Annotated in this window: 52 protein-coding genes and 1 pseudogene (2 of these 53 running past the window's edge); 27 read left to right on the forward strand and 26 right to left on the reverse strand. The window is 65.6% G+C overall.

Annotation, left to right across the window (positions count from 1 at the left end; genetic code table 11):
* From recJ to ACTTAI_RS04635, 4 genes are all read right to left on the reverse strand, one after another.
* Window positions 1-72, reverse strand: partial view of a single-stranded-DNA-specific exonuclease RecJ gene (recJ, locus tag ACTTAI_RS04620; protein WP_444454635.1) — the start only. 1,671 nt of this gene lie to the left of the window's left edge; only the first 72 of its 1,743 coding nucleotides appear in the window; it begins with the start codon at window positions 70-72; the stop codon falls past the left edge of the window.
* A gap of 147 nt (window positions 73-219) precedes the next feature.
* Complete coding sequence (gene glpX, locus ACTTAI_RS04625) at window positions 220-1,185, reverse strand: class II fructose-bisphosphatase (protein WP_444454636.1); 966 nt, start codon at window positions 1,183-1,185, stop codon at window positions 220-222.
* Window positions 1,186-1,347: 162 nt separating this feature from the next.
* Window positions 1,348-2,646: a homoserine dehydrogenase gene (locus ACTTAI_RS04630; protein WP_444454637.1), complete on the reverse strand. Its 1,299-nt coding sequence runs from the start codon at window positions 2,644-2,646 to the stop codon at window positions 1,348-1,350.
* 76 nt (window positions 2,647-2,722) lie between these two features.
* Window positions 2,723-2,920: a hypothetical protein gene (locus ACTTAI_RS04635; RefSeq protein ID WP_444454638.1), complete on the reverse strand. Its 198-nt coding sequence runs from the start codon at window positions 2,918-2,920 to the stop codon at window positions 2,723-2,725.
* Between the two features lie 95 nt (window positions 2,921-3,015).
* On the opposite strand from ACTTAI_RS04635, the gene ACTTAI_RS04640 reads away from it, so the two are divergent.
* Window positions 3,016-3,603: a TetR family transcriptional regulator gene (locus tag ACTTAI_RS04640; protein WP_444454639.1), complete on the forward strand. Its 588-nt coding sequence runs from the start codon at window positions 3,016-3,018 to the stop codon at window positions 3,601-3,603.
* 2 nt (window positions 3,604-3,605) lie between these two features.
* Here the strand turns inward: ACTTAI_RS04640 and ACTTAI_RS04645 are convergent, their stop codons facing one another.
* Genes ACTTAI_RS04645 through ACTTAI_RS04655 form a run of 3 tightly spaced genes read right to left on the reverse strand, consistent with a single transcriptional unit; the run spans window position 3,606 to window position 6,449 of the window.
* A complete protein-coding gene (locus tag ACTTAI_RS04645; protein WP_444454640.1) occupies window positions 3,606-4,235 on the reverse strand; it encodes a hypothetical protein in 630 nt (209 codons plus the stop codon).
* A 9-nt stretch (window positions 4,236-4,244) separates the two neighbouring features.
* Window positions 4,245-4,781 carry a TadE/TadG family type IV pilus assembly protein gene (locus tag ACTTAI_RS04650; protein WP_444454641.1) on the reverse strand — a complete coding sequence of 179 codons (537 nt, stop codon included), beginning with the start codon at window positions 4,779-4,781 and terminating at the stop codon, window positions 4,245-4,247.
* Window positions 4,782-4,790: 9 nt separating this feature from the next.
* A complete protein-coding gene (locus ACTTAI_RS04655) occupies window positions 4,791-6,449 on the reverse strand; it encodes a pilus assembly protein TadG-related protein (protein ID WP_444454642.1) in 1,659 nt (552 codons plus the stop codon).
* A gap of 301 nt (window positions 6,450-6,750) precedes the next feature.
* On the opposite strand from ACTTAI_RS04655, the gene dnaG reads away from it, so the two are divergent.
* The 3 genes from dnaG (at window position 6,751) to ACTTAI_RS04670 (ending at window position 11,890) form a co-directional block, all read left to right on the forward strand.
* Complete coding sequence (dnaG, locus tag ACTTAI_RS04660; protein ID WP_444454643.1) at window positions 6,751-8,721, forward strand: DNA primase; 1,971 nt, start codon at window positions 6,751-6,753, stop codon at window positions 8,719-8,721.
* 124 nt (window positions 8,722-8,845) lie between these two features.
* Window positions 8,846-10,870 (forward strand): RNA polymerase sigma factor RpoD, encoded by a 2,025-nt coding sequence (rpoD, locus tag ACTTAI_RS04665; protein ID WP_444454644.1) that lies wholly within the window; start codon window positions 8,846-8,848, stop codon window positions 10,868-10,870.
* Window positions 10,871-11,044: 174 nt separating this feature from the next.
* Window positions 11,045-11,890: a Hint domain-containing protein gene (locus tag ACTTAI_RS04670; protein WP_444454645.1), complete on the forward strand. Its 846-nt coding sequence runs from the start codon at window positions 11,045-11,047 to the stop codon at window positions 11,888-11,890.
* 10 nt (window positions 11,891-11,900) lie between these two features.
* On the opposite strand, the gene pth is transcribed toward ACTTAI_RS04670, so the two are convergent.
* Entirely contained in the window at window positions 11,901-12,590 is a 690-nt protein-coding gene (gene pth / locus ACTTAI_RS04675; protein WP_444454646.1) for an aminoacyl-tRNA hydrolase, read from the reverse strand.
* A gap of 180 nt (window positions 12,591-12,770) precedes the next feature.
* Window positions 12,771-13,371 (reverse strand): annotated as a pseudogene (locus ACTTAI_RS04680) (50S ribosomal protein L25/general stress protein Ctc).
* Window positions 13,372-13,613: 242 nt separating this feature from the next.
* Here ACTTAI_RS04680 and ACTTAI_RS04685 point away from each other — a divergent pair.
* Window positions 13,614-14,765, forward strand: a complete 1,152-nt coding sequence (locus ACTTAI_RS04685; protein ID WP_444454647.1) for an MFS transporter — start codon at window positions 13,614-13,616, stop codon at window positions 14,763-14,765.
* 36 nt (window positions 14,766-14,801) lie between these two features.
* Here the strand turns inward: ACTTAI_RS04685 and ACTTAI_RS04690 are convergent, their stop codons facing one another.
* On the reverse strand, window positions 14,802-15,965 hold the full coding sequence (locus ACTTAI_RS04690) for an alpha-hydroxy acid oxidase (protein ID WP_444454648.1): 1,164 nt from the start codon (window positions 15,963-15,965) through the stop codon (window positions 14,802-14,804).
* A 175-nt stretch (window positions 15,966-16,140) separates the two neighbouring features.
* Entirely contained in the window at window positions 16,141-16,932 is a 792-nt protein-coding gene (trpA, locus tag ACTTAI_RS04695) for a tryptophan synthase subunit alpha (protein ID WP_444454649.1), read from the reverse strand.
* A gap of 127 nt (window positions 16,933-17,059) precedes the next feature.
* On the opposite strand from trpA, the gene ychF reads away from it, so the two are divergent.
* The gene (ychF, locus tag ACTTAI_RS04700; protein ID WP_444454650.1) at window positions 17,060-18,157 is read left to right on the forward strand and encodes a redox-regulated ATPase YchF; all 1,098 of its coding nucleotides are present in this window, start codon (window positions 17,060-17,062) and stop codon (window positions 18,155-18,157) included.
* A 2-nt stretch (window positions 18,158-18,159) separates the two neighbouring features.
* Here the strand turns inward: ychF and ACTTAI_RS04705 are convergent, their stop codons facing one another.
* The 4 genes from ACTTAI_RS04705 to ACTTAI_RS04720 form a co-directional block, all read right to left on the reverse strand.
* Window positions 18,160-19,536 carry a hypothetical protein gene (locus ACTTAI_RS04705; protein ID WP_444454651.1) on the reverse strand — a complete coding sequence of 459 codons (1,377 nt, stop codon included), beginning with the start codon at window positions 19,534-19,536 and terminating at the stop codon, window positions 18,160-18,162.
* A 99-nt stretch (window positions 19,537-19,635) separates the two neighbouring features.
* A complete protein-coding gene (locus ACTTAI_RS04710; RefSeq protein WP_444454652.1) occupies window positions 19,636-20,064 on the reverse strand; it encodes a VOC family protein in 429 nt (142 codons plus the stop codon).
* 54 nt (window positions 20,065-20,118) lie between these two features.
* Window positions 20,119-21,456, reverse strand: a complete 1,338-nt coding sequence (locus ACTTAI_RS04715; RefSeq protein WP_444454653.1) for a surface lipoprotein assembly modifier — start codon at window positions 21,454-21,456, stop codon at window positions 20,119-20,121.
* Between the two features lies 1 nt (window position 21,457).
* Window positions 21,458-22,303: a hypothetical protein gene (locus ACTTAI_RS04720; RefSeq protein WP_444454654.1), complete on the reverse strand. Its 846-nt coding sequence runs from the start codon at window positions 22,301-22,303 to the stop codon at window positions 21,458-21,460.
* Between the two features lie 203 nt (window positions 22,304-22,506).
* On the opposite strand from ACTTAI_RS04720, the gene thyX reads away from it, so the two are divergent.
* The 9 genes from thyX (at window position 22,507) to ACTTAI_RS04765 (ending at window position 31,133) form a co-directional block, all read left to right on the forward strand.
* On the forward strand, window positions 22,507-23,421 hold the full coding sequence (gene thyX, locus ACTTAI_RS04725; protein WP_444454655.1) for an FAD-dependent thymidylate synthase: 915 nt from the start codon (window positions 22,507-22,509) through the stop codon (window positions 23,419-23,421).
* Window positions 23,422-23,535: 114 nt separating this feature from the next.
* A complete protein-coding gene (locus ACTTAI_RS04730; RefSeq protein ID WP_444454656.1) occupies window positions 23,536-24,309 on the forward strand; it encodes a hypothetical protein in 774 nt (257 codons plus the stop codon).
* A 222-nt stretch (window positions 24,310-24,531) separates the two neighbouring features.
* Window positions 24,532-24,780 (forward strand): molybdopterin converting factor subunit 1, encoded by a 249-nt coding sequence (gene moaD / locus ACTTAI_RS04735; RefSeq protein WP_444454657.1) that lies wholly within the window; start codon window positions 24,532-24,534, stop codon window positions 24,778-24,780.
* A gap of 1 nt (window position 24,781) precedes the next feature.
* Window positions 24,782-25,228, forward strand: coding sequence for a molybdenum cofactor biosynthesis protein MoaE (locus tag ACTTAI_RS04740; RefSeq protein ID WP_444454658.1), 447 nt, complete (start codon window positions 24,782-24,784; stop codon window positions 25,226-25,228).
* Window positions 25,229-25,311: 83 nt separating this feature from the next.
* Window positions 25,312-25,764, forward strand: a complete 453-nt coding sequence (locus ACTTAI_RS04745) for a formate dehydrogenase subunit gamma (protein WP_444454659.1) — start codon at window positions 25,312-25,314, stop codon at window positions 25,762-25,764.
* Window positions 25,761-27,263: a formate dehydrogenase beta subunit gene (locus ACTTAI_RS04750; RefSeq protein ID WP_444454660.1), complete on the forward strand. Its 1,503-nt coding sequence runs from the start codon at window positions 25,761-25,763 to the stop codon at window positions 27,261-27,263. The genes ACTTAI_RS04745 and ACTTAI_RS04750 overlap by 4 nt, the downstream gene beginning before the upstream one ends.
* On the forward strand, window positions 27,260-30,136 hold the full coding sequence (gene fdhF / locus ACTTAI_RS04755; protein WP_444454661.1) for a formate dehydrogenase subunit alpha: 2,877 nt from the start codon (window positions 27,260-27,262) through the stop codon (window positions 30,134-30,136). The genes ACTTAI_RS04750 and fdhF overlap by 4 nt, the downstream gene beginning before the upstream one ends.
* Window positions 30,133-30,921, forward strand: coding sequence for a formate dehydrogenase accessory sulfurtransferase FdhD (fdhD, locus tag ACTTAI_RS04760; RefSeq protein WP_444454662.1), 789 nt, complete (start codon window positions 30,133-30,135; stop codon window positions 30,919-30,921). Before fdhF ends, fdhD begins: the two co-directional genes overlap by 4 nt.
* Window positions 30,918-31,133, forward strand: coding sequence for a formate dehydrogenase subunit delta (locus ACTTAI_RS04765; protein ID WP_444454663.1), 216 nt, complete (start codon window positions 30,918-30,920; stop codon window positions 31,131-31,133). The genes fdhD and ACTTAI_RS04765 overlap by 4 nt, the downstream gene beginning before the upstream one ends.
* On the opposite strand, the gene ACTTAI_RS04770 is transcribed toward ACTTAI_RS04765, so the two are convergent.
* Window positions 31,123-31,359 (reverse strand): hypothetical protein, encoded by a 237-nt coding sequence (locus ACTTAI_RS04770; RefSeq protein WP_444454664.1) that lies wholly within the window; start codon window positions 31,357-31,359, stop codon window positions 31,123-31,125. The genes ACTTAI_RS04765 and ACTTAI_RS04770 overlap by 11 nt on opposite strands.
* A 43-nt stretch (window positions 31,360-31,402) precedes the next feature.
* On the opposite strand from ACTTAI_RS04770, the gene ACTTAI_RS04775 reads away from it, so the two are divergent.
* Both ACTTAI_RS04775 and ACTTAI_RS04780 read left to right on the forward strand, forming a co-directional pair.
* Window positions 31,403-31,546, forward strand: coding sequence for a hypothetical protein (locus ACTTAI_RS04775; RefSeq protein ID WP_444454665.1), 144 nt, complete (start codon window positions 31,403-31,405; stop codon window positions 31,544-31,546).
* Window positions 31,547-31,606: 60 nt separating this feature from the next.
* Window positions 31,607-32,584 (forward strand): Lnb N-terminal periplasmic domain-containing protein, encoded by a 978-nt coding sequence (locus ACTTAI_RS04780; protein WP_444454666.1) that lies wholly within the window; start codon window positions 31,607-31,609, stop codon window positions 32,582-32,584.
* Here the strand turns inward: ACTTAI_RS04780 and ACTTAI_RS04785 are convergent.
* The 4 genes from ACTTAI_RS04785 to ACTTAI_RS04800 are packed head-to-tail and all read right to left on the reverse strand — an operon-like array spanning window position 32,581 to window position 37,255.
* Entirely contained in the window at window positions 32,581-33,417 is an 837-nt protein-coding gene (locus ACTTAI_RS04785; RefSeq protein WP_444454667.1) for a TIGR03915 family putative DNA repair protein, read from the reverse strand. The genes ACTTAI_RS04780 and ACTTAI_RS04785 overlap by 4 nt on opposite strands.
* Window positions 33,417-34,646 (reverse strand): putative DNA modification/repair radical SAM protein, encoded by a 1,230-nt coding sequence (locus ACTTAI_RS04790; RefSeq protein ID WP_444454668.1) that lies wholly within the window; start codon window positions 34,644-34,646, stop codon window positions 33,417-33,419. The genes ACTTAI_RS04785 and ACTTAI_RS04790 overlap by 1 nt, the downstream gene beginning before the upstream one ends.
* 36 nt (window positions 34,647-34,682) lie before the next feature.
* Window positions 34,683-35,276 (reverse strand): response regulator transcription factor, encoded by a 594-nt coding sequence (locus ACTTAI_RS04795; protein ID WP_444454669.1) that lies wholly within the window; start codon window positions 35,274-35,276, stop codon window positions 34,683-34,685.
* On the reverse strand, window positions 35,273-37,255 hold the full coding sequence (locus ACTTAI_RS04800; RefSeq protein ID WP_444455696.1) for a sensor histidine kinase: 1,983 nt from the start codon (window positions 37,253-37,255) through the stop codon (window positions 35,273-35,275). Before ACTTAI_RS04800 ends, ACTTAI_RS04795 begins: the two co-directional genes overlap by 4 nt.
* A gap of 130 nt (window positions 37,256-37,385) precedes the next feature.
* On the opposite strand from ACTTAI_RS04800, the gene ACTTAI_RS04805 reads away from it, so the two are divergent.
* The 4 genes from ACTTAI_RS04805 (at window position 37,386) to ACTTAI_RS04820 (ending at window position 41,815) form a co-directional block, all read left to right on the forward strand.
* Window positions 37,386-38,387: a TRAP transporter substrate-binding protein gene (locus tag ACTTAI_RS04805; RefSeq protein ID WP_444454670.1), complete on the forward strand. Its 1,002-nt coding sequence runs from the start codon at window positions 37,386-37,388 to the stop codon at window positions 38,385-38,387.
* 62 nt (window positions 38,388-38,449) lie between these two features.
* Window positions 38,450-39,133 (forward strand): TRAP transporter small permease, encoded by a 684-nt coding sequence (locus ACTTAI_RS04810; RefSeq protein ID WP_444454671.1) that lies wholly within the window; start codon window positions 38,450-38,452, stop codon window positions 39,131-39,133.
* 1 nt (window position 39,134) lies between these two features.
* Entirely contained in the window at window positions 39,135-40,457 is a 1,323-nt protein-coding gene (locus tag ACTTAI_RS04815) for a TRAP transporter large permease (RefSeq protein WP_444454672.1), read from the forward strand.
* A 101-nt stretch (window positions 40,458-40,558) separates the two neighbouring features.
* A complete protein-coding gene (locus ACTTAI_RS04820; RefSeq protein WP_444454673.1) occupies window positions 40,559-41,815 on the forward strand; it encodes a phosphatase domain-containing protein in 1,257 nt (418 codons plus the stop codon).
* Here the strand turns inward: ACTTAI_RS04820 and draG are convergent.
* The 4 genes from draG to ACTTAI_RS04840 form a co-directional block, all read right to left on the reverse strand.
* Window positions 41,779-42,654, reverse strand: coding sequence for an ADP-ribosyl-[dinitrogen reductase] hydrolase (gene draG, locus ACTTAI_RS04825; RefSeq protein ID WP_444454674.1), 876 nt, complete (start codon window positions 42,652-42,654; stop codon window positions 41,779-41,781). The genes ACTTAI_RS04820 and draG overlap by 37 nt on opposite strands.
* Before the next feature lie 12 nt (window positions 42,655-42,666).
* The gene (locus ACTTAI_RS04830; protein WP_444454675.1) at window positions 42,667-43,491 is read right to left on the reverse strand and encodes an NAD(+)--dinitrogen-reductase ADP-D-ribosyltransferase; all 825 of its coding nucleotides are present in this window, start codon (window positions 43,489-43,491) and stop codon (window positions 42,667-42,669) included.
* A gap of 82 nt (window positions 43,492-43,573) precedes the next feature.
* On the reverse strand, window positions 43,574-45,346 hold the full coding sequence (locus tag ACTTAI_RS04835; RefSeq protein WP_444454676.1) for a cation:proton antiporter domain-containing protein: 1,773 nt from the start codon (window positions 45,344-45,346) through the stop codon (window positions 43,574-43,576).
* Between the two features lie 99 nt (window positions 45,347-45,445).
* Window positions 45,446-47,728, reverse strand: coding sequence for a methyl-accepting chemotaxis protein (locus ACTTAI_RS04840; protein ID WP_444454677.1), 2,283 nt, complete (start codon window positions 47,726-47,728; stop codon window positions 45,446-45,448).
* Window positions 47,729-47,976: 248 nt separating this feature from the next.
* Between ACTTAI_RS04840 and lsrF the strand changes: the two genes are divergently transcribed.
* Window positions 47,977-48,852 carry a 3-hydroxy-5-phosphonooxypentane-2,4-dione thiolase gene (gene lsrF, locus ACTTAI_RS04845; RefSeq protein ID WP_444454678.1) on the forward strand — a complete coding sequence of 292 codons (876 nt, stop codon included), beginning with the start codon at window positions 47,977-47,979 and terminating at the stop codon, window positions 48,850-48,852.
* A gap of 48 nt (window positions 48,853-48,900) precedes the next feature.
* Here lsrF and ACTTAI_RS04850 read toward each other — a convergent pair whose 3' ends face one another.
* Window positions 48,901-50,253, reverse strand: coding sequence for an ATP-binding protein (locus tag ACTTAI_RS04850; RefSeq protein WP_444454679.1), 1,353 nt, complete (start codon window positions 50,251-50,253; stop codon window positions 48,901-48,903).
* A complete protein-coding gene (locus ACTTAI_RS04855) occupies window positions 50,250-50,909 on the reverse strand; it encodes a response regulator (protein ID WP_444454680.1) in 660 nt (219 codons plus the stop codon). The genes ACTTAI_RS04850 and ACTTAI_RS04855 overlap by 4 nt, the downstream gene beginning before the upstream one ends.
* Window positions 50,910-51,038: 129 nt before the next feature.
* On the opposite strand from ACTTAI_RS04855, the gene ACTTAI_RS04860 reads away from it, so the two are divergent.
* The 5 genes from ACTTAI_RS04860 to ACTTAI_RS04880 all read left to right on the forward strand — a co-directional run.
* Complete coding sequence (locus tag ACTTAI_RS04860; RefSeq protein ID WP_444454681.1) at window positions 51,039-51,383, forward strand: PepSY domain-containing protein; 345 nt, start codon at window positions 51,039-51,041, stop codon at window positions 51,381-51,383.
* A gap of 135 nt (window positions 51,384-51,518) precedes the next feature.
* The gene (locus ACTTAI_RS04865) at window positions 51,519-51,941 is read left to right on the forward strand and encodes a hypothetical protein (protein WP_444454682.1); all 423 of its coding nucleotides are present in this window, start codon (window positions 51,519-51,521) and stop codon (window positions 51,939-51,941) included.
* Between the two features lie 10 nt (window positions 51,942-51,951).
* Window positions 51,952-52,419 (forward strand): DUF2271 domain-containing protein, encoded by a 468-nt coding sequence (locus ACTTAI_RS04870; RefSeq protein ID WP_444454683.1) that lies wholly within the window; start codon window positions 51,952-51,954, stop codon window positions 52,417-52,419.
* A 24-nt stretch (window positions 52,420-52,443) separates the two neighbouring features.
* Window positions 52,444-54,651, forward strand: coding sequence for a PepSY domain-containing protein (locus ACTTAI_RS04875; RefSeq protein ID WP_444454684.1), 2,208 nt, complete (start codon window positions 52,444-52,446; stop codon window positions 54,649-54,651).
* Window positions 54,641-55,512: the 5' portion of an FAD:protein FMN transferase gene (locus tag ACTTAI_RS04880; RefSeq protein ID WP_444454685.1), read on the forward strand. It continues 55 nt past the right edge of the window; only the first 872 of its 927 coding nucleotides appear in the window; the start codon lies at window positions 54,641-54,643; its stop codon lies off the right edge, out of view. The genes ACTTAI_RS04875 and ACTTAI_RS04880 overlap by 11 nt, the downstream gene beginning before the upstream one ends.

Raw genomic sequence — 55,512 nt, forward strand, 5'->3', positions numbered from 1 at the left:
ATCGACCTCGAGGCTGGGGCCGACCCAGCGCCGCCCGGTCAGCGACGTATCGACATCGAGAAAGCTGTTCATGGCCTTGGTCTAGCGAAAAAACGAAACGCCCGCCAGTGGCGGGCGGCTCGGCACCGTTCCGGGGAACCGCGCCTGCTTTTCCTTGGCAAAATACGCGCAGGGGGTGCGGGGGACGGCAGTCCCCCGTGACGCTCGCGCGACGTTGCCTCAGCGGATCGGGTTGCGATAGATCACCCGGCGCACCGAGCCGGTTTTCGATCGCATCAGGATCGTTTCGGTCTCGATGAATTTCGGGTTGCGCTTCACCCCGTGCAGGATCGAGCCATTGGTCACGCCAGTCGCGGCAAAGATCACGTCGGCGCGGACCATGTCGTCGCGGGCGTAGATCTTGTCGAGATCGGTGATCCCGGCCTTTTTCGCCCGGCCGCGTTCGTCGTCGTTGCGGAACAGAAGCTTGCCCCACATCTGACCGCCCATGCATTTCAGCGCCGAGGCCGCCAGCACGCCTTCCGGCGCGCCGCCCGAGCCCATGTAGATGTCGATGCCGGTCACGTCCGGCTCGGCGCAGTGGATGATCCCCGCGACGTCGCCATCGGTGATCAGGCGGATCGAGGCGCCGGTGGCGCGGACCTCGGCGATCAGGTCTTCGTGGCGCGGACGTTCCAGGATGCAGCAGGTGATATCATGGGCTTCGCAGCCCTTCGCCTTGGCCAGCGTATGGATGCGCTCCGACGGCGTCATGTCGAGGCTGACCACGTCCTTTTCGAACCCCGGCCCGATCGCCAGCTTTTCCATATAGACGTCGGGCGCGTGCAGAAGCGTGCCGCGCGGCGCCATCGCGATCACCGTCAGCGCGTTCGGCATGTCCTTCGCGGTCAGCGTCGTGCCTTCGAGCGGGTCGAGCGCGATATCCACCGCCGGGCCTTCGCCGGTGCCGACCTCTTCGCCGATGTAGAGCATCGGGGCCTCGTCCCGCTCGCCCTCGCCGATCACTACGACGCCGCGGATGTCGAGGATGTTGAGCTGCTCGCGCATCGCGTTCACGGCGGCCTGGTCAGCAGCCTTTTCGTCGCCGTGCCCGATCAGCCGGGCCGAGGCATGGGCGGCGGCTTCCGAGACGCGGGCAAGGCCGAGCGACAGCAGGCGATCGTTGAAATCGGTGGGGGTGGTCATGGCATGTCCTGTGCGTTTGGATTGCGCCAGCTAGGCCAGAGGCGCGCCGTTTTGACAAGTCTGACAGCGCTAACGATCTGAAACTGCGTTCAATCTGTCGAGAGCCGCAGCGGAACGCCGCCCGGGTCGGTGCGCAGATGCACCAGACCGGGGCAGCTTCGGTCAGACTTCTTCGATCCGGAGCGCCACCGGGGCCCCCGTCACCACGCCTGTGGCAGGCAGACCGGCGATCGCCACGTCGATGGCGTCACGGGTGGTCTTGTGAGACACGATCAGCACCGGCGCCGAGGTGTCCTCGTGACCATATTGGCGCATGCGCGAGATCGAGACACCCGCCTCGCCCAGAACGGCGGCGACCTTGGCCAGCGCGCCCGGTTTGTCCATCAGCTCAAGGCGCAGGTAATAGGGCGCGGGCGCCGAGACCGCGGCCGGGATCGGATCCGCAAGGCTCACGGCCGGTTGCCCGAAGGTCGGCAGACGCAGCCCGCGCGCGATGTCGAGCACGTCGCCCATCACCGCCGAAGCCGTCGGGCCTTCGCCCGCGCCCGCGCCGCGCAGCACGATCTGGCCGACCGAGTCGCCCTCGATCACCACCATGTTGGTGCCGCCCTGCAATTGGCCAAGCGGCGAGGCCGCGGGCACAAGGCAGGGCATCATCCGTTGTTCGAGGCCCCGGCCGGTCATCTGCGCCACGCCCAGCAGCTTGATCTTGTAGCCCATGTCGCCCGCGCGGCGGATGTCGTCGATCGAGATGCAGCCGATGCCTTCCAGCACGACATTGGCAAAGCTGACCCTGGTGCCAAAGGCGATCGCGGCGAGGATCGAGAGCTTGTGGCCCGCGTCGATGCCGCCCACGTCAAGCTGCGGATCGGCCTCCAGATAGCCCAGTTGCCGGGCTTCCTCGAACACCGTGTCATAGGGCAGGCCCGCGGTTTCCATCCGGGTCAGGATGTAGTTGCAGGTGCCGTTCATCACGCCCATGACGCGGCGGATCTGGTTGCCCGCCAGCCCTTCGGTCAGGGCCTTGATCACCGGGATGCCCCCGGCCACGGCGGCTTCGAAACGGATCACCCGGCCCAGACCCTCGGCGAGTTCCGCCAAGGCCTGACCGTGATGCGCCAAAAGCGCCTTGTTCGCGGTGACGACATCCTTGCCCGCCTTCAGCGCGGCTTCGGTCGCGTCCTTGGCGGGGCCTTCGTGGCCGCCCATCACCTCGACGAGCACGTCGACATCGTCGCGCAGCGCCAGCGCCACCGGGTCGGTTTCCCAGGCATAATTCGACAGATCGGCATCGCGGTTCTTGGTGCGGTCCCGCGCCGAGACGGCGGTGATCACCACCGGGCGCCCGGTGCGGGCGGCCAGAAGATCGGCGTGACGCTGCACGATTTTCACCACGCCAATGCCGACGGTGCCAAGCCCCGCAATGCCGAGACGGAGCGGTTGGGCGGCGGCGGCGGTCATGGGAACCTCATGCTGTTGGCGATCAGATGCGCCCTGTTAGCCTTTCGCGCGCCGCAAAGCAACGCGCGGCGTGTCGTTACGGGGTGGCGGATCGCAGCGCCTCGGCGCGGGCGCGCAGCGCCGCGGCGCGCGCTTCAAGCCCCGACGCGGGCGAGGGCGACAGCGGTTCTTCGACCAGAAGCGTGTCGGTCGGCATCAGCTTCGGGAATTGCGTCCCGGGCGCGGCCGAACAGGCGGCCAGGGCAAGCGGCAAGAGCAGGGCAGGGCGCAGCATGGGGGCTCCGGTTGTCTGGTGTCAGCATAAGGAGCGGGCGCGGCCTGCGCCAGAGCCGGTTTGATATTGAACGCGCGTTCAGATATCTTGTGCGGATGGCACGCAAGACAGGTTCCCATTCCGAAATCACCGGCCCGCGCATCCGCGCCGAGGCCAGCCGTCTGTTTGCGCGGCACGGCTTTGCCGCCGTCTCGATGCGGCAGATCGCGGCGGCAGTGGGGGTGCAGGCGGGGGCGCTTTATCTTTACACCCCCGACAAGGAGGCGCTGCTGTTCGATCTGCTGAAGGCGCATATGGACGAGCTGCTCGCCGCCTGGGCCGAAGAGCCGCGGGGGGCGGGGGCGCTGGCCGCACTGGAAACCTTCGTACGCTTTCACATCCGCCACAACCTGCCCCGCGCCGAGGTGGTGTTCCTGAGCTACATGGAGTTGCGCAATCTCTCGCCCGAGAAATTCGCGGTGATCGAGGCGCTGCGCAAAGCCTATGAGACCGAGCTGGAAACCATCCTGCAGGCGGGTCAGGCCGAGGGGGTCTTTGCCCTGCCCGATACGAAACTGGCGACGATGGCGATCATCGCGATGCTGACCGGGGTCAACACCTGGTATCGCGAGGGCGGGCGGCTGAGCCGCGAGACTGTCGAGACGATCTATTGGGACATGGTGCGCAAGGCTGTCGGCGCCTGAGCCTATTTCGTGTCGTCCCAGACGTTGCGCGGTCCGCGCGGACGGGTGACGACGAAATTTGAAAACCGGAGCTTTTCGCTCAGCCCCATCGTGGTGAAGGCCGTGCTGCCGCCGGTGCGGAAGGCGCGATCGCCGATCCCGAAAATCGGATAATAGCGCATCGAGGTTTCGAGGATCACCGCACTGTCGCCCGCCGCCATGACCGGAATGCGGTCGGCATCAAGGTTGATCGTGGTCTGGGTATGCTTGTGGATCCCGTTCGATTCCGCCGTGGAATAGGAATTGACCAGCGTGAAAGCCTTGGTCGTGCCATCGCAACTGTTGGTGTCCGCCGAGGCAGAGCAAATGATCAGCGTCACCCGCATCCAGGTGTAATTGCTGTTCGGCACCCGGGTAATGAAGTCGAACACTTTCTTCACACCGGCGACATAGGTCGGACCTATGGCATTGTCTTCGCGTGATATCAGATCGCCCACGGCTTCGGCGGCCCGAGATGCCAGCAAGCGCGTGCGGAACGCATCGGAGATCTGGAAAGCCACCGCGAGCCAGCCCAGCAGCAAGAGCGAGGCATAGACCCCCTCGATCGGGATCGAGCCAGTTTCGCTTTGCCAGAATTTGCGGAAGATCTTCATCGCCTCACACTATTGCTCGTTGACGAAGGCAGTGATCGAGACCAGCGCCACCTGACCGCCCGCATCGCGTTGCAACGCCAGTGCAAAGGGATCAAGGGCCATCATCGTGTCGATCTTCAGGCAGGCGCGCAGCATCATGAGCTGTTCCGACCCGCCGCGCTCGATCTGCGGCGAAAGCGCCACGGCGCTGGAGGAATCGGTGCAGACGAGCCCCGAGGCATTGGTCGAGGTCCAGGTGTCGGTGTCGATCGGGAAGACCTCGACGGCGAGCCGGTCCATGCAGTTGCTGACGAATGCGATGTTGTTGCAGATTGAACTCTTGAGCTGCTCATGGGTCGGGAGCGATTCGATCCCCAGTTTCAGGATCCGGGTCGACAGATCGACGCCACGGTCGAATAGCGTCTGCTTGATGATCAGCACGCTCATGTCGACCGAGGCGGCCATGATCATCACGAAGAAGGGCAGCCACATGATCGCGGGGATTGTGACGGCGCCCTCCTCGGAACGTCTGACCCACCGCAGCCACTGATACAGCTTGCTCACCATTCCCTGTCCTCAGTTCGTCAGACGCAGGGCGTTGATCGAGGCGGCGATCGAGGCAAAGGCCGTGGTCAGATCGCTTGAGGTGACGTTGTAGGCATAGGCATCACCGGAGGCGCATTTTTTCAGCACGGCAGTCCCGGAACTGCTGGTTTCCACGGCAATGGTGAAGACGGTGATATCCTTTTCCTTGGCCGCATCGCACAGCGCGTAGAGCGCGGTGTTCTTGGTGCTGTTGGTCGATTGGATCGCCATCTCGGTATAGATTTTGCTCAGCGCAGTGTCGTAGGACCAGCCGTTCAGGCTTGCTATCGGCGGCTTCAGGAACGTATCGATGATGAAATAAAGGTTGTCACTGTAATCCCAGACTGTCGGCCAGGTGATCGGATACTTGGTTCCGGAAACCGAGGAATACCAGACCTTGTCCTTCATGCTGTAATAGGGCGCAGACTTGCCGGGAACGTAATAATAGAGCTTTTTCCAGTCCGCAGTGCTGCCGCTCGAATTCGTCGAAAAGGCCGTGGCGCTTTTCGTAGACACGAAATAACCACCCTCGGTGTAGCCCGCATTGCCGGTCCGATATTTCATCTTGGTCGAATAGGCCGAGGTGTTTTCGCCGTCCGTCATCAGCACAAGAACCTTCAGCGCGATTTCGTCGATCTGCTTGGTGCCGTCGTCGTAATCGAAGGGCCGTCCGGCGATGTCGCTGCTTGACCAGCCGTTGTCGATCATCGCGTCCAGCACCGGGCGCGAAGCGGGATCGAGCAACGCCAGACCCCAGCGCGCACCGAAGTCGATTGAGGTGTTGCCGCCTGCCGTCAGCCCCGCGACCTTGCTTTTCAACGCGGTCTCGTCGTTCGAAAAGGCGAGCACCGTGGCCGCGGAGGTTTCGATGCAGTTTTCCAGCGAACTGCCATAGGAACTGTTGCCGTGCTGCGTGCGGGTCAGCGAGGTGGTGTCCGAGATCTCGAAATCGCCCGAGGACAACAGCCCGACATCGACACATGTGTTTTCTGTATGGTCTGTCGAAATGTTCCAGAGCGAGCTGAAATTGCTGCCCAGCACGACCTGCTGGTTGTAGGGGATGATCGACATCGACAAGCGACCGGCGGGGGCGCTTGCGGGCTGCACTGCGTCGAACATCTGTCCGACGAAATCGGTGGCGGCGGTGCGCAGCTTCGAGATCTTCGTTCCCGACATGGAGCCCGAGATGTCAAGCACGAGCGAAATCTCGACGTTGCCGACGGATTCGAGCGCCTGGCTGTTGCCGCTGGCGGTCAGATACTCGATCCCGGTGAAGGGCTTGAAAATCGTCGGCATCTTGTCCTGAGCGGAGATCGTCACCCGGCGCCATTCGTGGAAGTTGCCTTCTTCGACGACGGGATCGATGTCGAGATAATCGAGCCCGGCCTTTTCGAGATAATCATCCACGACGAAGGTGGGGTCGAGATCTTGCGACAGCGAGGCCGCGGCCAAGGCGGCCCGGTCCAGCGTGTTCTGAATGACGGTGCGGCGTTCTTCGACCCGCACAAGGTCGATGGCGACGCCGGTGCAGACGAGCATGAGGATGAAGAGTTGCAAGGACAGGATGATCAGTGCGCCATCCTCATTGCGAACCAGACGGCGCAGCAGGCCGTTGCTCTGATCCTTTCCGTCTCGACTGCTCAATTTCATCGCGCTTCTCCGATCCCGCGTGCGACCCACCCCTGACTCGCGCGCCGGTAGACAGTTTTCCATCCTTCTTATCCCGCTGGATCGGGGCGGAAATGTGGCGCGGGCAAGGCGCAAAGCCGTTGATTATATGGGGATTGGCAACGGTTTCGGGGCCTGATGTGTCGCAGTTCCCGGGATCTGGACAATGTCGGACAAGAAATCGCGGGACTCGGCAAACATTAGAGGGATGTTAATCTTTGAAGCGTATCGATTCGCTTTTCGGCCTCTCGACACGGATGCTCCGAATCCCGATATAGGTGCCATGTCCCTGCCGCCCGGATTCCTTGACGAGTTGCGCAACCGCCTGCCGCTGTCGCAGGTGGTCGGGCGCAAGGTGATCTGGGATCAGCGCAAGTCGAACCGCGCCAAGGGCGACTTCTGGGCGCCCTGTCCGTTCCACACCGAAAAGTCGGCCTCGTTCCACGTCGATGACCGCAAGGGCTTCTATTACTGCTTCGGTTGCCACGCCAAGGGCGACGCCGTCGGCTTCGTGAAGGAGGCCGAGAACGTCGGCTTCATGGAAGCGGTCGAGATCCTGGCGCGCGAGGCCGGGATGGTGATGCCCGCCCGCGATCCGCGCGCTGCTGAAAAGGCGGATCGGCGCACAGAACTGGTGCAGGTGATGGAAGAAGCGGTGAAATGGTTCCGCCTGCAGTTGAACACGCAGGCGGGCGCGGGCGCGCGTGATTATCTGGCGCGGCGGCGGCTGGGGGCCTCGGCGCTCGAACGCTTCGAGATCGGCTTTGCCCCCGATAGCCGCAACGGCCTTTATCAGGCACTGACGGGCAAGGGCATTGCCCCCGATCTGATCGTCGATGCCGGGCTCTGCATCCGGCCCGACGACGGCGGCGCCCCCTATGACCGCTTCCGCGGCCGGATCATCTTTCCCATTCGCGACGCGCGCGGCCGGGCGATCAGTCTGGGCGGGCGGGCGATGGACCCCAACGCCCGGGCGAAATACCTCAACGGCCCGGAGACCGAGCTCTTCGACAAGGGCCGCAATCTTTACAACCTTGGCCCCGCGCGCGAGGCCTGTGGCAAGGGCAAGCCGCTGATCGTCGCCGAAGGTTATGTCGATGTGATCGCGCTGGTCGAGGCGGGCTTCACCGGCGCCGTTGCCCCCTTGGGCACGGCGATCACCGAAGACCAGCTGAAGCTGATGTGGCGCATCGCCGACGAGCCGATCATCGCGCTGGATGGCGACGCCGCCGGGCTGCGTGCCGGGCTGCGGCTTGTCGATCTGGCGCTGCCGCTCTTGGAAGCGGGCAAGGCGCTGCGCTTTGCCATCCTGCCCGGCGGGCAGGACCCCGACGAGCTGATCAAGGCCGAGGGCCGCGACGCGATGGAAAAGGTCTTGGCGGGCGCCAAGCCGATGGTCGATCTGCTCTGGCAGCGGGAGACCGAGGGCAAGGTCTTCGACAGCCCCGAACGCAAGGCCGCGCTCGACAAGACCCTGCGCGAGGCGTTGAAGAAGATCGCCGACCCCTCGATCCGCGCGCATTACGGCGAAGACATCAAGCGGCTGCGCGAAGATCTGTTCGGTCTGTCCCGCGGCGGGCAGGCGCCGCGCTGGACGATGCCACGCGGTGAGGGGCCGAACAGTTACGGGTCGCGCGGCCCGGGCAATGGCCCGCGCGGGGCGAAGCCGCCCGCGCTGCCGCTGTCGGCGACGCGGGCTTCGCTTCTGGCTTCGGCGGGCAGCGAAGCGGTGGCAGAACAGCTGCGCGAGACGATGATCATGGCGATCCTCTGCGCCCATCCCGCACTTGTGGCGGCGTTCGAAACCCAGATCGAGCGGCTCCGCCTGTCTGATCCGGGGCTTTCGGCGCTGCGCGACACGATGCTGATGCAGGCGCACCAGCCGTCCGAGGATCTGGCGGAAGCTTTGGCGCGCGAAAACCCGGGGGTGCTTGAAACCCTGATGTCCCATCCCCATGTGCGCTCGGCCCCTCCGGTGCTGCGCCGCGACGACGGTGACTTTGCCCGCATGTGTCTGGCCGAGGAACTGGCCAAGCTGCAGGCGGCGCGGGCGGTGCGGGCAGAAACCGAAGAAGCCGTGGAAGCGCTCGAAGGCCTTGCTGACGAGGGTGTGACATGGCGGATCAGCCAAGCGACGAAAGCCTTACATCGTGCCGGAAAGTCGAAACTTGAAGACACGGGCGACCTGGGCGAGGACCGGGCCGCCATGTCGGATTTCCTGCAGTCTTTGCTCGACAAGCACGGCGGCGGATGAGAATTTTCTCAGCTGATTCGCCCCTGTGATTCGTTGCCGTGATTCGATAAAACGGCCAGAACCGATTCGACTCGCTGTGCGCCAGCCCGTGCGCAGCCCCGATGCAGCCCGACGAGGAGCGCCCATGGCCGCCAAGGACATCGACGACACCAAGCCCGACACCGCCGCCGACGAGGACGCTTCCTTCGACATGAGCCAAGCCGCCGTCAAGCGGATGATCTCCGAGGCGAAGGAACGCGGCTATATTACCATCGACCAGCTCAACGCGGTGATGCCGCCCGAAACGGTCTCGGGCGAGCAGATCGAGGACGTGATGTCGATGCTCTCTGAAATGGGCATCAACGTCGTCGAAGGCGAGGAAGTCGAAGAGAGCGAAGGCGGCGAGGTTGTCGAGACCGGCTCGGGCTCGCGCGAGATCGCGCTGGCCGGGGCGGCGTCGGAAACGCTCGACCGCACCGATGACCCGGTGCGGATGTATCTGCGCGAGATGGGCTCGGTCGAGCTTCTGTCGCGCGAGGGCGAGATCGCCATCGCCAAGCGCATCGAGGCCGGCCGCAACACGATGATCGCGGGGCTTTGCGAAAGCCCGCTGACCTTCCAGGCGATCACGATCTGGCGCGACGAACTTCTGTCCGAAGAAATCCTGCTGCGCGACGTGATCGACCTTGAAGCGACCTTCGGCCGCTCGCTCGATGGCGACGAAGGCATCGAGGGCATGGACGGGATGGAAGGCCCGGTGGTCGAGGGGCTGGATCTGGAAAGTGCCGAAGGCGCTGCCCCGGCGCCGCGCCGTCCGGCCTCGGACGAGCCCGAATATGACGCGGATGGCAACCCGATCTCGCGCATGGACGAGGAAGAGGACGACGACGAAAGCTCCAACATGAGCTTGGCCGCGATGGAAGCCGCGCTCAAGCCGAAGGTGCTGGAGACGCTCGAACTGATCGCGCGCGACTATGCCAAGCTGGCCGAGATGCAGGATCTGCGGATGTCGGCCACGCTGAACGAGGACGGCACCTTCACGGTCGCCGAGGAAGCCGCGTATCAGAAACTGCGCTCGGAAATCGTTCTGCTGGTGAACGAGTTGCATCTGCACAACAACCGGATCGAAGCGCTGATTGACCAGCTTTACGGGATCAACCGCAAGATCATGTCGATCGACAGCGGCATGGTGAAGCTCGCTGATGCCGCCCGCATCAACCGGCGCGAATTCATCGACGAATACCGCGGCTATGAGCTTGACCCGACCTGGATGGACCGGATGGCGGCGAAACCCGCCCGGGCCTGGGCCACGCTCTTTGAAAAGAGCCGCGACAAGCTCGAAGATCTGCGGCACGAAATGGCGCAGGTCGGTCAGTATGTCGGCGTCGACATCTCGGAATTCCGCCGCATCGTGAACCAGGTGCAGAAGGGCGAGAAAGAGGCCCGGCAGGCGAAGAAGGAAATGGTCGAGGCGAACCTGCGTCTGGTCATCTCGATCGCCAAGAAATACACCAACCGCGGGCTGCAGTTCCTCGACCTCATTCAGGAAGGCAACATCGGCCTGATGAAGGCCGTGGACAAGTTCGAATATCGCCGCGGCTACAAGTTCTCGACCTATGCGACCTGGTGGATCCGGCAGGCGATCACCCGCTCGATCGCCGATCAGGCGCGCACCATCCGTATTCCGGTGCACATGATCGAGACGATCAACAAGCTGGTGCGGACCGGCCGTCAGATGCTGCACGAGATCGGCCGCGAACCGACCCCGGAAGAACTGGCCGAAAAGCTGCAGATGCCGCTCGAGAAGGTCCGCAAGGTGATGAAGATCGCCAAGGAACCGATCTCGCTTGAAACGCCGATCGGCGACGAGGAAGACAGCCAGCTTGGCGATTTCATCGAGGACAAGAACGCGATCCTGCCCTTGGACAGCGCGATTCAGGAAAACCTCAAGGAAACGACGACGCGGGTTCTGGCCTCGCTCACCCCGCGCGAGGAACGTGTGCTGCGGATGCGCTTCGGCATCGGCATGAACACCGACCACACGCTGGAAGAGGTCGGCCAGCAGTTCAGCGTGACCCGCGAACGGATCCGTCAGATCGAGGCGAAAGCGCTGCGCAAGCTCAAGCACCCGAGCCGTTCGCGCAAGCTGCGCAGCTTCCTCGACCAGTAAGCGAGGCAAAGACACGCTCAGAGGCGCCCTTCGGGGCGCTTCTTTTTTGACGCTGCGTTCCGCAAGTAAAAGTTGAAAATATGTATTTCGCCCTGCTTTTTTCAGGTTCTGTCAACTACCCCTTAAGACTCTTGGCGCAAGCTTTCCTCGGTGGGAAGAGATGGAGGGCGCAAGATGACCATGTTCCGCGATACATTCGCCGACGTGTTCCATTTCGATGATCGCATGGCGACGACCGGCCAGCACCTGCGGCGCACGGACGAGTTTCTCGATCTGGCGCAGGGGTTCTATGGCGAGACCGTCTTGCAGACCTCGCGCGGGTTGCGGCGCGTCTCGTCGATCCTCGAAGGCGAGGCGCTGCGGACCTTCACCGGCGGTCTGGCAGCGGTGACGACGATCGAACGCTTTCCGCTCTCGCGGCTGCGCCATCCGATGCCACATCGGTTCTGGCCGCTCAGCCTGCCTGCGGGACTTTTTGGCAATACCCGCAACCGTTTTGTGGCGCCCGAGCAATGCCTGCTTCTGCAAAGCGATCTGGCGGCCAAGGAACTCGGCAAGGGCTTGCTTCTTGTGCCGGCAAAGGTGCTTGGGCTTCTGCCGCAAGTGACGACGGTGAACCCGGGGCCGAAAGCGGTGCTGTATCGCTTCCGTTTCGAGCGGCCCGAGCTTGTGGTGACCGATCGTGGTGCGGTGATGCTCTGCGATATCGGCTCGATGTTCGACGACTGGGCCGATCTCGATCCGCATGACACGCTGGCGCATATGCCCGATGTCGCGGCGCTGCCCTTCGATGCGGCGGTGGATCTGATCCGCCGGGAAATCGCTCTGGATGGCGGGGTGGAGGCGCATTTCGCCAAGCATCTCTCCCGCATGGAGGTGATCCGCAAGGCGATGTGTGCGCAGGAACTGGCGATGGCGAACCAGCCGTGCCCGACGACCTGCCACTTCGGCGCCACCACTGACGTCCTTCCCGTGCTCAAGGGGCGGCGCAAATGCATGGCGAGCAAGATCCCCGCCTGAGCTTGCCCGGTCAGCGCTTGAACCGGTCCGCGAGCTTTTCCAATGCGGAGCGGGTGTCTTCCTCGGGCTCGGGGGCTCTCTTTGCGCTCGCGGCCGGGGCTTCGGCCGGTCTGGTTCCGGTCGAAGACCGCGGCGGCGCCGTGCGCAGCGCCACGGCATTGAGGAACTTCGCCCCGTCACCCGCCGCCAGCGCCCCCGCCCCGTCGGAAATCCCGCGCATCAAATCATCCAGCCAGACCGCCTCGGCCTTGGCGAAATCCGACAGCACATAGCCCGCCACCCGGTCCTTGTCGCCCGGATGCCCGATGCCGAGCCGCACCCGCGCATAGGCCTCGCCCATGTGCTGATGGATCGAGCGCAGCCCGTTGTGCCCCGCATGCCCGCCGCCCTGCTTCAGTCGCAGCTTGCCGGGGGCAAGGTCGAGTTCGTCGTGAAAGACAGTGACCCCCTCGACCGGGATCTTGTAGAAATCCGCCGCCGCCCGCACCGATTGACCCGAAAGGTTCATGAAGGTCTCGGGCTTGAGGAGGATCACCCGCACCGAACCGAAGCGGCCCTCGGCGACAAAGCCCTGAAACGCCTTTTTCCACGGCGCGAAGCCATGATCTGCGGCGATGCGGTCAACCGCCATGAAGCCGATGTTGTGCCGGTTCGCGGCATATTTCGCCCCCGGATTGCCAAGGCCGACCCAAAGCTGCATCGCGACTCTCCCGTGGTCTGTCTCAAGCCCGACAGGGCGGGGGCCAGCCCCCGCACCCCCGGGATATTTATGGCAAGATAAAGGGGGGCCGATTTATCTTGCCATAAATATCCCCGCCGGAGGCGGAATGTGAAACGCCGGGCACTGGGCCCGGCGTTTCCCGTTTCCTTGCGGAAAGGATCACTCTTCGGCGTGATCGGCCGAGACGAGACCCGAGGGCGCCGCGATGTTGGCAACGACGAAGTTGCGGTCGATCGTGGGCTTGCAGCCTTCCGGCAGCGGGATGTCGTTGATGTGGATCACGTCACCGATGTTGCGGCCGGTCAGGTCGACGGTGATATGGTCCGGAATGTCACCGGCGAGCACTTCGAGTTCGACTTCCGGACGCACGATGGTCAGGGTGCCGCCACGCTTCAGGCCCGGCGAGGCTTCCGCGTTGTCGAAGTTCACGTGGATGAACAGGTTGATGCGCGAGGCGCGGTGGGTGCGCATGAAGTCGATGTGGGTCGGGAGGTCCTTCACCACGTCCTTCTGCACGCCGCGGCAGATCACGCGCACGTCGTCCTGCCCGTCGATGTGCAGGTTGAACAGCGTCGACAGGAACCGGCCCTTGCGCAGGCGGGTCAGCAGCTTGTTGTAGTCGAGGTTGATGGCCAGCGGCTCTTTGCCGTCGCCATAAACGATTCCGGGCACCTTGCCCTCACGACGTGCTGCGCGAGCGGCCCCCCTTGCCCGTCCCCGTGCGCACCTCGGCTACGAGAGTTTCGATCTCTTTCGCCATTTGGCATCTCCAATGCAAATTGAGGCCCCCTCCAAGGGTGGGGCCCATGAACGGGGGGAGATAGAGAGGAAGCCCCCGCTTGTCCAGCAGATTCGCGCCCAGATTCGCGCCTTGTTTTGCAGGGGTTTCATCACGCTTTGGTAACAGCTCCGGCGAAACCGTGCCGATGTGCGGCGGCGGGGGGAGTGGGCGCGGGCAGGCGGCTGTGTTACCCGTTTTCAAAGCGCTTTGAGGGGGCGAAGATGGCATTGCTGCAGGTGGCGCGGGTCAGCCGCGCGACGGGGATCGGGCTCTGTGCTTTTGGGGTGTTCTGGGGCGTCTTCACGGCGCAGTTGCCGGAATTCAAGGCGCGGGCCGGGGTCGAGGACGGGCTTTTCGGGGTGTTGTTGCTGGGTTCGGCGGTAGGGGGCATGGCGGCGATGGCGTTGGCGCCGCAGGTCGGGCGCTGGCTTGGTGCGCGGATGCTGCCGTTGAGCGGGGCGTTGCTGGCGCTCGTGGCGCTGATGCCGCTTTTCATCCACTCCGGCCTCACCCTTGCGTTGGCGCTTGTCGTCATGGGGGTCGTGATGTCGAGCCTTGATCTGGCCGCGAATGTGCGGATTTCCGAGTTGGAGCACGACACCGGCCTGCCGCTGATGAACTGGAACCATGCGTTGTTTTCGGCGGGGCTTGCGGTTTCGGCGGCCCTGACGGGCATGGCGCGGCGGGCGGGCTTTGCGCCCGAGGTGGTGCAGCCGGTGCTGGTGCTGGTTCTGGTCGCGATGGCCGCCGCGATGATCGAGGCGCGGCGGGCGCATGCCACCGCCGAGGAGGCCGAAGCGAAAGCGGCCGCCCGCACGCCCTGGGCGGCGGCGCTGGCGGCGGCGGCGATCCTCTTTGCCGCCTTCGTTGCCGAGAACGCGACCGAGACCTGGTCGGCGCTGCATATCGAGCGCAATCTGGGCGGCGCCGCAGGCGAGGGCGCCTTTGGCCCGGCGATGCTGGGGCTGACGATGGCAGCCGGACGGTTTGGCGGGCAACTGCTCGCCGCCCGTCTGGGCGAGGCGCGTCTGGTGGCGCTTTCTGCCGTGCTGGGGTGCCTTGGCGCACTGGTGACCGCCGTGGCCCCGGTGCAGGCGCTGGCGGTTCTGGGCATCGGCATGATCGGCATGGGCGTCGCCGTCGTCGTGCCCTCGGCCAATTCGCTCCTGGGGCAGCGGGTGGCCCCGACCGAACGGGCGCTGGCCATCTCGCGCTCGTGGATGATCGGCTTCACCGGCTTCTTCGTCGGCCCGGTGGTGATGGGGGCGCTGGCGCAGGGGTTCGGTCTGCGCGCAGCCTTTGTCGCGGTGGCCCTTGTGATGGCTTCGATCCTGCCCGGCCTTTGGGCGCTGACGCGGGTCAGGCGGGCCTGAGGGGACGACGGCCCGGGGTATCCCGGGCCCGCGCGCTCAGCGGTAGGTGGTGAAGAACCCTTCGGGCACCAGCAGGTTGTCGCGGCCGAGATCCTGCACCCGCTTCTCGCCGCACAGCGCCATCGAGATGTCGAGCTCCTTGCGCATCACCTCAAGCGCCTTGGTCACGCCCGCCTCGCCCATTGCGCCAAGGCCATGCACATAGGCGCGGCCGATCATCGTGCCCGTTGCGCCAAGCGCCAGCGCCTTCAGGATGTCCTGACCCGAGCGGATGCCGCTGTCGAGCCAGACTTCGGTCTTGTCACCGACCGCGGCGACGATCTCTGGCAGCATGCGGATGGAACTCAGCGCGCCATCCAGCTGCCGCCCGCCGTGGTTCGAGACGATGATCGCATCGGCGCCGAAATCGGCGGCGGCGCGGGCGTCCTCGGCATCCAGAATGCCCTTCAGGATGAACTTGCCGCCCCATTGGTCGCGAATGCGGGCAATCTTCTTCCAGTCGAGACAGGGGTCGAACTGCTCCGAGGTCCAGCTCATCAGCGAGGCGGCATCGCCCACCCCCTTGGCATGGCCGACGATATTGCCAAAGAAGCGGCGCGGCGTGGCCAGCATCTCACGGCCCCAGGTCAGCTTTGTGGCCATGTCGATCATGTTCGTGGGTGTCAGCTTCGGCGGCGCGGTCAGGCCGTTCTTCAGATCCTTGTGCCGCTGGCCCAGAATTTGCAGATCAAGTGTCAAGACCAGCGCCGAGCAGCGCGCCGTCTTCGCCCGCTCGATGATCGCGTCGACGAACTCCTCATCGCGCATCACGTAAAGCTGGAACCAGAACGGATCGGGCGATTGCGCCGCCACATCCTCGATCGAGCAGATCGACATCGTGGACAGCGTGAAGGGCACGCCGAATTTCGCCGCCGCCCGCGCCGCCTTGATCTCGCCATCCGCCCGTTGCATGCCCAAAAGCCCGACCGGCGCCAAGGCCACCGGCATCGCCACCTTCTGCCCGGCCATCACCGTCGCGGTCGAGCGGCCCGACATGTCCACCGCCACTTTCTGCCGCAGCCGGATCTGCGCGAAATCCGTGGTGTTCTCGCGGAAGGTCTGCTCGGTATAAGAGCCACTCTCGCAGTAATCATAGAACATCTTCGGCGTGCGGCGACGGTGCAATGTCTTCAGGTCGTCGATGCAGGTGATGACGGTCACGGGGTTCCTCCTCCAACTGGTCAAGTGAAATTACCAATTATCGAGAAGATTGCAAGCAACTGGTCAAGCGAAAACAAGGCGAAAAGCTGTCTGCTTTTCACCTTGCCAAAAATATCTCGGGGGGAGTCCGAAGGACGGGGGGCAGCGCCCCCCTCCGCACGGGCAGAAGGGGCGCTCAGGCCGAATGCGCGCCCGCGGCCAACGCCGCGACGGTGGCCAGCACCTCGGCCGGGCTTTTCCCCGCACCGATCTCCTTGACGATGGCCGAGCCGACGACGCAGCCATCGGCGACGGCGGCAATCGTCCGCGCCGCCTCGGGGGTCGAGATGCCGAAGCCGACGATCAGCGGCAGATCGGTTGCCGCCTTGATCCGCGCCACTTCCGGCGCGACATCGGCCACCTGCGCGGCCTGCGAGCCGGTGATGCCGGTCACCGAGACGTAATAGACGAATCCGCTGGTATTCTGCAGCACCTTCGGCAGGCGCTTGTCATCGGTCGTGGGCGTGGCGAGGCGAATGAAGTTGATCCCCGCCGCTTTCGCCGGGATGCACAGCTCGGCATCTTCCTCGGGCGGCAGATCGACGACGATCAGCCCGTCGATGCCCGCCGCCTTCGCATCGGCGAGAAACTTCGGGACGCCGCGATTGTAGATCGGGTTGTAATAGCCCATCATCACGATCGGCGTGGTGTCGTCGGTCTTGCGGAACTCGGCCACCATGTCGAGCGTCTTCTGCAGCGTCTGCCCGCCCTCCAGCGCGCGTTGCCCGGCAAGCTGGATCGTCGGGCCATCCGCCATCGGATCGGTGAAGGGCAGGCCCAGTTCGATGATGTCGACGCCCGCCGCGGGCAGGCCTTTCAGGATCTCGGCCGAGGTCGCCAGATCCGGATCCCCCGCCATGATATAGGCGACGAAGGCTTTCTTGCCCTCGGCCTTCAGGGCGGCGAATTTGGCGTCGATGCGAGTCATGGCGTTCCCCTTCGAATGTCCGTGCGGGTTTGCGGGAAGCAGCGCAGAAAATCAATGGCGAAAGGGCCGCGGCTTGCTTTGCGCCCCATCCCCGCGTAAGAGGCGCGCAATCATCAAGGAGAGTGACATGGGCTTTCGCATGGGGATCGTGGGCTTGCCGAACGTCGGCAAATCGACGCTGTTCAACGCGCTGACGAAAACCGCCGCGGCGCAGGCGGCGAACTTCCCCTTCTGCACCATCGAGCCGAATGTCGGCGAGGTGGCCGTGCCCGATCCGCGCCTTGACAAGCTGGCCGAGATTGCCGGCTCGAAACAGATCATCCCGACGCGGATGACCTTTGTCGATATCGCGGGCCTCGTGAAAGGCGCCTCGAAGGGCGAGGGGCTGGGCAACCAATTCCTGGCGAACATCCGTGAGACCGACGCCATCGCCCATGTGCTGCGCTGTTTCGAAGACGGCGACGTGACCCATGTCGAGGGCCGCGTCGATCCGCTGGCCGATGCCGAGACGATCGAGACCGAGCTGATGATTGCCGATCTCGAAAGCCTTGAGAAACGGCTGAACAACATCGCGCGCAAGATCAATGCGGGCGACAAGCAGGCCAAGGAAGATGCGCGGCTGATGCTCGCCGCGAAAGAGGCGCTCGAGGCGGGCCGCCCGGCGCGCACGGTCAAGGTGGCGGACGATGACCGCAAGGCCTGGGGGATGCTGCAGTTGCTGACGGCGAAACCCGTGCTTTACGTCTGCAACGTCGAGGAAGAAAACGCCGCCAAGGGCAATGCGCAATCCGAGCGCGTGGCCGAAATGGCGCGGGCGAGCGGCGCCGCCTCGGTGGTGATTTCGGCCAAGATCGAGGAAGAGATTTCCCAGCTTGCCCCCGACGAGGCGCAGATGTTCCTCGAAGAACTCGGCCTGCACGAGGCGGGGCTTGACCGGCTGATCCGCGCCGGGCATGACCTTCTCGGCCTGCAGACTTATTTCACCGTCGGCCCGAAAGAGGCCCGCGCCTGGACGATCCGCAAGGGCACCCTCGCGCCTGCCGCCGCGGGCGTGATCCATGGCGATTTCGAGCGCGGCTTCATCCGCGCCGAGACCGTGGCTTACGACGACTACGTGCAATACCGCGGCGAGAGCGGCGCGAAAGAAGCGGGCAAGTTCCGCGTCGAGGGCAAGACCTACGAAGTGCAAGACGGCGACGTCCTGCACTTCTTGTTCAACGCCTGACTTTAACCCGCGATCCCGGCCAGCAGAGCCGCGCACTGTTCCAGCGCGGCGCTGGCCGGATCAAGCGCCAGAACCGCCTGCGCCTCGGTCAGATGCGCCTGCGCCGCAGCCTTGTCGCCGCGCAGCAGCGCCACCTCGCCAAGGCCGGTCAGGCTTTCCGCCCAGCGGTAATCGGCGTGATCGCGACGGCCAAGCGCCAGCGCCGCCTCGAACGCCTGTTGCGCCCGCGCGGCGCCGTCGCTTGCGGGCAGCGCTCGGGCCAGGGCCAGCGCCGTCAGGCCCAGATTGTGCTGCAACCGTGCCCGCTCGGCCGGGGTCTCAAGCCCGGCCAGAACCGCATCCGCGGCCTCGAATTCCTCGATCGCGGTGCGCAGGGGCGTTGCATCGCCCGTCACCTCGGTCAGATGCCGCCGCGCGAGCGCGAGCGTCGCCACCGCCGAAGCCCAGTCGGCCGGGTGGTCTTCCTGCTTGAGCGCTTCCAGCACGGTGTCCAGATCCGCGATCGCGGTTTCGATCAGCACGGCATCGCCCGTCATCCGGCCCAAGGCCGCGCGCACATTCGCCCGTGCCGCGGTGCTGTTTGCCCATTCCAGCGGCGAGCCTTGCGCGTTGAACACCTCGAGCACCGCCGAATAGGCTTTGATCGCCTTTTTCAGCATCGCCGCATCGCGGTGGCGCAGGCCGATCAGTTCCTGGATGCCGCCCAGATTGTGCTGCGAAAAGGCCCAGTTTTCCGGCTGTTTCGTCCGCGCGACGGCCTTGGCGGCGGCGGCGAACAGCTCGGCCGCAAGGTCGAGATGTTTGCGCCCGGGTCGGAACTGGCCGATGATCTGGTGGCAATTGCCAAGGCTCGTCTGCGCCTGACCGAGTTCCCCGCCCTTGGCACGCTTGTAAAGCGCCTTGGCCAGTTCGAGCGCCAGCAGCATGTCGAAGGGATCGCCCGCCTTCTCCCCGGCTTCGAGCTTTTCATAAAGCAGATCGACCGTGGCCCGGAACACCCCGCCCGCGGGGGCGGCGGCCTTGAGCCGTTCGATCTGCCGCGCGGCGGCCTGTTCGGGGGCGTTGCAGATCCGGTCCTGTCGCGCCGCGGCGGCAAGGAGCGGCTCGTCCGTTGCGCCATCCAGAAGGGCGGCGGCCGCGGCGCGATCTCCGGCGGCGTTCAGCGCCGCAACCTGACGCAGGGTCTCGTTTTCACCCGCCAGTGCCGCGGTTTCGGCTGCCGCCGCCAGCGCCGCGCGCAGCCCGTTCAGTGCCAGTTCCGGGTCGGGAAACCGCCCGGTGGCGAAATCCTGCGCGAGCGCCTGCACCAGCGGCAGGGGGGCGTCGGTCGCGCCCAGACGGCGGATCAGATCGGCGGCGAAAAGCTCTTCGGCGGGCATGGCATCCTCGGTCTTGCGCGGGTCTGGCCCCGCCGTCCCGATCTAGCCGAAGTTGCCGCAGAGCGAAACGCCCCGCGGCTGGGTGATAATCGCGCAGGCTTACCAATGTCCGATGTTGGGCATGGAAAGCCACGGCTCGGCGGGCGGCAGGGCCTCGCCGATCTGCAGCAGTTCCACCGAGGCATTGTCGGGGCTGCGGATGAAGGCCATGCGGCCATCGCGCGGCGGGCGGTTGATCGTCACGCCATTGGCCTGCAGATGCGCGCAGATGTCATAGATATTCTCGACCCCATAGGCGAGATGGCCGAAATGGCGGCTGTCCGACGGCAGGGCGGCATCGCCGTCCCAGTTGAAGGTCAGCTCGACCGGGGTGTCTTCCTGCCCCGGTGCGGCCATGAAGACGAGCGTGAAGCGGCCCTGTTCATTCTCGATCCGCCGCGTTTCGCGCAAGCCAAGAAGCGCAAAGAAATCCATCGTGCGCTGCAAATCGAGCACGCGCAGCATGGTGTGAAGATAGCGTATCTGCATGGGAGGTCTCCATATTTCGCGCGAACGATAGCGCAACCATCGGCGGGGGCAACCTCAGAAAACCGACTTCACCCCCAGTGAAAAGCCGATCTCGCGGCTGTCATAGAGGATGTGGTTGGAGCGGTTGCGAGTGTAGTTCAGGCCGATCTCGGGGGCAAACCCCATGTATTGCAGCTTCGGCGCCACCGCAGACACCCCCAGCACAAGGGCGCGATCCTCTCGGCCGGTGTCGTAATCGCGGCTTTCAAGGCCAAGATCGGTCTGCCAGAACAAGCCGAATTTCGGCTTGGCAATTTCATAGCTCAGGTTGAGTTTCGCGCCCTGAAAACTGGCTTTGGCGCTGGCCGAACGGGCGTCGGTCAGCCCCCCCCCGAGCAGGATCTGCCCGGGCCCGGTCTGGCTGCGGTAGATGACATCAAGCGTCTGCAGCGTCACCGACTGCTCCGCATCATCCAGACGGAACTGGCGTTCGGAGCCGATTTCGGCGCGCAGGCCCGTCTGCTGCGACAGCGCGAATTCCTTGCCCAGCCGCAGCCCCAGCGTGTTCGACAGATCCTCGCCGCCATAGATCATGTGACCCGTGGTCAGCCGCGCATCCCAAGGCGCATCCCAGCCCTTCGGTTGCGCCCGATACTGCAGTGTCGCCGCCAGCGACCAGAAATCATAATCCGAGCCGCGTGCCGTCGGTGCCTGCCGCTGTGCCTCCGCCGAGAGCCGGTTCAGGGCGCCGTCGATCTCTGCGCCCGCAATCCAGAGGGCGCGCGGGCTTTCGCCAAAACGATAGCTGGCTTCGGCGCCCAAATGCGTGCGCAGCCCCGACAAGGCCTGCAACTCGCCCGGCAGGGGCAGGGTGATTGGCCCGAGCGAGACGTTTTGCACCATCGTCCCGCCATTCAGGTTCGACATCGGAGTCACCGATCCGCGCACATGCCAGGTGAATTTCTGACGACCCTCAAGACCGTGAAAGGCCCGCAGTGCCAGATCTCGCTGCGCCGCGTCGGGGGCGAAATAGGCCGCGCGCCGCAGCCAACGCCGGGCGGCGCCGATCTGCGCCTGCTTGAACGCGGCTTCGGCAACGATCATCGCCGCATCGTGGCGCTGCGGGTCTGCGGAGCTGTCGCGATAGGCTGTGCGTCCTTCGGTGTCGGCGCGTTCGAACCGGCCCGTCGCATAATAGGCGCTGGCCAGGATCATTCGGGCCGTCGCATCCTTCGGATCGCGCGCGAGCAGCGCCCGCGCCAGAGCGGCGGCCAAAGGCGCATCATGTGCCCGATGCGCCGCCACCGCCAGCGCGCGTGCCTCTTCGATGCCGAGCCGGTCCTCGGCCACGGCAGGCGAGAGGGCCGCAAGCCCCCCCGCAAGCGCAAGCGCCAGGCGACCGGCTGCGCGCATCTCAGGGCCGGATCAGCGAGACCTGATCGATGACGAAGGCCCCGGTTTCCCGCACGTTGGCCGAGCTTAGCGCATCCTTTCCTTCCAGCACCAGAACACCGGCGATCTGATCGCCGCCGTTGCTGAAGATGCCCGAAAGCGTGCCGGTGGCTCCGGTCGCGCTGCTGCCATAGCCTTCCTGGATCGCCGTTTCCTGGATGATCCCGTTTTCGTGGTGGGTGTCGGTGGTCACCAGACCGGGCAGGTTGCCGATCGCCACGCCGTTTTCGTCATAGGCGACCCGGTTCGAGATCGTGGTCGAAATCGCGCCCACGTCGTCCATGTCCTCGAAATCCACCACCATCTCGATGTCGCCGGTCGAGAAGCCATGCTGCCCGCCTGCCTCGTAGATGCGGATGCCTTGATAGCTGCCGCTGTAGGTCGCTTCCGCATCCGTCGGCAGGTCCACTTTGCCGGTGCCGCGGAACATCGTGCCGGAAGGCCCGTAATTGATGTAGTCGTCGGTCGCCACCACGCTGGCCGCCGTCTCGGTGTTCGCCCCCTGCACGTAAAGCGCGTAGTAATTCCGGGCGCCTTTGACGTTCTTGTAGACCTGCTGTCCGCCGATCGTCAGCCCGTCGATCTTGGCATAGGTCCCGTCAAGGTCGAAAGGCAGGTTGTTGACGTGGATTTCGTCCTTCTCCGCGTCATAGGTGAAGGAATTGGCATCATCGGCACAGACGATTGTCGTGCCATTGCAAATCCCGCCAGAGGTCGGCGTGTCCGTCGAATTGTCCGAAACAATGGCCGGGCCGCTGCACGCGCCAATCGCAAGGAATGCCGCAAGCGGCCAAACCCGTTTGATCATTATTCTGTCTTTCGTTGACTGCTCGTTAGCCTAAAGTTGACGAAAAATCGCAAAAAAGTCAATTTGCAACGGCTCCGTCGCCCGCGCCCGGCGCAAGCGTGCCCGGGCTGCGACAGTGCTTTCTGCCGCCCACCGTATCTCGCGGTTTCGGTGGCTGTCTTTGCCAGATATAGTCGCGGCGATTCTTTTGCCCGGAGGCCCCCATGTCGCTTACCCCAGACCAGCTTGCCGAGATCGCCGCCCAGCGGGCCAGCAGCCAGACCACGCTGCGCGCCACCTCGGCGGGGATGGAGGCGCGGCTCTATCAGGCCCATCCGGTGCTCGACCACGGGCTGATCCGGGTCATCGACTACATGGGCGACGATGCCGCGATCTGTCAGGCGGCGCGGGTCAGCTATGGCCGCGGCACCAAGGCGGTCTCCGACGACCGCGGCCTGATCCGCTATCTGATGCGGCACTGGCACTCTACCCCCTTCGAGATGTGCGAGGTCAAGTTCCACGTCAAGCTGCCGATCTTCGTCGCCCGGCAGTGGATCCGCCACCGCACCGCGAATGTGAACGAATATTCCGCGCGCTATTCGGTGATGGACCGCGAATTCTACATCCCCGCGCCCGAGCATCTGGCGGCGCAATCGACGGTGAACAATCAGGGCCGCGGTCAGGTTCTGGAAGGCGTCGAGGCGGCCCGGGTGCTGGATCTTCTGCGCGAAGATGCGATGCGCGCCTATGACCATTACGAGGACATGCTGACCCCCGATGCCGACGCGGGCAAGCTGGGTCTGGCGCGGGAACTGGCGCGGATGAACCTGCCCGCGAACGTCTACACGCAATGGTACTGGAAGATCGACCTGCACAATCTGTTCCACTTCCTGCGCCTGCGGGCGGATGTGCATGCGCAATATGAAATCCGGGTCTATGCGCAGATCATGGGTGACATCGTGAAGGACTGGGTGCCGCAGGCCTACGCGGCCTTCGAGGATTACCGTCTGGGCGCGGTGAGTGTGTCCGCGACGGCGAAAGAGGCGCTCAAGCGCCGTCTGGCGGGCGAAGTGGTGACTGCCGAGACTTCCGGCATGAGCAAGGGCGAGTGGCGGGAGTTTGTGGAGGAGTGGGGGTGAGGCGCGGCCCCGGACGCATGTCCGGGGTGGAAACGCTCCAGTGGAGCGTTTCCAGCGCCGAACGGCCGAGCGCAAGCGAGGACGGATAAATTGGGGTAGTTGGAGAGAGTGCACATGGCTGGACGTTGCATTTTCTGTGGAGTTGAATTCGGCACCAAAGGGCCTGAGAGCCGAAGTTCAGCAGAGCATTTCTGGAGCAAAAAACTCGCGAAGAGTCTCAAGGCGCCTGCCAATATTCGGGGTCCCAAAAAGCACGCTGAAACACACATTTCCGAAAGTGGCGTTTTTGAGGTCCGTGCGAATCCTGTGTTTGTTCAAAAAGGGCATTGGCTCTATCAAACGATTCCAGACACGATTTGCAAAAGTTGCAATAGCAGTTGGTTGAACAGTCTTCAGGGGCCTGCGGTTGATTCTATACTGAGATTGCGGTCTGATAGTTTTTTCGCGCAGGCTAGGGTTGATTATCCGGCAATAGCCAAGTGGATATACTCAAGGTTTCTGCTGCATATTAGTACTTATCCTGCTGAATCAATTTTTAAAGGTGCCGCGGGCTTGCTGCGCGAAATAAACTCGCAGCGCGAAAAGGAAAACAGAAGATTTTATCTTGAAAAAGTGCCTCCGCTAACTTCTGCCGTCTACTATGCGCCGATTTCTTTTGCGCCCGCTCTGGTCACTGCAGCAAATCTTATGACGATGTTTTATCCTGAAAATGACGTGCCTCGGGAGGCTTTTTTGCTCACTATGCTGTCGAAAATGTTTCCTTCGTATTGTTCTCGAATATTTGTTTTTCTAGTCGCTTCGATAGGTCGCCTTTCCAGTATAAGCGTTGCTGGCCGATTGATAATTTTACGCGTCCACCGAAGTTTTCCACCCCAGCCAGGGAGATAGAGGAGCTCTTGATTTCTAGTTACGAAGATGCTCGGGATAGGTTGTCTTTGGGGGGCCTTAACGCTGGTGCTGCAATAGTCCCGCCCATTCGTCGGAATTTCTCATGATGCTCTGTCTCCAATGAGGCCAGTAAACGTCACAGTGCCCTCTGACCCTCCTCCCCCCCGTTGCCTCTCCCCCCTGGCCTCGCTAGGATCACCCCGAACCACCACCGGGGGACACATGCTCGACATCGTCTATTTCGCCTGGATGCGCGAGCGCATCGGCCTGCCGCGCGAGCGGGTCGAGACCTCTGCCGCCACCGTTCTTGACCTCGTGACCGAACTGCGCGCCCGCGAGCCGCGCTATGAGGCCGCCTTTGCCGATACCTCGGCGCTGCGGGTGGCGCTTGATCAGCAGTTGGCCGGGTTCGATGCGCCCTTGGCAGGCGTGCGCGAGGTCGCGTTTTTTCCACCGATGACAGGGGGCTGAGATGCAGGTTCGGGTGCAGGACGCCGTTTTTGACTTCGGCGCCGAGATGTCGGCCTTTTCCGAAAACCGCGAGAATGTCGGGGCGGTCGTGGGCTTTCTGGGCCTTGTGCGCGACGATACCGGCAATCTTGAGGCGCTGGAGATCGAGCATTACCCCGGCATGTGCGAAAGCGCGATTGCCGCGATGCTCGAGGAGGCGCGGGGGCGCTGGGATCTGGCCGATGCGCTGGTGATCCACCGGCACGGGCGGCTCGCGGTCGGCGCGCAGATCATGATGGTCGCCACCGCCGCGCGGCACCGGGTGGCGGCGTTTGAGGCCGCGGAATTCCTGATGGATTATCTGAAATCCCGCGCGCCGTTCTGGAAGAAGGAAGTCAGCCGCGACGGCACCGCCTGGGTTGCCGCCAAGGATGCCGACGAGGACGCGCTGAGCCGCTGGCAGGGCTGATCCTTCGCAAAACCGCCATCACCTGTCGGAAACCGCATTGCCTTGTGCGCCCCTTCGTCGCAGGCTGAAGGCGGGAGGACGACATGACCGATACCGCGCGCCTGCGCGCCATCCTTGCGGCCCATCGCGGCCGGGAGGGGGCGCTTTTGCCGATCCTGCATGATGTGCAGGAGGCTTTCGGCTTCATCCCCGATGACAGTTACGCTCCGATCGCCGCCGATCTGGGGCTGACGCGGGCCGAGGTGGCGGGGGTCATCGGCTTCTACCACGATTTCCGCAAGGCGCCCGCGGGACGGCATGTGATCAAGCTCTGCCGGGCCGAGGCCTGTCAGGCGATGGGATCTGACGCGGTGCAGGCGCGGCTGGAAGCGGCGCTGGGTCTGCGGCTGGGCGACTCGTCGTCGGATGTGACGCTGGAAGCCGTTTATTGTCTCGGCCTGTGCGCCTGTGCCCCCGCGGCGATGGTGAATGACCGGCTGGTCGGGCGGCTCGATGCGGCGGCGGTCGCGGGCATCGTGGCGGAGGTGGGCGCATGAAGATCTGGTTGCCCTGTGATGCCGCCGCGAAAGCCTGTGGCGCCGAGGCGGTTCTGGCCGCGCTGAAGCTTGAGGCGGACAAGCGCGGGGTGCCGCTGGAGATTGCCCGCAACGGGTCTCGGGGCATGATCTGGCTGGAGCCGCTGCTGGAGCTTGAAACCCCCGAAGGCCGGATCGGCTTTGGTCCGATGACGCCCGCCGATGTGGCGGGCCTGTTCGATGCACCCGAAAGCCATCCGAAAGCCGTGGGTCTGGTCGAGGAAATCCCGTTCTTCAAGCGCCAGACGCGGCTGACCTTCGCCCGCTGCGGCCGGATCGAACCGCTGTCGCTGGCGCAATTCGCCGCGACCGAGGGCTGGGCCGGGCTGCGCAAGGCGCTGAAGATGACCCCCGCCGAGGTGGTCGAAGAAGTGCTCGCCTCGGGTCTGCGCGGCCGCGGCGGCGCGGGGTTCCCGACCGGCATCAAATGGCGCACCGTCGCCGCGGCGCAGGCCGATCAGAAATACATTGTCTGCAACGTCGACGAGGGCGACAGCGGCTCCTTCGCCGACCGGATGCTGATCGAGGGCGATCCCTTCTGTCTGGTCGAGGGCATGGCGATTGCCGGTCACGCGGTCGGCGCCACGCGCGGCTATGTCTATATCCGCTCGGAATATCCCGACGCGATCGCGGTGATGCGCGAAGCGATCGCAATGGCAAAGCCCTTCCTTGCCGAAGCCGGGTTCGAGATGGAGGTCCGCGTCGGCGCGGGCGCCTATGTCTGCGGCGAGGAAACCTCGCTTCTGAATTCGCTTGAAGGCAAGCGCGGCACGGTGCGCACGAAACCGCCACTGCCCGCGCTCAAGGGGCTGTTCGGCAAGCCCACGGTGGTGAACAACCTGCTCTCCTTGGCCGCGGTGCCATGGATTTTGGCCCATGGCGCCAAGGCTTACGAAAGCTTCGGCATGGACCGGTCCCGCGGCACGATCCCGTTGCAGATCGGCGGCAATGTCAAACGCGGCGGGCTGTTCGAGACCGGCTTCGGCATCACCCTTGGGGAACTGGTCGAAGACATCTGCGGCGGCACCGCCAGTGGCCGTCCGGTCAAGGCGGTGCAGGTGGGCGGGCCCTTGGGCGCCTATCACCCGGTCGCCGACTACCATCTGCCCTTCTGCTACGAGCGCTTCGCGGGGCAGGGCGGGCTGGTCGGCCACGCGGGGCTTGTCGTGCATGACGAGACGGCCGACATGCTGAAACTCGCCCGGTTTGCCATGGAGTTCTGCGCCATCGAAAGCTGCGGCACCTGCACGCCCTGCCGCATCGGCGCCGTCCGCGGGGTCGAGGTGATCGACCGCATCGCCGCGGGCGACGCTTCGGCGATGCCGCTGCTCGATGACCTGTGCCAGACGATGAAACTGGGCTCGCTTTGCGCCTTGGGGGGCTTCACCCCCTATCCGGTGCAAAGCGCAATCCGCCATTTCCCTGCCGACTTCCCCACGCTGCGCGAGGCCGCCGAATGAAAGACCTGATCATTCCCCCGCTCGACTGGACGAAGGACATGGGCACGCCGAAACGCGACGGCGCGCCGGTGCACCTGACCATCGATGGCGTCGAGATCACCGTGCCCGCGGGCACCTCGGTGATGCGCGCGGCGGCCGAGGCGGGGATTTCCATTCCCAAGCTTTGCGCCACCGACAGTGTGGAGCCGGTGGGGTCGTGCCGTCTGTGCATGGTGGAAATCGAGGGGATGAAGGGCACGCCGACCTCGTGCACCACCCCGGTTTCCCCCGGCATGCGGGTGCATACGCAGACGCAGCAGTTGCAGAAACTGCGCCGCGGCGTGATGGAACTCTATATCTCGGACCACCCGCTCGACTGCCTGACCTGCGCGGCGAATGGCGATTGCGAGCTGCAGGACATGGCGGGCGCCGTCGGTCTGCGCGAGGTGCGCTACGAGGCGAAGGATACCCACTTTGCCCGCCGCGATGCGACGGGGCCGAACCCGCGCTACATCCCGAAAGACAATTCGAACCCCTATTTCAGCTACGATCCGGCGAAATGCATCGTCTGCATGCGCTGCGTGCGCGCCTGCGAGGAAGTGCAGGGCACCTTCGCGCTGACGGTGATGGGGCGCGGCTTTGATGCCCGGATCTCGCCCGCGGCCCCCGACTTCCTGTCCTCGGATTGCGTCTCTTGTGGCGCCTGCGTGCAGGCTTGCCCGACCGCGACGCTCGTTGAAAAATCGGTCGAAAAGATCGGCACGCCGGAACGGAAAGTCGTCACCACCTGCGCCTATTGCGGGGTGGGGTGCAGCTTCGAGGCGCATATGCTCGGCGATCAGCTCGTCCGCATGGTGCCCTGGAAGGGCGGCGAGGCGAACCGGGGCCACAGCTGCGTCAAGGGCCGCTTTGCTTACGGCTATGCGACGCACAAGGACCGCATCCTGAAGCCGATGATCCGCGAGAAGATCTCCGATCCGTGGCGCGAGGTGAACTGGACCGAGGCGCTCGACTTCACCGCCACCCGGCTGCGGGCGCTGCGGGCCGAGCATGGGGCGGATGCTCTTGGCGTCATCACCTCGTCGCGCTGCACGAACGAGGAAACCTATCTGGTGCAAAAGCTTGCGCGCGCGGTTTTCGGCACCAACAACACCGACACCTGCGCGCGGGTCTGCCATTCGCCGACCGGCTACGGGCTGAAACAGACCTTCGGCACCTCGGCCGGGACGCAGAACTTTGACTCGGTCGAAGAGACCGATCTGGCGCTGGTCATTGGCGCGAACCCGACCGACGGGCATCCGGTCTTCGCCTCGCGCCTGCGCAAGCGGCTTCGGGCGGGGGCGAAGCTGATCGTTGTCGACCCGCGCCGGATCGACCTTCTCGACACCGCGCATCGCGGCGAGGCCTGGCATCTGCAACTGAAGCCCGGCACCAACGTCGCGGTGATGACCGCGATGGCGCATGTCATCGTGACCGAGCAGCTTTACGACAGCCACTTCATCGAAGGGCGCTGCGACTGGGATGAATGGGCGGATTATGCCGAGTTCGTCGCGAACCCGGATTATGCCCCCGAGGCGGTGGAAAGCCTGACCGGCGTTCCGGCCGAAACCCTGCGCGCGGCAGCCCGGGCCTATGCGGCGGCGCCGAATGCCTCGATCTATTATGGTCTGGGCGTGACCGAGCATTCGCAGGGCTCGACCACCGTGATCGCGATTGCGAACCTTGCGATGATGACCGGCAATATCGGGCGGCCCGGTGTCGGCGTGAACCCGCTGCGGGGCCAGAACAACGTGCAGGGCAGCTGCGACATGGGCAGTTTCCCGCATGAATTCCCGGGCTATCGGCATGTGTCGGATGACGCGACGCGCGGGTTGTTCGAACGGACATGGGGCGTTACCCTGTCCTCGGAACCGGGGCTGCGCATCCCGAACATGCTCGATGCCGCGGTCGAGGGCCGGTTCAAGGCGCTTTACGTTCAGGGCGAGGACATCCTGCAATCGGACCCCGATACGCGGCATGTCTCGGCCGGCCTTGCCGCGATGGATCTGGTCATCGTGCATGACCTCTTCCTGAACGAGACCGCGAATTACGCCCATGTCTTCCTGCCCGGCTCGACCTTCCTTGAAAAGGACGGCACCTTCACCAATGCCGAACGTCGCATCAACCGGGTGCGCAAGGTGATGGCGCCGAAGGCGGGTTTTGCCGATTGGGAAGTGACGCAGATGCTGGCGAATGCGCTGGGCGGGGGCTGGCATTACACGCATCCGTCGGAAATCATGGCGGAAATCGCCGCGACGACGCCGGGCTTTGCCTCTGTCACCTATGACATGCTGGACGCCCGCGGCTCGGTGCAATGGCCGTGCAATGAAAGCGCGCCCGAAGGCTCGCCGATCATGCATGTCGATGGCTTCGTGCGGGGCAAGGGGCGGTTCATCCGCACCGCCTATCTGCCGACCGACGAAAAGACCGGGCCGCGCTTCCCGCTTCTGCTGACGACGGGGCGGATACTCAGCCAATACAACGTCGGCGCGCAGACGCGGCGGACCGAGAACGTGGTCTGGCATGACGAGGATCGGCTGGAGATTCACCCGACCGACGCCGAAACCCGCGGCATCCGCGAGGGCGATTGGGTCCGGCTGGCCTCGCGCGCCGGGGAAACGACGCTGCGGGCGACGGTGACGGATCGGGTCTCGCCCGGGGTCGTCTACACCACTTTCCACCACCCCGACACGCAGGCGAACGTGGTGACCACCGACAATTCCGACTGGGCGACGAACTGCCCGGAATACAAGGTGACGGCGGTGCAGGTGGCGGCGTCGAACGGCCCGTCCGAGTGGCAGCAGGATTATGCGGCGCAGGCGGCGGCCGCGCGGCGGATCGAGGCGGCCGAATGAGCTTGCCCGCCGGTGCGGTCACGGTCAGCCTGCCCGGCGGGGCCCGGGCGGTTCTGGCCGAGGAAGTGCCGGTGGCGCTGGTCTTCGACGGGGTGACGCAGGCGGTGATGATGGCCTCGCCCGTGGACCTTGAGGACTTTCTGCTGGGCTTTGCGCTGACCGAGGGGATGATTGCCGCGCCCGCGGATCTGCTGCGCGCTGAGGTGGTGCACCAGCCGCAGGGGATCGAGGTGCGAGGGTGGCTTGCCGCCCCGGCGGGGCAAAGGTTTGCCGCGCGGCGTCGGGCGATGGCGGGTCCGGTCGGCTGCGGTCTTTGTGGCATCGACAGCCTTGCGGCTGCGGTGCGCCCGCTGCCGCGGGCGCCTCGGGGCGGGGGCGCCAAGCTGACGCTTGGCGCCCCCGCCGCCTTGGCCGATGCGGCCCTGCACGCCTTGCGGGCCGGGCAGGTCTTGCAGGATGCGGTCCGGGCGGCGCATGCGGCAGGGTTTTGGGATGGCACGCGGCTTCTTGCGTTGCGCGAGGATGTCGGGCGGCACAATGCGCTCGACAAGCTGGCGGGGGCTTTGGCCGCAGCGGCGGTTGATGTCGGCGCGGGGGTAGTGGTGATGACCTCGCGCCTCTCGGTCGATCTGGTGCAGAAGGCGGCGATGATCGGTGCGCGGGTGCTGATCGCGCCCTCGGCGCCGACCGCTTTGGCGGTGTCCGAGGCGCAGGCCGCGGGCATCGCGGTGATTGCGCGCGGCCCTGGCGGGGCCACGGTTTACACGGAGACGGGGGAGCGATGAGCGAGGACAAGATCATCCGGATGGCGAACCAGATCGCTGCGTTTTTCGCCGTGCAGCCGGGCGACCGCGTGACGCCGATCGCCGCGCATATTTCGGAAAACTGGTCTGCGCCGATGCGGGCGGCTTTGCTGTCCCATGTCGCGGCGCAAACGCCCGGCCTTGATCCGCTGGTGATCGACGCCGCGCCGAAGATCCGCCCGGTCAGCGCCTAAGCGCTGCTGGCCCTGACGTCGTCGTCTCGACCAGCGCCGCCACTTCGGCGGGCAAGCTCTCCATCCGCACGCCGACGAAACGGCCCTGCAACGCCAGATGCCCCACGCCATGCGTCGCGGCAAAGGTGGTGCGGGCGCGCAGAGCCAGCGCCTCGGTCCCCAGATCGGGGTCACAGCAACCCATGTCATGTTCGCCATCGCCGCGGTGATGAGGACGGGGGGGCATCTGGTCGCTGGAAGCGAGCTTTTCCGCCAAGGGATATTATGCGATGTCGGCGCTGATGCTCGTCTACACGACCGCCGCGCTGTCGAAGGCGCTGCGCGACAAAGAAGAAGCCGAGCGGATCTGCAACAAGCTGGAAGATGCCCGCACCGAACGTCTGCTGGCCGAAGCTTCGGGCAAGAGCGTGTAAGAAACGATTGTGCAAGTGATGGGGCGGGGGCCTCCCCGCCCGACCCCGAGGGAGGGAAAGATGATCCGTGTGGTTCACATCCTTGGCCATGTGGCCGTCGTCGTGCTGATCCTTGCCGCCGCGGCCTGGACGGCGACGGCGGTTTGGCTGCAGCTTTCGGGCCTGGTGCGTCTGATCGCGCTGGGGCTGTTGACGGTGGTCACGCTGGCGCTGCTTGGCCTGTGGTTCGCCGACCATCGAGGCCTTGCGATGACGCTGGCAGCGCTGGCGGCAGTGACGGTGGGCGGCTGGTATCACACGATTGTTCCGCTTCAGGACCGCGATTGGGCGATCGACGTTTCGCGCGGCGTGACGGCCCGGGTCGAGGGCGACCGGGTCACGCTGTCGAACATCCGCGATTTCGCCTGGACCTCCGAGACCGAGGCCACGCCGCGCTGGATCTCGCAGGACTATGACCTGCGCCAGCTCGACAGCCTCGACATGTTCACCTCGGTCTGGTCGCGCCCCGACATCGCGCATCTTCTGGTCAGCTTCGGCTTTTCCAGCGGTCAGCATGTCGTCTTCTCGGTCGAGATCCGCCGCGAAAACGGCGAAGAATTCAATGAGATCGGCGGCTTCTTCCGGCAGTTCGAACAGGTGCTGATCGCGGCGACCGAAGAGGATATCGTCAAGCTGCGCACGAACTACCGCAAGGAACAGGTCCGGCTTTATCCGGTAAATCTGACGCCCGCGCAGATCCGGGTGATGTTCCTCTCCTACATCGAGCTGGCGCAGGCGCTGGAGGCCGAGCCGCGGTTTTACAACACCCTGACGTCGAACTGCACGACGGCGGTGTGGAAGCTTGCCCGCAACCTCAAGCCCGATCTGCCGATCGACCGGCGTCTGGTGCTGTCTGGCCGTCTGCCCGATTACCTGACAGATCTGGGCGTGATCCCCGCAGCCCCGGCCGCCGAACGCGATGCCGCCGCGCTGATCACCCCGCTTGGGCAGCGCTATGATGGCACGAAACCGTTCTCAGAGTTGATCCGAGGCCGCTAGGCCTTGGCCTCCCGCGCCGGTTTGCGGCGCAGCCGACCGCCGGGCAGGGGGGCGGACGCGGGCGCGTTCGGGTCGTGCATCGCCCGAACCCGCGTCTCGGCCGAGCGGATCAGATCGGGGATCAGATCTGCCTCGGGCAGGTTCTTCCAGTATTTCTGTGGCATATGCGATTTCATCGCTTTCACCATCAGCCGCGCCGGGTTGAAGATCGAGGCGAAATAGACCCGCCACAGCTCTTCGGCCGCGTCCTTGGGCGGCGGCTGGCGGGCCTCGGTTTCCTCGATCCGCATCTCGCCCGCTTCGCAGCGTGCGGTGAGGGTGGGCGTGGCAATCAGCCAGTCCATGTCGCCGAACCGGCGCGCGAAAAACGGCGCGGCGGCTTCGAGAACAGGATGGTCCGGCTCGAACCAGGCGGCAAAGGCGCGCCGATTGGCGCCGGGCGGCGACACCTCGCGAAAGCGCACGAAGCCATGCATCTTGTGGATTTCCCGCCCGACCGCCTTTTGCTGATCGAGAAGCCGCCGCAAGGATGGGTCCGAGCGATCACCCCAGCGGACCTCTCGCTTTGACAGCCGCAGCACCAGCGCATGGGCGCGCGAAAACCGCTCGGGGTCGGAATGCAGCAGCGCCATCTCGATGCCGTCGAGCGCCTCGCGCGAAAGCATCAGGGCGGTCGACGGCCCCGGGGCGGGGGGGGCGGCGGCGAACAGATCGGGGGCCGTTTCGCCCACCGACCAGATCACCGCCTGCGGATCGATGCCCGCGGCGGCGAGCTTGCGCACCTCCTGCCGCCAGGCGGCCACGGTGCCGATGCGGGGCAGGGTGATCTGCATCAGAACAGGCTCAGCTGTTCCGGTGCCGGGGCGAAGCGCGCGCGCAGGTTCGCGTCATCGGGCAGGGCGCGGGGCGACCAGCCGGGCAGGGTGATGAAGGGCTCGGCATGTTTCAGGACGCAGCCGATGGCGAGCAGGTCTTCGTAGCGCAGGGTGCGGTGACGCCGCGCCTTCAGGATACGCTCGACACTGCGGGGCCCGATGCCGGGGATGCGAAGCAGCATCTCGCGCGGCGCGCGGTTCACATCGACCGGAAAGAGCGCCCGATGCGCCAAGGCCCAGGCCAGTTTCGGATCGATCTGCAGATCGAGCATGCCGGTGGGCGGGGCAATCTCGGTGGCCTCGAAACCGTAGTTCCGCATCAGCCAATCTGCCTGATAAAGCCTGTGCTCGCGCACCAGAGGCGGCTGGATCAGCGGCAGCATCCGCGACGCATCGGGGATCGGCGAGAAGGCCGAGTAATAGACCCGCCGCAGCGCGAAGCGATTGTAAAGATGCGAGGATTTCCGCAAGATCTCGCCATCGGTCGCGGGATCTGCGCCGACGATCATCTGCGTCGATTGCCCGGCGGGGGCAAAGCGCGGCGCCCTTGTGCCGCGCGCGGTGCGATCCTTCGCGGCCTCGCCACGCGCTTTCACTTCGGCCATCGCGCCGTGGATCGTTTGCACCGATTTCTCGGGTGCGAGCTGCGTCAGCGCGGTTTCCGTCGGCAGCTCCACATTGATCGAGAGCCGGTCGGCCCATTTCCCCGCCTCGGCGATCAGTTCGGGCGCGGCATCGGGGATCGTCTTCAGATGGATATAGCCGCGGAAATGCTCGCGCTCGCGCAGGGTGCGGGCGACGCGGACCATTTCGGACATCGTGTCATCGGGCGAGCGGATGATGCCCGAGGACAGAAACAGCCCCTCGATATAGTTGCGGCGGTAGAATTCGAGCGTCAGGCTGACGACCTCTTCGACGCTGAACCGCGCCCGCTCGACCCGGCTCGACACCCGGTTGATGCAATAGGCGCAGTCGTAGATGCAGAAATTCGTCAGCAGCACTTTCAGCAGCGAGATGCAGCGGCCATCGGGCGCCCAAGCGTGGCAGATGCCCGCGCCGGTGGTCGAGCCGATCCCCTTGCCATCGCGCGAGCCGCGTCGTTCGCCGCCCGACGACGCACAGGAGGCGTCATATTTCGCGGCGTCGGCCAGAATCGACAGTTTCTCGGGCAGGGTGCGTTGAACCATGTGTTCACATTATGTTCACGCTTGCCCGAAATCAAGTCAGGTCATCCGGGCCAGATCCGCGATGTTGCGCGCGCCCATCTTTGCCAGCACGCGCGAGCGATGCACCTCGACCGTGCGCATGGCGATGCCGAGCCGGTCGGCGATCTGTTTGTTCATCAGCCCTTCCAGCATCAGCGTCATCACCTCGGCCTCGCGCGCGGAAAGGCTCGCCCGCCGGGCCGCCACCGCCTCGCGCGCCTGGGCCTCGGCCAGACGCCGCTCATGCGCGGCGATTGCAGACAGGGCGATATCGACGATGTGGTTGTCGTTGAAGGGTTTTTCGACGAAATCGAAGGCCCCCGATTTCAGCGCTTGCACGGCCAAGGGCACATCGGCATGGCCGGTCAGAAAGATCACCGGCGGCACCAGCCCCTCGGGCCGCGCCTGAAGCGCATCCAGAAGCTGCGGCCCGGACATCCCCTCCATCCGCACATCCAAGATCAGACAGCCGCAATCGGCGAGCGGCCACTCGGCCAGCAGATCCTCGCCCGAGGCCCAGGTCCGGGTTGCGATCGAGCGCGAGGCGAAAAGAAACCCCAGACTGTCGCGCAGGCTTTCCTCGTCATCGACGATATGGACGGTGAAACTCATGCCGGGGCCCCCTCCTGCGGGACGGGCAGGGTGACGGTGAAGATGGTGCCGCCGCCCGCGCGGGGGCCGTGCGACAGGCTGCCGTGATGCAGCTCGATGATCGAGCGGCAGATGTTCAGCCCCATCCCCATGCCTTCGGATTTGGTCGAGGTGAAGGGGTCGAAAAGGCTCGCGGCCACGGCATCGGAAATGCCCGGGCCGCGGTCCATCACCTCGATCGTGACGCTGGCCCCGGCGCGGGCGACGCGTACGGTGAGGTCGTAGCCGGTGCGGGGGCCCTCGGCCATCGCTTCGACGCCGTTGCGGATCAGATTGACCAGAACCTGTTCGATCAGGATCCGGTCGGCCTGCACCTCGGGGATACGCCCCTCGATCAGCGAGGCGAGCTTCACCCGATGCTCGCGCGCGGCGGGGGCGGTGATCGAAAGCGCCTCGGCCAGCACTTCGGAGAGATCAAGGGCCGCGAGTTGCGGCGTGCGCTTCTTCACGAAATCCTGCACCCGGCGGATGATCAGCCCCGCGCGCCGCGCCTGCGCCCCCATCTTTTCAAAGGCTTGCCGCAGCATGCCCAGGTTCGGCTCGGGCTGATCGAACAGGTTCAGCCCCCCGGCGGCATAGGAGGCAATGGCGGCCAGCGGCTGATTGAGTTCATGCGCCAGCGTCGAGGCCATCTCGCCCAAGGTCACCAGCCGCCCGGTGCGGGCGAGGCTTTCATCCTGCGCCCGGGCCAGACGCGCGGCCTGTTTCGCCTGCGTGATGTCGATCACCGAGCCCATCCAGCCGCGATGCTTGCCGCCCGCGTCGATCAGCGGCGCCTCGTAGACCTGCACCTCGATTTCCGAGCCATCCGAGCGGCGGAACCGCGTCTCGAAGGCCTGCGGCACCGGCTGGCCCTCGATCAGCTGGCGCTGCCGGGCGAGGGTTTCTTCCAGAATGTCGGGCGCCCAATAGGGCATCGGCTGGGCGCGGCCGACCAGCTCCTCGGCGCTCAGGCCCACCAGCTTGCAGAAGGCGCCGTTCACGTAAAGGATGCGGCCCGACAGATCCTTGGCCCGCATCCCCACGGTCAGGCTTTCCTCCATCGCGCGGCGAAAGGCCATCTCGGCGCGCAGCCGCTCTTCGGCGCTGCGGCGGCGGACGGCGTTGCGATGCAGCACGGCAAGCGCCAGCACCGCAAAGACCGACAGCGCCCCGATCGCCGCCAGCAGCGCCGTGCTGCCAAAGGTATCTGGGGCATCATAGGCCATGATTTCGAGCGTCGTTCCGGCGAGCGGCGGATCGAAGCTGATCCCGTGCCGCGGCGCGGCTTCCGCCACCGCGCGACGGGCGCGCTCGGCCAGAACGCCCGAAGTGTCGGAGATCCGCACCCCGTATTGCTCGGCGATCCACCACGGCAGATGGCGTTCCAGCATCATCGGCAGCGAGATCGTGGCGACCACCACGCCGCCCGAAGACGAGACCCGCTCGGCCAGCGTCACCAGCCCCTTGCGCACTGGCCCATAGACCGGCCGGGCGGGCAGGGCGCCCGAGGCAAGCACCTGTTTCGCCAGGGCTTCCTCGGCCAATCCCGGCCCCTCGGGTACGGCGGCGACAAGCTGGCCCGTCGCATCATACCAGCGCAGGCCCAGCGTTTCCGGGTTCGCCGCCAGATGCAGCCGGGCGCGGGCGGACAGCGCCTCCTGCGGCGTCCCGGCGCTCGCATCCAGAGCGAGCCGCACCAGAAGATCCTCGTCCACCGACATCTGAAAGCGCAGGGTTTGTTCGACCCAAAGCGCATCGGTCGCAAGCTTCGCCCGGGCGCGCGCGGCATCGGATTGCGCCACGACGTAAAGCAGCGCCCCCACCAGCGCCACCAGCGCGACGATGGCGACAAGCGGAATCAGCGCCAGCACATCCGGCTTGCGTGCGCCCAGCAGGCCCGGAACGGTCCAGACCTCGGCGCCCGCAGGGGCGGAACTGCTGTGCGAAGGCTTTGAAATGGCACATCCCTCCCTTTGGTTTGGTCATAACATGTCTTTCGATTGCGGAAAGCCGCAATAGCGTTGCGCAAGATTCTTGCGCAGAAAGGCCGCGGCCCGCCGTGGAGAGCGGGAACCGGAGGAGAATCACATGTTGACCCGTCGTATTCTTGGCGCCCTTGTCGGCGCCACCGCCCTCAGCCTTGCGCTGTCGGTCCCGGCGTTCGCCGAACCGATCGTGATCAAGTTCAGCCATGTCGTCGCCCCCGACACCCCCAAGGGCAAGGGCGCCGCGAAGTTCGAGGAACTGGCCGAGAAATACACCAATGGCGCGGTGGACGTGGAGGTTTACCCGAACAGCCAGCTCTACAAGGACAAGGAAGAGCTTGAAGCGCTGCAACTGGGCGCCGTGCAGATGCTGGCGCCGTCGCTCGCGAAATTCGGGCCCCTTGGCGTGCAGGATTTCGAGGTCTTCGATCTGCCCTACATCTTCAAGGACTACGAGGCGCTGCACAAGGTGACGCAGGGCGAGGCGGGCAAGATGCTGCTGTCGAAGCTCGAAGCCAAGGGCATCACCGGTTTGGCCTTCTGGGACAACGGCTTCAAGATCATGTCGGCGAACAGCCCGCTGAACACGCCCGATGATTTTCTGGGGCTGAAGATGCGCATCCAGTCCTCGAAAGTGCTCGAGGCCGAGATGAACGCGCTCGGCGCCGTGCCGCAGGTGATGGCTTTCAGCGAAGTCTATCAGGCGCTGCAGACCGGCGTTGTCGACGGCACGGAAAACCCGCCCTCGAACATGTTCACGCAGAAGATGAACGAGGTGCAGAAATACGCCACCGTCTCGAACCACGGCTACCTTGGCTATGCGGTGATCGTGAACAAGCAGTTCTGGGACGGGCTGCTGGCCGATGTGCGCACGGGGCTTGAAAAGGCGATGGCGGAATCGACCGATTACGCGAACGGCATCGCGCGCGAGGAAAACGAAAAGTCTCTGGCCGCGATGAAGGCCGCGGGCACGACCGAATTCCACGAGCTGACCGCCGAAGAGCGCGCGGCCTGGGAAGAAGCTCTGGCCCCGGTGGCCGACGAGATGGCAGACCGGATCGGCGCCGAGACCATCGCTGCGGTGAAAGCCGCCACCGCCGAGTAAGACCCTCGGGCGGCTCCTGTCGGGGCCGCCCTTTTCCTTTTTCCTGCCAGACGGGGGCCGCCATGCTGCGCATCCTCGACCGGGCCGAAGAGGTGCTGATTGCCGCGCTCATCGCGACGGCGACGGTGCTGATCTTCGTCTCGGTCACCCATCGTTTCACCCTTGGCTTCGTGGCCGATGGCGTCAGCTTCTTTCGCAGCCACGGCATGGCCGGGGCCGCCGCGACCGCGAAAAGCGTCTACATGACGCTGCGCGGGATCAACCTCGTCTGGGCGCAGGAGCTGTGCATCATCCTTTTCGTCTGGATGGCGAAATTCGGCGCGGCCTACGGGGTGCGCACCGGCATCCATGTCGGCATCGACGTGCTGATCAACCGCCTTGCCGCGCCGCAACGCCGGTTCTTCATCCTGCTCGGCCTTGGCGCCGGGGCGCTCTTCACCGGCATCATCGCGACGCTCGGCGCGAATTTCGTGCATCATATGTATCGGGCCTCCTCGACCTCGCCCGATCTCGAACTGCCGATGTGGCTCGTCTATCTGGCGATCCCGATGGGCTCGTCGCTGATGTGCTTCCGCTTCCTGCAGGTGGCCTTTTCCTTCGCCCGCACCGGCGAGTTGCCGCATCACGACCATGGCCATGTCGATGGCGTCGATACCGAGGACGAAGGCATCGACACGCTGGGCGATGTCTTCCTGCACTCGCCGCTGACGCCGCGCGACCTTGTCGAAAAACCGAAGGACGAATGACATGAGCGCCCTCATCATCTTCGGGCTGCTTGTGGCCCTCATGCTGACCGGCATGCCGATTTCGATCTCGCTTGGTCTGACGGTGCTGACTTTCCTCTTCACCATGACCGAGGTGCCGATCGACACGGTGGCGTTGAAGCTTTTCACCGGCATCGAGAAGTTCGAGATCATGGCGATCCCGTTCTTCATTCTGGCGGGCAACTTCCTGACCCATGGCGGGGTGGCGAAGCGGATGATCAACTTCGCCACCGCGATGGTCGGTCACTGGCACGGCGGGTTGGGGCTGGCGGGTGTCATCGCCTGCGCGCTGTTCGCCGCCGTCTCGGGCTCGTCGCCCGCCACCGTCGTTGCCATCGGCTCGGTGATCCTGCCCGCGATGGTCAATCAAGGCTTTCCGAAGCAATTCGGCGCGGGGGTGATCACCACCTCGGGCGCGCTGGGCATTCTTATCCCGCCCTCGATCGTGATGGTGATGTATGCCGTCGCCACCTCGGGGATGGTGGTGACCGGGCCGGATGGCCAGCCGGTTTCCTCGGCCTCGGTGGGCGAGCTTTTCATGGCGGGGGTCGTGCCGGGTCTGATGCTGGCCGGGTTCCTCGCCTTCACCACCTGGAACCGGGCGCGCAAGTTCAACTATCCGCGGCTGGCCAAGGCGACGCTGCGCGAGCGTTGGACGGCCTTTCGCGAGGCCGCCTGGGGGCTGATACTGATCATCGTCGTCATCGGCGGGATCTATGCGGGCATCTTCACCCCCACCGAAGCCGCCGCGATGAGCGCCGTCTATGCCTTCGTGATCTCGGTCTTCGTCTATAAGGACCTGACCCTGCGCGACGTGCCGCGGGTGCTGCTCTCGTCTGCCAACATGTCGGCGATGCTGCTTTACATCATCACCAACGCGGTGCTGTTCAGCTTCCTGATGGCACACGAAGGCATCCCGCAGGCTTTGGGCGAATGGATGGTGAACGCGGGCCTCTCGTGGTGGATGTTCCTGATCATCGTCAACGTGCTGCTGCTCGCCGCGGGCAACTTCATGGAGCCCTCGTCGATCGTGCTGATCATGGCGCCGATCCTGTTTCCGGTCGCGGTGCGGCTCGGCATCGACCCGGTGCATTTCGGCATCATGATCGTCGTCAACATGGAAGTCGGCATGTGCCACCCGCCGGTGGGGCTGAACCTTTACGTCGCCTCGGGCATCACCAAGATGGGGATCACCGAGCTGACGGTGGCGGTCTGGCCCTGGCTGCTGACCATGCTCGCCTTCCTCGTGCTGGTGACCTACGTCCCGACGATCAGCCTCTTCCTGCCGCATCTGCTTGGCATGTAAGTTTCGCGCAGGGCCGGGATTTCCCGGCCCTGCGACTTTCCGGGCCTTGGGCGGCGTCTCGGCCGCTCCTATCCTGATCCCCAGTCCAATCGCGAGGGATCATGGTCACCGCCCGCACCAGCCTTACCCATCCGTTGCAGATCGCCGAAGTTCAGGCCGGGCCGGGTCTGGGCCGGATCGGCATCACCTTCTGCCCCGGCAAGCATGACCGCGCCGCGATGTCGGGGTCCTGGGCGCGCGATCTGGGGCTGGATCTGGAGGCCATCGTCTCTTGGGGCGCCTCGCATGTCGTGACGCTGGTCGAGCCGCAGGAGTTGGGCATGCTCAAGGTGCCAGACCTTGGAACGCAAGTCCGCGCACATGGGATGGAGTGGCACCATCTGCCGATTGCCGATTATTCGGTGCCGACCCCGGCTTTCGAGACCCGCTGGCAGGCCGAGGGGCGGGTGATCCGTGCCGCCCTGCGCGCGGGCGCGGATGTCATCGTGCATTGCAAGGGGGGCCTTGGCCGGGCGGGCATGATCGCGGCGCGGCTGATGGTGGAACTCGGTGCCGATCCGAAGACGGCGGTGAAAGCCGTGCGCTCGGCCCGCCCCGGCGCGATCGAGACGCCGTCGCAACTCGCCCTTGTCCGCGCGACGGTTCCGCTGGTCGAGCCTGCGCGCGTCGATCTGGCGCAGCTCACCCGTGTCGGCGGGCGGCTGGGTTCGAACCCCGGCGGGATCTGGGCCGATGCGGCGGGGGCGCGCATCTACGTCAAGGAACTGGAAAGCCCGGCGCTGGCGCGGAACGAATATCTGGCGGCGGCGCTTTACCGTCTGGCCGGGGCGCCGGTGCTGTCTTACCTGCCTTGCGCCGCGCCCGATCAGGTGGCGACGGTCTTCGTCGATCTCGAAAAAAACCGCCTCGCGCAACTGACTGAGGCCGAGCGCGCCGAGGCCCGGCACTGGTTCGGCGTGCATGCCTGGCTCGCCAATTGGGATGCCGCCGGGTTTCAGGGCGACAATCAGGGCGTCGTCGGGGGCGTGGTGACGACGCTCGATGTCGGTGGCGCGCTCGAATTTCGCGCGCAGGGCGACCCGAAGGGCCGCGCCTTCGGCCCCACCGTGCCCGAGGTGGACCGGCTGCGCACAGACCCGGACAACCCCTTTGCGGTCGCGCTCTTCGGGCCGATGCCGCCTGACGCCCTGCGCGCGGCGCTGATGGTGGTGATCAGCCTGCCCGAGACGGCGATCCGCGCGGTCGTCGCCCGGCATGGCGGCCGCGCGGCGCTGGCCGAGACGCTGCTTGCCCGCAAGGCCGATCTGGCGCGGCAGCTCACTCAGATGCCCGAAAGCGCCAGCAGCTTTGGCACCTGATCGCGGATCTTTTCCGTGACCGCCGGATCAAGCGCCTCAAGCCAGCGCTTCGGGATTGCCGCCGTGCCCCAGCTTGCCCCGGCCAGCATCCCGGCCAAGGCGCCCGTCGTATCGGCATCGCCGCCCTGATTGACGGTGCTGACCAGCGCTTCTTCGAAACTGTCGGCGGAGAGGGTGTAATGCAGCACCGTCTGCATCGTCTCGACCACGAAGGCCGAGGACCGGCCGCGATAGGGGATGAAGCGGAAATCGCGATGCGCGGCGATCAGCGCCTCGGCCTCGCGGGCGATGACGGCGCTGCCTTCGCCCAGGATCAGCCCCTGCACCATCCGCACCAGCGTGATGCAGGCCGCATCCGACAGCGGGTGGTTGTGCGTCGCATGGGCCTGCGCCACCGTCCAGGCCGCGGCGCGTTCGGGCCGACCGAGGGTGGCCAGCGCCACCGGCAGCACCCGCATCGCCGCGCCATTGCCCGCGTCATCCTCGGCATAGGGGCCCTCGACCGTGCCCTGTTCCAGAAACCGCCGGATGCCGCGCCGACAGGTGTTGCCGACATCGGCCGGACCCGATTTCAACCAGGCTGCAAAGGCCAGACAGACATCGCGCGCGTCAAACCCCTTGCGGCGGATCAGCGAATGAGCGAGCGCCAGCGACATCTGCGTGTCATCGGTCACCGCCCCCGGCTTCAGCTTCAGCCAGCCACCGCCGCAGATCTCGCGATGCACACCATGTTTGGTGGCGATTTCGCGCGGGGTCATGAATTCGACCGTCGCCCCCAGCGCATCCCCCAGCGCAAAGCCGAGAAAGGCCGCCATCGCCCGGTCCGCAACAGTGCTCATCGCAGCATCTCCCTAAACATCGTCGATACTGACCCGAAACGCACCGCCAAGCACCAGAAATTCGCGTTCGCCCTGTAACAGATGCGAGGGCAGCAGACCCGGAAAGAACAGCACCTTGGCCAGCGGCACCCGCGTCGTGATGATGCGGTCGCCAAAGCAATCGGCCACCTCGCGGTCCGAGGAAAACGACACGAGGTTGTTGAGCCGGATCACCGCCTCGCGCTTGCTGGGCTGGTCAAGGATGCCATGCCGGTCGACGGCATTGATGCCGCGGAAAAGCGTGATGTGACTTTGGCCCGGAAAGGCGAAGCGGCCAATCGCCCATTGGCAGAATTCAAACAGCAGATCGAGCTGCACGAGAATGGCATTGTCGTGAAAGCGGCTCTGCATCCGTTCCTCGACATAGGCCTGCCAGGTCGGGCCATGGATGTCGGGGATGATCTCCTTGTGAAAGCTGGGCAGGATGCCGAAGCGGCTTTCCACCCAGCCTTTCAGCACCGCACCCTCGGGGCCGTTGCTGTCGAAGGTCCAGCCCTGAATGAGCCGCAGGAAAGAGGAGCGGAACCGCTTGCGGCTGCCCGGTGCCGCCTCGCGTTGCTCCGGGTCGATGCCGAACATCGCGACCATGTAGGCCAGAAAGGCCTCGCCCGCCTCGGGCAGGCTCTCGGCCTGATCGAGCATGGTGAAAAGCGCCGGGTTCATCTCCCGCACGCCCCAGATATGCAGACCGACCGGCGCGTCGTTAAAGGCGGGGCTCGCCATGAAGGCCGAGGGCCGCCCCACCAGATTGGTCGAATGACCGCTGCCGTGCCAGTTCTGCGAAAGGGTTTCATCCATCCCGCGGATGATGCGGCTTTGCCCCCCGTCTGGGAAGGGTGCGTTTGCGCGCAGGCGCGGGATGGCCCGTTTCCTGCCCGGCTCAGCGCGGGGCAGGCTCGCTGCGCAAGAGCCGCATCATCGCCTCGCGCCGCGAGTCGAGCAGGGCGGACGTGCGATCCGGGGACGCGCCAAGGCGGCGCAGCGCATCGCCCGCAAGGTCGAGACCGGTCTCGAACGCCTCGGGGATCACCTGCGTCGCGCCCATCGAAAAGAGCCGCACCGCATGTTCCGCGTCGCGCGCCCGCGCGATGATCGGCAGATCCGGGCGCAGCCGGTGCAGCATCGTCACGACCTGCTCGGTTGCTGTGGCGTCATGCAGGGTGACGACCGCGATCGGCGCCGTTTCGATGCCGCATTTGCGCAGGATGCCGGGGCGCTGCGCATCGCCAAAGACGATGTCGCGGCCCTCGTTGCGGCCGCGCGCCACCAGCTCCGCATCGCGGTCGATGACGAGGGGCACATGCCCCTCGGTCGAGAGCACGTCGCAGACGAGCCGCCCGACCCGCCCCGCGCCGATCACCACCGGCCGGCCGCTGGCACTCTCGGCCGCTTCGGCGGGCAGGTCGGTCAGGGCGGTGGCGCGGGTGCTGCGCTGGCCAAGGCTGCGCCCCATCCGGGCGAGGATCGGCGTCGCCAGCATCGTGCCCGAGGCGACGAGCAACATGAACTGTTCGACCTCGGGCGTCGTCAGACCCGAGGAGCTGGCAAGGCTGAGGACAAGGAAGGCGAATTCCCCCCCGCCCGCCAGCAGCAGGCTGGCCTCGAGCGCGACGGGCCAGGCCAGGCCGAACAGCCGCGCCAGAAGCCCGATCACCGCGGCCTTCAGCCCGGTCATGCCGATCACCGAAATCGCCAGCATGAACGGGTGCTGCGCCACTGCGGCCGGGTCGATACGCATGCCGACCGAGATGAAGAAAAGCCCGAGCAGCAGGCCCTTGAAGGGCTCGATATCGACCTCGACCTGACGGCGGAATTCGGTTTCGGCCAGCAGCAGCCCGGCAAGGAAAGCGCCCAGCGCCATCGAGAGGCCCGCCGCCCGGGTGATCAGCGAGGTGCCGACGACGACGAAGAGGATCGCCGCCATGAACAATTCGCGGTTGTGGGTGCGCGCGACCGAGCGGAACAGGCGGCGCAGGATCACCCGGCCGATGCCGACGATCAGGCTGACTGCGGCGATGGCCTGCAGAACGGCGATGCCAAGCCCCGAGAGCACGGCCTGCAGCGTGATCGTTTCGGTGCCGCCGTGGGCGGCCTCGCCGAAGACGACGATCAGAAACAGGATCGGCACCACGGCCAGATCCTGCGCCAGAAGCACGCCAAAGATGTTGCGCCCGGCGACCGAGGCCAGCCGGTGCTGTTCGGCCAGAAGCTGCACGACGATGGCGGTCGAGGAAAGCGCAAGGCAGGCGCCGATCACGAGGCTCGCATCGATCGGGTTGCCAAAGGCAAAGGCGGTGCCGGCAATGGCGGCCGTCGTCAGCATCACCTGCGCCATGCCGAGGCCAAAGACCGAGCGGCGCATCGTCCAGAGCCGGTCGAGCGACAGCTCGAGCCCGATGGTGAACAGAAGGAAGGCAACGCCCAGTTCGGCGAGCTGATCGACCGCCTCCTGCGAACTGATGGTGATCCAGCCCAGCGGCGGGATCAGGTCCGAAAAGCGGCCGATGGCATTCGGACCCAGCAGCAGCCCGGCAACCAGAAAGCCGACCACCGGGCTGACGCGGAACCGGGTCATCAGCGGAATGATCACCCCGGCCGTGCCGAGAAACACGAGCGCCTCGCGGTAGAGGCCGATTTCAGATGCAATGGACATGGTCTGTTGAACCACGCCAGCGCCCCGGATGCCAGAGGCCCAATGCACCCTGCGGCAGAGCGTCCGGATTTGCGGCGCGCTCTGCCGCAGGGCAGGGCCTCAGGCGGCGGCGCTGCGTTGTGTTGCCTCGTCGCTGATGCGGAACTGGCTGACAAGCTCTTCAAGGCCCCGGGTCTGACCGCTCAGCGTCATGCAGGCGGCGGCGGTTTCCTCATAGGCGGCGGCATTGTGTTGCTGCGTCCGGTCGAGCTGGTTCATCGCAGAGTTGATCTCGCCGATGCCCGCGGCCTGTTCATTGGCCGAGGAGGCAATCTCGCCGACATGGCTCGAAATCGTCTCGATCGCCTCGACGATGACCCGCAGGGCTTCGCCCGCGCGGCCGACAAGGGTCACGCCCGCCGTCACCTGCTCGCCCGAGCTGGAGATCAGCGCGCCGATTTCCCGCGCCGCTTCCGAGGCGCGCTGCGCCAGCGCCCGCACTTCCGAGGCGACGACGGCGAAGCCGCGCCCGGCCTCGCCTGCCCGGGCGGCCTCGACCCCGGCGTTCAGCGCCAGAAGGTTGGTCTGGAAGGCGATGTCGTCGATCACGGTGATGATCCGCGAGATCTGCTCCGACGAGGTCTGGATTTCGCCCATCGCGGTCACGGTTTCCTCGACGACTTGAGTCGTGGTCCGGGCCTTTTCCGTCGCACTGCGGACGATACTGTCGACCTGCCGTGCGCTTTGTGCCGCCGATTGCACCGAGGCCGTCAGCTCGTTCAGCGCGGCAGCGGTTTCTTCAAGCGTTGCCGCTGCCGTTTCGGCCTGCCGCGACAGATCCGTGGTGGCCCCGGTGATTTCGGCCACGCCGCCGGAAATCGAGCGCGTCGCCGCATCGATCGAGCCCATCAGATCGGACAGACGCGAGACAGTGTCGTTGAAGTCGAGCCGCAGCTGTTCATAAGCGGGGGGGAAGACGGTCGAGATTTCAACCGACAAGTTGCCCCGCGCCAGATCGCGCAGCCCCGAGGCCAGGCTTTCCACCACCTGTGCCTGCTCGGCCGTGTGGGCATTGCGCTGCGCTTCTTCGGCCTGACGCGAGTTTTCTTGGGCAAGCGCCTCGCGACGTTCCCGCTCGATCTCTGCGAGCCGGGCGGCTTCGCGCTCGTCGCGCATCCGTGCCGCTTCGGCCTCGCGGTGCAGCCGTTCGGTCTCGGCGGTCTTGCGCAGGCGCTCCTGCTCGGCTTCCAGAGTTTTCTTGTCAGCCAGAGAATGTCGCAGGGTTTCGACCGAGGCCGCCATCTCACCGATCTCGTCGCGGCGCTCGGTTCCCGGCACCGGGGTGTCAAACTGACCTGCGGCAAGACCGTTCACCGCGGCCAGCATCTGGGCCAGCGGCTGGCGCACCAGGAACGACGAGGCGGCATAGACCGAACCGAGCGTCATCACCAGCATCAGGATGCCGCCGAGCGTGGTCGCAAGCACCTCATGATGAACAGGCGTGGTGAAAACCGCGCCCGGCACGTCCAGAATGGTCGCCCAGGTGACGTTCATCCCCTTGGCGGTGAAAGGATATACCAGCCGCCGGGAGCCATCTGCAAAGCCCTCGATCACCCGGGGTTTGCCATCGGCCAGCGCCGATTTCACCAGATCGGCGCCGATCCCCTCGTAGGGCTTGGTAAAGAGCGCGGGATCCGGGTTGGCGATCCATTTGCCCGCCGCATCGACCAGCATCATCCGCCCGCCTTCGAACGGTTCCATCGCGGTCATCATCTTTGACATCTCGGCCAGGGTGATGTCGACGCCGATCAGCCCCACGGTCTTGCCATCGATCTGCATCGGCACCGAGATCGAGGTCACCACATAGCCCTGCTTGGTCAGATAGGGTTCCGTCGTCAGGCTCTTGCCGGTCTTCGTGGGCACGTTGAACCACATTTCCTTCGGGTCGATCGGGAAGGTCTGGAAGGTCAGACCGCCCTTGCCGTCCTTGGTCCAGTAGGGCGAAAACTCGCCCGCGGCATTACGCCCCTCGGTTCCGGTCAGGAAGCTGTCGGTCGACCCGCCCGGGATCGCTGACATCCACGACGAAAACAGGTTGTCATAGCGCATCGGCACGTTTTCGAGCATCGCGATGATCGTGGCCGTGTCGGCCTTGCCGGATTTCATGTAGCCGGTGACCATGCCATTGAGGCTTTCGGCCGTCGCGACCGCTTCGGTCATCTGCCGGGCCACTTCCCCCGCGGCGAATTTTGCCTGGCTGGTCGCTTCTGCCATCACCTGCGCCTCGACCCGGGTCGAGGTCTTCCAGCCGCTGTACGCCGTATAGCCCAGAACGATCAGCGAAATGGCAAGGCCCGCCACCAGGCCCAATTTGCCGGAGACGGATTTCAGTGGATGTGTCATCGATTCCAATTCCCCTTCGGAGTCGGACCCATCTTGCGGCTGAGGCGGAAACATACCGTAAACGTCTGACCGAAAATCCGATCCAAACTCTTGTGCATGCGGCAATTTGTCAGGCCTGCGACAGCGGCTTCGCTGGGAAGTCTGGCCCTGTAACGATATCTTGCCGCCGATCGCAGATGGGGGCGCGGCCCCGGTCTGCCCCTTCCGGGGCCGGGGTCCGGCTCCGGCCTGAAATGAAAGGAACGACGATGGCCGATCTCGACGACATCAAGGAAGGCAAGGATTTCGGGCTCGACCGACCGGCCGATCTGCAGGGCTTCTTCCTCAAGGGCGCGGCCCATTACGACTGGGGGATGAAAAACCGCCTGTCGCGCATCTTCAACCCGAAGACCGGGCGCACCGTGATGCTGGCCTTCGATCATGGTTATTTCCAGGGCCCGGCTACGGGGCTGGAGCGGATGGATCTGAACATCCTGCCGCTTGCCGATCATGCCGATGTGCTGATGTGCACCCGGGGCGCGCTGCGCTCGACCGTGCCGCCGTCGAACACCAAGCCGGTGGCACTGCGCTGCTCGGGCGGCAACTCGATCCTGACCGAGCTGTCGAATGAAACCGTCGCGGTCGAGATCGAGGATGCGATCCGTCTTGGCGTCTGCGCGATGGCGGCGCAGGTCTATATCGGCTCGGAATACGAGCACAAATCGATCACGAACGTGCTCAAGCTGATCGACACCGGCACCCGTTACGGCATTCCGACGCTCGCTGTGACCGGGGTCGGCAAGGACATGGCCCGCGATGCGCGCTACTTCGGCCTGGCGACGCGGATCGCGGCCGAACTTGGCGCGCATTACGTGAAGACCTATTTCGTCGAAGAAGGCTTCGAGAAGGTCGCGGCGGGCTGCCCGGTGCCGCTCGTCATCGCGGGCGGCAAGAAGCTGCCGGAACTCGAAGCGCTGGACATGGCCTGGAAGGCCATCGACCAAGACGCCGCGGGCGTCGACATGGGCCGGAACATCTTCCAGTCGGAGGCCCCGGTGGCGATGATCCAGGCCGTGGCCAAGGTGGTGCACGAGAACTACACCGCCAAGGAAGCCTATCAGTTCTTCCTCGATCTCAAGGGCTGATCCGGTACCGGAACTTCCGAAAGCCCCGGTCGCAAGGCCGGGGCTTTTTCATGCCTGCTGGCGCGGGGCGAAGCGGGCTTCGGCGGCGAAACCGCGGGCCGTTCCGGGCAGGGGAGAGGTCAGCCGCAGCTCGCCCCCGGCGCGGCCAAGGATCGTCTGCACGATCGCAAGCCCCAACCCCGCGCCGCCGCGCACCGCGCCCGGGGCACGTTCGAAGCGCGCGCCGACCCGCGCCAGAACCTCCGGTTCGACCGGATCGCAATCATTCTCGACCCGCAAGAGGCCCGGTTCCAGCCGCAGCCGCACCTCGGCCCCCGCGCCCCCGTGGCGCAGCGCGTTCGAGACCAGATTGCGCACCAGAATTCCGAACAGATCCGGGTCGAGATCGGAGAGCACCGGCATTTCGGGCAGATCGAGCGTGACCCGTGCCCCGCCCGCAAGCCGCGTCGCATCCTCGATCACGATCCGCACCACCGGGCGCAGATCCTGCACCGCCTCGCGCCGCAGCCGCCCGCCCTCGGCCCGGGCAAGGCTCATCAGCCCCTCGGACAAGCGGGTGAGCCGCTTCAGCACGGTTTCGATGTCGGTGGCCCGCGCGATCACCGAAGGATCGGAGGTTTCGGCCCGCAGCCGTTGCGCCTGCGCGATGGCGCCTGCCAGAGGCGTGCGCAACTCATGCGCGGCATTGGCGGCGAAGCTGCGCTCGGCCTGAAAGGCGGCATCGAGCCGGGTCAGGAGCGCGTTCAGGGTTTCGGCCAGCGGCTGCACCTCGGCAGGCAGGTCGGTTGCGTCGACCGGGGTCAGATCGGCGGCCCCGCGCCGGGCAAGCCGCAGGCGGAACTGGCGCAGCGGCGCAAAGCCGTAGCGGATCAGCCCGGTAATCCCCGCAAGTGTCAGCGGCAGCACCAGCGCGATCGGCGCCAGAAGCCCCATCCGCACCTCAAAGGCCATGCGCTTTCGGTGCACCATCGGCTCGGCCACCGAGATCCGCACCGTGCCTTGCAACGCGTCGTCATTGTAAAGCCGCAGATCATGCGTGGTGCGAAAACCGATGCCGTCCCAGGCCGGAAACAGCCCCGGATCAGCCCCATGCGAGATCATCAGGATCGAGCCCTTGTCGTCACGCACGATGTAGCTGAAGCTGTCGTCATGTGGCCGCACCGCGGGTACCGTCTGCGTTCCGGTGACCAGATCGCCGCGGGACAGGATGTCGGACACCACCAGCGGCAACACCCGATGCGCGGTTTCCTCCAGCGAGGCATCGAACATCATGTCCATCTGCAGCCGCTGCCGATAGGCGGTGAAGCTGGCCGCCGCGATCCAGAGCACGGTGACCAGAAGCCCCACCGCGATGGCCAGCCGCTTTTGCAGCGAGACGGGTCGAAGGCGTGCGGCTTTCACGGCCGCACCAGCCGGTAGCCAAGGCCGCGCTCGGTCTCGATCACGCTGGCGCCCAGCTTCTTGCGCAGCCGCGAGATATGCACCTCCAAAGTGTTCGAGCCGATCTCGTCGTCGAAGGAATAAAGCCGGTCCTCAAGGTCGCGCTTCGGGAAGATCTGCCCGGGACGGGACAGAAGCAGCTCGAAGAGCGCCCATTCCCGCGCCGTCAGCGCCACCGCCTTGCCCGCCCGGCGCATCTCGCGCGCGGCAAGGTCGATCGTCAGCTCGCCAAGGCTGATGACCGGGTTCGGATTGCCCGCATAGCGCCGCGCGACCGAGCCGATCCGCGCTGTCAGTTCCGCCAGATCGAAGGGCTTGACCAGATAATCATCGGCCCCGGCATTCAGCCCGTCGATCCGGTCCGAGACCTGATCGAGCGCCGTCAGGATGATCACCGGCGTTGCAACCCTGCGCGCGCGCAGGGTTTTCAGAAACGGAATGCCGCGGCCGTCGGGCAGCATGAGGTCCAGCAGGATCAGATCGAACGCCGCGACCGCCAAAGCCTCGGTCGCGAGGTCGAGCCGCATCACCCAATCGACCGAATGGCCATCGGCTGCCACCTGATCGCGCACAGCCGCCCCAAGAACGGCGTCGTCTTCCACGATGAGGATGCGCATGCGGGGCTCCTTGTTCACCCTGACCTTATCCTGTGCCAAGCTGACGGGAACCTGAAGCAGGTTTTTCGAAAGCTTCAGGTTGTCGTCAGATTCGGGGATCAGAAGGGCCTCATCCTGATGGAGGAACCCATGACCGCTTTCCGCTTCCTGTCTGCCCTTGCCGCGCTCGCGGTGCTGGCACAGGCCCCTGCCGCCGCCGCGCACGATAATGACTGCACCGTGCCGATGGCCGACTGGCAACCGCGCGAAGCCGTGCAGGCGCTGGTCGAAAAGCAGGGCCTGACAGTGCGGCGCATCAAGATCGACGACGGCTGTTACGAAGTCGATGCACTCGACACGGCCGGGGCACGGGTGCGGATGCGGCTGGACCCCGGTTCGCTGGTGATCCTGCGCCGGGGCGGTGACGACGACGACCATCACCGCCGCCGCGGCGATGATGACGACGAAGGCGGCTTCTTCCATCACGGCGACTGATCCGGGCTCGCCCGGTAGGGCGGCGGTTTTTCCTTGGTCGGAGCCGCCGCCCACATTCCCGAAATCACCTTTGCCCCCGGACCCGCAGTCCGGGCCGGGTGCCCTCATGTCTGACACAACCAAAGGAAATCACAGATGAAATCCTCCCTTCCCCTGATCGCCCTTGCGGCCCTTCTGTCCTCGACCGTGGTGGGGGCGCTGTCCGCCGCACCGATCGACTCGCCGCTTTTTGCGGGCAACACGGCGGCTGCCCTTGCCACCTCCAAGGTCGCGGCCCCGGCTGTGGTGCAGGCCCCGAGCGCCCAGCCGGTGCAGCTGGCCGACAATGACCACGACGATGACGATGATGACGACGACGACGGCTTCTTCGGCTGGTTCGGCCATCACGGCGGCGGTCACCACGGCCATCACGGCGATGGCGACGGCGATCATGGCGGCCAGAACTGCCCCGCCGGTGCGACGAACTGCGCGAACGCTCCGCAAGCCGCGGGCACGGTCGCCCCGCCCGCGAACGGCCTGTTTGCGCCGGGCGCGAAACCGCAAGTGCAGTCGAACTGAGGGGGCCGCGATGAAACCGCTTCAGACCGCGCTCGCGCTTTCGACCGCTCTCGTTCCGGGGATGGCGTGCGCCACCCCGGTCACCTTCACCACGCAGATGAGCAATTACGGCGGCGATGGCGCCTATCTCGCCTATTACGTCACCGATGCGAACGGCGGCTATGTCGGCAGCCTCTGGATGGCGGGCGGCAAGGCGAAATACTATCAGCATCTGGGCGGCTGGTATGCCGCGACCGGCGGCAACACCGCGCAGGTCGATGGCATCACCGGGGCCTCGGTCGGCGCGGGTCGGGAACTGACGATCACGCTCGATCTGGCCGATACGCTGTTTGATCAGGGCTATGTGCTGCATGTCGACAGCTCGGTCGAGAAGATGTCGGACGTGCCCAATGACGTCACCATCCCGCTCACCTCGGACAATCTCGGCAAGCCGGTGGCGGGGAAATACTTCGTCCAGACCCTGACCATCTCCAAGTAAACCCCGATCCAAGGAGGCACTCCCGTGCTGCGACATCTGCACCGTTGGCCCGGCCTTTTGGCGGCGCTTCTCGTTCTCGTTCTGGCGTTTTCCGGCGCGGCGCTTTCGCTTTACCCGGCGCTGGAACGGCTGGCGGTGCCGCAGGCCGAAAGCACGCTGACGGTCGCCGATCTGGCGGCACGGGTGGCCTCGGCTCATCCCGGTCTCGAACAGATCCGCCGCGCGCCTTCGGGGCGCGTGGTGGCCTGGTGGTTCGAGGGCGGCAAGCCCGGCGCGGCGGTGATCGACCCCGCGACCGGCGCCGATATCGGCAGCCCCGATCCGCTGCCGGGATCGCGCTTCCTGACCGATCTGCACCGCGAGCTGTTCGCCGATGACACCGGGCGACTGGTCGCGGCGGCGGGCGCTGCGCTGATGCTGGCTTTGTCGATCTCGGGCGTCTGGCTGGTGGCGCGGCGGATGGGCGGCTGGAACCGCTGGTTCGCCCGCACCCGCGGCCCCTTTGCCGGGCGGCTGCATGTGGAACTGGCGCGGTTTGCGGTGGGCGGGTTGATCCTGTCCTCGGTCACCGCGCTCTGGATGACCGCCTCGATGTTCTCGCTGGTGCCCGATGTTGCGGCCGAGCCTGCCCCGGCGCTGGCCACCGCGAACCTGCCGCGGCTGGCCTATGACCAGATCCCGGCGCTGGCGCATACGCCCGCCGATGCGCTCAAGGAGCTTTCGCTGCCCTCGAGCGATGATCCGACCGACACGTTCAAGCTGACGACCGAGGGCGGCGTCGCCCTGATCGATCCGGGCACCGGGGGGATGCTGTCCTCTGCCACCCCCGGCTTTTTCGAAAAAGCCACGGAAATCATGATCATGCTGCACACGGGGCAGGGGGCGCCGGTGCTGGGTCTTCTGCTGGGGCTGATGGCGCTTTCGGTGCCCGCGCTCGCCCTGACCGGGGCGCAACAATGGCTGGCCGGTCTGCGCTCGACCCGTCGCATCCGCCGCAATGCCCGTGCCGATGCCGCGGAAACCGTGGTGCTGGTGGCCTCCGAGGGTGGTACGACTTGGGGCTTTGCCCGCACGCTTCACAATGGCCTGACCGCAGCCGGGCAAAAGGTTCACACCGGGCCGCTCGCCACCTTCGATCCCGCCCGGTACGCCCATGCCCGCCGCTTCCTGATCCTCGCCGCCACCTATGGCGAGGGCGAGGCGCCCACCGCCGCCAAGGGTGTGCTGGAGCGCATCGCGGCGCTGAAATCCGCCCCGACCGCGCCGGTGGCCGTGCTCGGCTTTGGCGATCGTTCCTTCCCGCATTTCTGCGCCTTTGCCGAAAGCCTGCGCGCCGCGGCGACGCAGATCGGCTGGGCGGAACTGCTTCCCATGGCCACGGTCGATCGGCAATCGGCCCAGGATTTCGCCCGCTGGAGCCGCGATCTGGGCGCCGCCCTGAGCCTGCCGCTCGATCTGAAGCATCTGCCCGAGCGGCCGAAGACCAGCAGCCTCACCCTGATCTCGCGGCGCGACTATGGCGCCGAGGTGCAGGCGCCGACCTCGATCCTGCGCTTTGCGGTGCCGCAGCCGACGCTGTGGCAGCGGCTGACCGGGCAGGGGCTGGCGCGCTTCGAGGCGGGCGATCTGATCGGCGTGCTGCCGAAGGGCTCCGACCTGCCGCGGTTCTATTCGCTGGCCTCGTCGGCGCAGGATGGCTTCCTTGAGATTTGCGTGCGTCGCCATCCGGGCGGGCTGTGCTCGGGGCAGCTGACCGATCTGCGCCCCGGCGAGACGATCGAGGGTTTCGTGCGCCTCAACCCCGCCTTCCGACCGCACAAGGGCCGCAAGCCCGTGATCCTGATCGGCGCGGGCACGGGCGTCGGGCCGCTGGCGGGCTTCCTGCGCGCCAACCGTCGCCACCGGCCGATGCACCTCTACTTTGGCGCCCGCGCGCCGCAAAGCGACCTGCTCTATGATGCCGAACTGCGCGACTGGCAGGCGGCAGGGCAGCTTGCCAAACTGACCACCGCCTTTTCCCGCCACGGTCCGAAAACCTATTTGCAGGATGCCCTGCGCGCCGATGCCGCCGAACTGGCGCGGCTGATCGGGTCGGGGGCGCAGATCATGGTCTGCGGTGGGCGCGAGATGGCCGCTTCGGTCCGCGACGCGCTGGCCGAGATCCTTGTCCCCATCGGGCAGACGCCCGCCACTCTGAAAGCCGAGGGACGCTATGCCGAAGATGTCTACTGAGACCGCCCGTCAGGTGCTGAACGGAGCGACGATGGGCACGCGCTGGGCGCTGACGTTGCATGCGCCGGACGAGATCGACACCGCCGCCCTGCGCGCCGCTTGTCAGGACGAGGTCGACCGGATCGACGCGCAGATGTCGACCTGGAGGCTTGACAGTGATCTGATGCGCTTCAATGCGGCGCCGCTCGGGGTGTGGCATGACCTTCCTGCGGCGTTGATGGAGGTGCTGCAAGAAGCGCTTTTCATCGGCCGCGAAAGCGGTGGCGCCTTCGAGATCGCGATGGGCGATGCCGTCCGCGCCTGGGGCTTCGGCCCGGTGCCCGCCGATGAAGCCGCGATCCGCGCCGCGATGGCCAAACCGCGCCGCCCGAGTTTCGAGACGCTGGAACTCGATCCCGTGCAGGGTCGCGCCCGCAAGCACGCCGAGATGAGCCTTGATCTGTGCGGCATCGCCAAGGGTTACGGCAGCGACCGGCTGATCGCGGCGGCGCAGGCGGCGGGGATCACCTGTGCGCTGGCCTCGATCAACGGCGAGCTGCGCGCGATCGGCAAGCCCCCGGGGGACCGTGGCTGGGCCGTCGCGCTGGAACGACCCGATTTCGGCCATCGCGCCATCCATTCGATGTTCGAGCTGAACGATATCGCCATCGCCACCTCGGGCGATTACCGGCATTGGGTCCGCGTCGGCGACCGCCATCTGGCCCATACGATGGACCCGGCGCGGGGGGCGCCGCTGATCGGCGGTCCGGCCTCGGTCACGGTTCTGGCCGACAGCTGCATCCGCGCCGATGCGCTTGCCAGTGCCTGCATGGTGCTGGGCGCAAGCCGCGGCAAGGCGCTTGCGGCCCGGCTTGGCGCCGA

Source organism: Rhodobacter capsulatus, assembly GCF_052363175.1.
Classification (GTDB): Bacteria; Pseudomonadota; Alphaproteobacteria; order Rhodobacterales; family Rhodobacteraceae; genus Rhodobacter; species Rhodobacter capsulatus_D.

Excerpts from the sequence above, each read along its gene's own strand:
- glpX (WP_444454636.1), bottom strand. The coding sequence starts at position 1,185 with ATGACCACCCCCACCGATTTCAACGATCGCCTGCTGTCGCTCGGCCTT.
- ACTTAI_RS04630 (WP_444454637.1), bottom strand. The coding sequence starts at position 2,646 with ATGACCGCCGCCGCCGCCCAACCGCTCCGTCTCGGCATTGCGGGGCTT.
- ACTTAI_RS04635 (WP_444454638.1), bottom strand. The coding sequence starts at position 2,920 with ATGCTGCGCCCTGCCCTGCTCTTGCCGCTTGCCCTGGCCGCCTGTTCG.
- ACTTAI_RS04640 (WP_444454639.1), top strand. The coding sequence starts at position 3,016 with ATGGCACGCAAGACAGGTTCCCATTCCGAAATCACCGGCCCGCGCATC.
- ACTTAI_RS04645 (WP_444454640.1), bottom strand. The coding sequence starts at position 4,235 with ATGAAGATCTTCCGCAAATTCTGGCAAAGCGAAACTGGCTCGATCCCG.
- ACTTAI_RS04650 (WP_444454641.1), bottom strand. The coding sequence starts at position 4,781 with ATGGTGAGCAAGCTGTATCAGTGGCTGCGGTGGGTCAGACGTTCCGAG.
- ACTTAI_RS04655 (WP_444454642.1), bottom strand. The coding sequence starts at position 6,449 with ATGAAATTGAGCAGTCGAGACGGAAAGGATCAGAGCAACGGCCTGCTG.
- dnaG (WP_444454643.1), top strand. The coding sequence starts at position 6,751 with ATGTCCCTGCCGCCCGGATTCCTTGACGAGTTGCGCAACCGCCTGCCG.
- rpoD (WP_444454644.1), top strand. The coding sequence starts at position 8,846 with ATGGCCGCCAAGGACATCGACGACACCAAGCCCGACACCGCCGCCGAC.
- ACTTAI_RS04670 (WP_444454645.1), top strand. The coding sequence starts at position 11,045 with ATGACCATGTTCCGCGATACATTCGCCGACGTGTTCCATTTCGATGAT.
- pth (WP_444454646.1), bottom strand. The coding sequence starts at position 12,590 with ATGCAGCTTTGGGTCGGCCTTGGCAATCCGGGGGCGAAATATGCCGCG.
- ACTTAI_RS04685 (WP_444454647.1), top strand. The coding sequence starts at position 13,614 with ATGGCATTGCTGCAGGTGGCGCGGGTCAGCCGCGCGACGGGGATCGGG.
- trpA (WP_444454649.1), bottom strand. The coding sequence starts at position 16,932 with ATGACTCGCATCGACGCCAAATTCGCCGCCCTGAAGGCCGAGGGCAAG.
- ychF (WP_444454650.1), top strand. The coding sequence starts at position 17,060 with ATGGGCTTTCGCATGGGGATCGTGGGCTTGCCGAACGTCGGCAAATCG.
- ACTTAI_RS04705 (WP_444454651.1), bottom strand. The coding sequence starts at position 19,536 with ATGCCCGCCGAAGAGCTTTTCGCCGCCGATCTGATCCGCCGTCTGGGC.
- ACTTAI_RS04710 (WP_444454652.1), bottom strand. The coding sequence starts at position 20,064 with ATGCAGATACGCTATCTTCACACCATGCTGCGCGTGCTCGATTTGCAG.
- ACTTAI_RS04715 (WP_444454653.1), bottom strand. The coding sequence starts at position 21,456 with ATGCGCGCAGCCGGTCGCCTGGCGCTTGCGCTTGCGGGGGGGCTTGCG.
- ACTTAI_RS04720 (WP_444454654.1), bottom strand. The coding sequence starts at position 22,303 with ATGATCAAACGGGTTTGGCCGCTTGCGGCATTCCTTGCGATTGGCGCG.
- thyX (WP_444454655.1), top strand. The coding sequence starts at position 22,507 with ATGTCGCTTACCCCAGACCAGCTTGCCGAGATCGCCGCCCAGCGGGCC.
- ACTTAI_RS04730 (WP_444454656.1), top strand. The coding sequence starts at position 23,536 with ATGGCTGGACGTTGCATTTTCTGTGGAGTTGAATTCGGCACCAAAGGG.
- moaD (WP_444454657.1), top strand. The coding sequence starts at position 24,532 with ATGCTCGACATCGTCTATTTCGCCTGGATGCGCGAGCGCATCGGCCTG.
- ACTTAI_RS04740 (WP_444454658.1), top strand. The coding sequence starts at position 24,782 with ATGCAGGTTCGGGTGCAGGACGCCGTTTTTGACTTCGGCGCCGAGATG.
- ACTTAI_RS04745 (WP_444454659.1), top strand. The coding sequence starts at position 25,312 with ATGACCGATACCGCGCGCCTGCGCGCCATCCTTGCGGCCCATCGCGGC.
- ACTTAI_RS04750 (WP_444454660.1), top strand. The coding sequence starts at position 25,761 with ATGAAGATCTGGTTGCCCTGTGATGCCGCCGCGAAAGCCTGTGGCGCC.
- fdhF (WP_444454661.1), top strand. The coding sequence starts at position 27,260 with ATGAAAGACCTGATCATTCCCCCGCTCGACTGGACGAAGGACATGGGC.
- fdhD (WP_444454662.1), top strand. The coding sequence starts at position 30,133 with ATGAGCTTGCCCGCCGGTGCGGTCACGGTCAGCCTGCCCGGCGGGGCC.
- ACTTAI_RS04765 (WP_444454663.1), top strand. The coding sequence starts at position 30,918 with ATGAGCGAGGACAAGATCATCCGGATGGCGAACCAGATCGCTGCGTTT.
- ACTTAI_RS04770 (WP_444454664.1), bottom strand. The coding sequence starts at position 31,359 with ATGCCCCCCCGTCCTCATCACCGCGGCGATGGCGAACATGACATGGGT.
- ACTTAI_RS04775 (WP_444454665.1), top strand. The coding sequence starts at position 31,403 with ATGTCGGCGCTGATGCTCGTCTACACGACCGCCGCGCTGTCGAAGGCG.
- ACTTAI_RS04780 (WP_444454666.1), top strand. The coding sequence starts at position 31,607 with ATGATCCGTGTGGTTCACATCCTTGGCCATGTGGCCGTCGTCGTGCTG.
- ACTTAI_RS04785 (WP_444454667.1), bottom strand. The coding sequence starts at position 33,417 with ATGCAGATCACCCTGCCCCGCATCGGCACCGTGGCCGCCTGGCGGCAG.
- ACTTAI_RS04790 (WP_444454668.1), bottom strand. The coding sequence starts at position 34,646 with ATGGTTCAACGCACCCTGCCCGAGAAACTGTCGATTCTGGCCGACGCC.
- ACTTAI_RS04795 (WP_444454669.1), bottom strand. The coding sequence starts at position 35,276 with ATGAGTTTCACCGTCCATATCGTCGATGACGAGGAAAGCCTGCGCGAC.
- ACTTAI_RS04805 (WP_444454670.1), top strand. The coding sequence starts at position 37,386 with ATGTTGACCCGTCGTATTCTTGGCGCCCTTGTCGGCGCCACCGCCCTC.
- ACTTAI_RS04810 (WP_444454671.1), top strand. The coding sequence starts at position 38,450 with ATGCTGCGCATCCTCGACCGGGCCGAAGAGGTGCTGATTGCCGCGCTC.
- ACTTAI_RS04815 (WP_444454672.1), top strand. The coding sequence starts at position 39,135 with ATGAGCGCCCTCATCATCTTCGGGCTGCTTGTGGCCCTCATGCTGACC.
- ACTTAI_RS04820 (WP_444454673.1), top strand. The coding sequence starts at position 40,559 with ATGGTCACCGCCCGCACCAGCCTTACCCATCCGTTGCAGATCGCCGAA.
- draG (WP_444454674.1), bottom strand. The coding sequence starts at position 42,654 with ATGAGCACTGTTGCGGACCGGGCGATGGCGGCCTTTCTCGGCTTTGCG.
- ACTTAI_RS04830 (WP_444454675.1), bottom strand. The coding sequence starts at position 43,491 with ATGGATGAAACCCTTTCGCAGAACTGGCACGGCAGCGGTCATTCGACC.
- ACTTAI_RS04835 (WP_444454676.1), bottom strand. The coding sequence starts at position 45,346 with ATGTCCATTGCATCTGAAATCGGCCTCTACCGCGAGGCGCTCGTGTTT.
- ACTTAI_RS04840 (WP_444454677.1), bottom strand. The coding sequence starts at position 47,728 with ATGACACATCCACTGAAATCCGTCTCCGGCAAATTGGGCCTGGTGGCG.
- lsrF (WP_444454678.1), top strand. The coding sequence starts at position 47,977 with ATGGCCGATCTCGACGACATCAAGGAAGGCAAGGATTTCGGGCTCGAC.
- ACTTAI_RS04855 (WP_444454680.1), bottom strand. The coding sequence starts at position 50,909 with ATGCGCATCCTCATCGTGGAAGACGACGCCGTTCTTGGGGCGGCTGTG.
- ACTTAI_RS04860 (WP_444454681.1), top strand. The coding sequence starts at position 51,039 with ATGACCGCTTTCCGCTTCCTGTCTGCCCTTGCCGCGCTCGCGGTGCTG.
- ACTTAI_RS04865 (WP_444454682.1), top strand. The coding sequence starts at position 51,519 with ATGAAATCCTCCCTTCCCCTGATCGCCCTTGCGGCCCTTCTGTCCTCG.
- ACTTAI_RS04870 (WP_444454683.1), top strand. The coding sequence starts at position 51,952 with ATGAAACCGCTTCAGACCGCGCTCGCGCTTTCGACCGCTCTCGTTCCG.